Here is a 55,793-nt window from a genome sequence, read left to right as displayed (position 1 = left end):
GGCGGCCCGCTGCCCCGTGAAGTGGTGACCCGGCGGAGCCTCGAGAACGCGGCAGCGGTGGTGGCTGCGACCGGCGGCACGACGAACGCGGCACTGCACCTGCCGGCGATCGCCCACGAAGCCGGAATCGACTTCCGGATGAAGGATCTCGCGGAGGTCTTCCGACGCACGCCGCACATCGCGGCACTCACGCCCGGTGGCCCGTACGTGCCGCACGACCTGCACCGGATCGGGGGAGTCCCCGTGGTGCTCAAGGCGCTGCTGGACGGGGGGTACCTCCACGGTGACGCACTGACGTTCGACGGCCGGTCGCTTGCCACCGCGCTCGCCGACGTCGCCGAGCCCGACGGTGATGTGGTGCGGAGCACCGACGATCCGATCCGCGCTTCCGGCGGTCTGGTCGTTCTGACCGGAAGTCTGGCCCCGGACGGAGCCGTGATCAAGGTGTCGGCGGCACCGAAACTCTCGTTCGAGGGAACAGCACGTGTCTTCGAATCCGAGCAGGACGCGTACCGAGCCGTCCGGCGGCGCGAGTACACCGAGGGAGATGTCGTCGTCATCCGTAACGAAGGTCCCAAGGGCGGTCCTGGCATGCGGGAGATGCTGAGCGTGACATCCGCGATCGTCGGTCAGGGTATGGCGGAGAAGACGGCGCTGGTGACCGACGGGCGGTTCTCCGGTGGCACCCGTGGGCTGTGTGTGGGCCACGTGTGCCCGGAGGCTGCGGACGGCGGACCGATCGCACTCGTGGAGAACGGTGACCGAATTCGTATCGACGCAGTGGCAGGAACGATCGAGTTGCTGGTCGCCCACAGCGAACTCGAACGCCGGCGCCGCGAGCTGACGCCCCGGCACCGGGAAACACCGTTGGCCGGAGCCTCCGAGAAGTACGCTCGTCTGGTGGGGTCTGCGGACAGGGGAGCAGTCACTCACAGCGGAAACCTGAAGTGGGAGATCGAAACACCCGAAAACGAGTGACCCGTCGCAATCGAGACGCATCACGCGGGTCGCTTCGGCGACTCGGCATCGGCTTCGCATCATCGGCGAGAAAGAAGTTCACTTCGGACATGGTGACGACACGGGTACGCACTGCACTTCGAAACCTTCCCTACTTGTGGAGCATGCTCGACCTCCGCTTTCCCAAGTCCGATCCCGCCGAACGCGTACTCGACCGGTGTCCGACCATCGAAGACCTCAGGGAAGCGGCACGCGTGCGCACCCCTCGTCCGGTGTTCGACTTCGTCGACGGTGCTGCCGGTACCGAGAGCGGTAAGGTGCGGGCGCTGGAAGCATTCGATCGCGTGTACAACCATCCCGGCCCGGTCGGCGCCACAGCCGGTATCGATATCGATCTCTCGGTCGAGGTGTTCGGAAAGCGCCAGGCCGTGCCGCTCGTGCTCGGACCGACCGGGTTCACCAGGCTCGCGCACACGGCGGGGGAATCGGCTGTGGCCAAGGCCGCAGGAGCCGCCGGCATCCCGTACACGCTGTCGACTCCGGCCACGTGTTCCATCGAAGACATCGCTCGAATCGATCCGCGGCCCGATCTGTGGTTCCAGCTCTATGTGTTGCGGGATCGAGTCTTGACGCTCGACCTGGTGCGTCGAGCCGAAACTGAGGGATACCGCGTTCTCGTACTGACCGTCGATACGCCGGTCGCCGGGGACCGACGCCGCGACAGCCGAAACGGATTCTCCATCCCGGCGAAGGTCGGATTCGGGAGCATGGTGCGGATGGCACGGCACCCGGGGTGGCTCACAGGAGCAGCGACGTCGGAACCGCTCGACTTGGCGTCGTTCCCGCTGGCAGGGAAGGGCGACATGTGGTCGCGGCTCCAGGCTGTCACGGACTCGAACTTCGGTTTCGACGAAATCTCGTGGGTACGTGCAGCATGGGACGGACCGCTTGTCGTCAAGGGAATACTCGACCCGCAGTTGGCCCGTCGGGCCGTCGACCTCGGTGCCGACGGCGTCGTCGTTTCGAACCACGGCGGCCGCCAACTCGATCGGACCGTCGCCCCGCTGGACGCGCTCGAGCCGATCGTGGACGCCGTAGGCGCCGACGCATCGGTTTTTCTCGACGGCGGCGTACGCGAGGGCGCGGACATCGCCGCAGCCGTTGCTCTCGGCGCGACCGCAGTTTTCGTCGGCCGCCCCTACCTCTACGGCCTCATGGCGGCCGGGGAGCGCGGGGTCGGGCACGCGATCGAGATCTTCCGTCACGGCCTCGACCACCACCTTCGGCTTCTCGGCGTCGACGCGGTGGCGAAGTTGGATCGACGTCACGTCACCCTGGCGCCGAGCCCCCTCGGGGATTCGATGTCGACCCGCTTCGATCCGGCCGCACCGGGGACTGTGCCGGTGATCGGATAGTTTTCGATGCGCGACGGGGGCATTTCGAAGGCACCGGTGCGTCGAACCCATCCGGAGCGGACCTCCCTGGGAAGGTGACACAGTGGCGTCTTCGGTCCGGTATGTCCTTCTCGTCGTCGGCGGCTTCACCGCGGGGCTGGTGCTGGCCGCCCCGAGCGTCGACACCTATCCCTTGGCCGACGGGTTTCTGCCCGGCCCGGTGTTCACCTCCGACGTCGCCGCCGCCGCAGCCGGGGGGCTCGCGGCGCTGGCGGTGGCGGCATCGATTCGTCGGCGCGCGCTTGCGCCCGCCCTGGTCGGGGCGATGGTCGTGGCCGTCGTCGCGCTGCCGGGAGGGTGGCGGTTCGACATGTACGCCGCGACGATCGGCGCGGGCCTGCTGCTCGGCGCGCTCGTCGTGCTGGGCACCGAGAAGCTGCATACCGCGCTGGCCGGAGCGGTGGTCGCCGGGCTGCTGACGGCCGAGCCGCTCGCGCAGTTCCGGGAGCTGGACTCGGCGCCTCAGCGGTACGCGTCCTATCTCGCAGCGAGCGTTCAGCCGGTCAATGCCGTGTGGCTGCCGCTGGCGATCGTCACCGCCGTCGCGGCGGGGGTGGTGGCGCTGACCGCCGCAAACGACACGGCGCCGGTCGCCCGGGCGCGCGGGCGGGAGGTGGCCGTCGGTATCGGTGTGCCGATCCTCGGGGTGGGGCTGTACTGGTCGTTCCACCACGCGCTGTTCTCTCTGGACGATGCCGGGGAAGGGCGATGGTTGCTGGGCCTGGTGGCGGTGCCGGTGCTCATCGCCGCGGCGCTGTGGCTGCGGGGACGGACGGGGGCGGTGCTCCTGGCGGCGACGGCGGTGGTCGTCGCCGTGGGCGGTACCGTCTCGTGGTCGCCGGCGGCGTGGCCGGCGCTGCTGATCGCGCCGGCTCTTGTGGCCGTCGGTGTGTGGCTGGGTCGCCGCAGGCCGATCCCGCTGATCGGTGTCGGTCTGCTCGCGCTCGCCGCGGCTGCCGGGATCTTCGATCGTCCCCCGTGGGACAACGCGAATTTTGTGGCGACGATCCTTGTGGTGCCGTTCGCCGCCGCGTACTCGATCGTCGCGTCACTGCCGTCGACGGCGCCCGTGACCGCCACCTCGCTGACCCTGCTGGCGGTGCTGGCGCTGCCGCTGCTCGCGCAGTTCGGGTGGACGGCCTACACCCCGCTCACCGACGACCCGGCCGGGTGGAGCCCCGAGTGCGTGGACGTGGACGTCGGTGGGTGCGACGACCGCCGCCGTCCTGGCCTGCGGTGCGGCGATGGCATGGCTTCGATACCGCAGCGCGAGCGAGGACGTCGGAACCTGACCGGGAGCCGCGGAAACGGACACTGCGAGAATCCGAGCATGCCTGACTCCACGCGCGGATACTTCACCGAATCCGACGGCACGTACCTTCCCACGAAGTACGCCGTCAGCCCCTGGTCGTCGACCATGCTGGCCGGGCCGTGCGTGACCGGCCTGCTCGCCCGGGAGCTCGACAAGGACCACGGTCCCGACGGGTTCGTCCCCGCCCGGCTCACCGTCGACCTGTTCCGGCCGGTGCAGAACGCGCCCGTGCGGTTCGAGACGACCCGCGTGCGCGACGGCAACCGCATCCGCGTCGCCGACGCCTACCTCATCCAGGGCGACGACGTCACCGCCCGCGGAACCGTCGTCTACCTGCGCCCGTCCGAGCAGCCGCCGGGCACGGTGTGGACCCGGGACGAGCACCCGACGCCGCCCGCCGAGGCGTTCGACGGCCCGGAGACCGGATTCGCGCGCACCTGGTTCGGCAGCGACGCGCACCCCGAGGGCTGGTCGCAGGTGCGGGCCGAGCACCAGAACGCGAGCCGGAAACGCATGTGGTCCCGGCAGATTCCGGTGCTCGTGGGGGAGGAGATGTCGCCGTTCGTGCGGACCGCGGTCGTCGGCGAGGGCACCAGTTTCATGGCCAACTGGAGCGACGAGGGCGTCGGCTTCATCAACGGCGATCTCACCCTGACCCTCTCGCGGCTGCCCGTCGGCACCGAGGTCGGCGTCGAAGCCGACCACCACCTCAGCGCCGACGGCGTCGCGGTGGGCACCTCGGTGCTGTTCGACCGGCTCGGCCCGTTCGGGACGGGCGCCGTCACGTGCCTGGCGAACGCTCGTCGTCAGGTGAACTTCGGTTGAGCGGCACTGTGCCGAGCGTGCAGTTCTCGTGGTGGTTGCCCGGCGAGTCGTCACGAGAACTGCACATTCGAGCGAACCCGTGACTCCCCGGGGGGCATGGGCCGCATCCGGCCCACATCGCTTCAAGCGATAACAACACCTGTTATCGTGATGTCGTGGCTGTCGGCTTCGGTGACTTCGTTCGCATCCGGCGGGGGATTCTGGGTCTCTCGCAGCGGGAGCTCGCCGAGCGCTCCGGCATCAAGCAACCCCTGATCGCCGCGATCGAGACAGGACGACGGCAGCCGTCCGAGCCGGCTCGTTCGGCGCTGACGGCAGCCCTGCCCGTTCGTCCCTCCGAGGCTCTGGCAGCCCGACGTGGAGAAGTGTGCGAGCTCTTCGCCGAGGCAGGGCTGCCGAACCCGAGGGTGTTCGGATCTGTGGCGCGCGGCGACGACGACTTCGCCTCGGATATCGACCTCATCGTGGATTTCAGCGATCGCCACGACATCGTCGATCTGCTCGAGTTGCAGCAAGCTTTGGAAGACCTGCTCACCGTGCGGGTCGAGATCGTCGACGGGCGAGCCGGGGGGCGCGTGGGGGACCGCGCCCGAAAGGAAGCCGTGGCGCTGTGACGTCGGAGAACTTGTGACGCCGGAGAAATATGCGGATGAGCGCGTTCGCCGTCGTTTGCAGGACCTCGCCGATTTCGCGGCAGACGCGTCCTACACGGTGGGACTCGGCTTGGAGGCCTACCTGGAGGACAGTCCCCACGGGCGCGTGCTGCGGAACAACGGTCGGCACATCCTGATCCAGGTGGCCACGGTCGTCGAGAAGTTGCCGGAGACGTTCAAGTCCGAGTTCCCCGGCGTCGACTGGGTTGCGATCGGACGGATGCGAAACCTGATCGCACACCACTACGACAAGGTGAACGACCGTCTCGTGTACTCGGCCCTGGCGACGCGGATTCCCGAGCTGAGCGCCACGCTGGGACTGCGCCACTGAGCTCGGCCCTCTGCCGCTCGCCTCGCAGTCTGGACGGCGCCGTACATCGACAACCGTCGCTTTCGTTGTCGATGTACGGCGCAGGTGTGGAGGGACGGGCGTAACGTCCTGAGGTGCGACAGGACGCCGAAGCGTGCGGCTGTCGTCGTCGCTACGGCGCCCCGAACCCGTAGGTGAAGCTGCCCGTCGTCCAGTTCATCGTCGCGTGGTACTTGTACCCGCTCATCGTGCCGTCGCCGTTGTCCTCGGTCGCGACGAAGCACTCGAACACCGTCGTCGTCTCGGTGAGGTTGTCGGTGGACCCGCCGTTGACGGGTGAGCAGGTCACCTCGATCACCGGCCCGTCGAACATTCCGTTGTCGATGTGCTTGTTCGCCATCTGCTCCACACTCGACTCGATCTCAGAGACGGATCGCGCGCGGGAGGCGCGCTCGGCGTTGTCGCGTTGCTGCTGCGCCGCCTTCTCGGCGGCCAGGCGTTCCGCTTCGCGCTGTGCAGCTTCCTCTGCCGCCGCGACCTGCGCCGCAACCTGGGCGTCGTGATTCAGCTTCCAGGTGAGCGCCCCACCACCCACGGCGAGCAGCAGGACTGCCAGCATGATCAGGAGCGGCTTCTTCCTGATTCGGCGCTTCTTGCCGTCGACGGCGCCGGAGCCGGGGAAGTCCAGCCACCGGGTGCCGTCCCAGTAACGCTGGCCCCCGTTCGGATCGGGGTACCAGCCGGCGGGTGCGGGCGTCTTGTCGTCCGACATCGTCTTGCCCTTCGTCTGAGAATCGACCCCAGGAGCGGGCGCCGTTCTGAGGTGGTGAGCGAGGCATTCGCTCGGGATGGGAGGGGGTCGGACGAGCGATACATTCGCTCGCTCCCCGAGGCGGGGAAGTGCCGGTGCGCCCGACCCCTCGCGGGCGCACCGGCCCCGGGGACGTCACCGCAGGGAGACGGTGACTCCGCCGGAGAACATGGAGTCGTGCAGTTCGATCGAGGCGGGAACCGCATCGACCGGCATGTCGAACACGACCGGCATCGTGACGGTGTTGCCGGGGTTGATCTCGTCCCAGAACGCGACGTCGGTCTCCAGGTTCAGCGCGGCGGACGTGTCCGGGCTGAACGTGCGGCCCTGGGAGTCGATCAACTTCTGATCGCTCGGGCTCAGACCCTTCGGCTGATCGGAGATGTTGGAGACCGTCATCGTCACGATGACGAACTGGCCCTGGGCTTCCTCGGCCAGGAACTGGTTGTCGCCCAACGTGGTCAGCCCGGTCTGCACCTCGGTGACGACGAACTCGAACTTGCCGTCGCGCACCGGGGTGTCGAGCCCTGCGGCCGGCTGCTCGGCCTGGGTGGGGCGGGACGGTGCCGACTCCCGATCTTCTCGGGTCTGCCCGGCCGACGGCGCGGTCGCCGTGGAGGAGTCCTCTTCGTCACCGCCGGACACACCGGCAATCACGAACAGCGCGACGACGGCTCCGACGACCCACGGCCACTTCTTGCGCTTCTTCTGCGGCGGCTGCGGCTGGACGGCCGAGTTCTGCCAGCCCGGGTACTGCGGGGCCGGGAAGCCCTGCGGCGGCTGGATACGCGGATCGTTCTGGTTCACGACAAACCTGCTTTCGAATGGAAGATGGGTGATCAGTCGCCGAGGCTGAGGGAGATGCCGTCCTCGGCTTCGGACTCGGTGAACGAAATGCCTCCGCGGTGGGAGATCTCCACCTCGTAGAAGGCGGCCCCGCGCGGGACGTCCGCGACGGCGAACGTGAAGATGCAGCTGTCGCCCATGTCGATGCTGCCGTCGAGCCGGCCTTTGGCGAGGAGGGTGCCGGACTGGTCCGAGACAGTCACCGCCGCCGCGGGGGACATGTCGGAGTAGCCACCCTCGCCCTCGCAGTCGAACTGCGTCGCGGAACTGGGGGTGAATCCGTCCTGCAGCGTCATCGTGCCGCCCACCGTGAACGAGTCCGGGCCGGCGATGTTCCGCACCACGAGCACGACCCCCGTCACCAGCGCACCGACGGCGAGGGCGGCGGCGACGCCGACGGTGAAACCCCGACGGAAGGCGCGCCGGGACGAATCGACCTCGGCCGCAGGGGCGGGATGAAGGCTCGGGTACGTCACAAGATCTCCTCGATCGAGCGGTGCGGGACGCTCCCAGCTTCGACCCGAGTAGCTCAATCGCAGTACCTTGAACGCGATAACGCGGGTTATCAATCGACTGATAGCGCCCCGTGCAATCGACGACAAGTCTCGACAGATCACCGCCCGCCTGCTCGCTCGACGCGAGCCGACCTCTTAAGTTGGTGCCATGGCAGACATCCTGGATTTCACGGGCCACAGCCTGAACGAGTCGGTGTGGGAGCAGCTCGCGCTCGACACCCTCGGCGAACTGGGCTGGCGTCCCGTGTCCGGAGTGGACATCGCCCCTGGCAGCGGGGAACGCTCGTCGTGGGACGACTTGGTGATCGAGCCGCGCCTGCGCACGGCGCTCGCCCGGCTGAACCCCGACCTGCCGCCCCAGGTGATCGAGCAGGCCGTGGACGTGGTCACCACCGCCGGATCCACCGACGCGATCTCGGAGAATCGCGCCGTGCACGCATACCTCACCGAAGGCTTGCGCAAGATCAACTATGTCGACGACAGCGGCGTGGAGGTCACACCCACGATCCGCCTGATTTCCGTGGACCCGGACGACAACGACTGGCTCGCCGCGCGTCAGGTGACCGTAATCCGCGGCGACCATGAGCGCCGCTTCGACGTGGTTCTGTACCTCAACGGGATGCCCGTCGCGGTGATCGAACTGAAGAACGCCGGCAGCGAGCATGCCGGGCTCAACGGTGCCCACGCCCAGCTGCACACCTACCTACGAGAGTTCCCGCTCGCGTTCCGCTTTGTCGTCGTCGCGCTCGTCTCCGACGGCATCACCGCCAAGTACGGGACGCCCTTCACCCCGTACGAACACTTCTCCCCCTGGAACGTCGATGACGACGGCCGCCCGATCGAACCCACCGGCGACCACACAGCCCTAGACGTCGCCCTGTACGGGCTGTTCAACCTCGAACGGTTCCTGCAGCTCGTACGCGACTTCACGGCGTTCGATCAGAGCGAGGGCGGGCTGATCAAGCGCATCGCCAAGCCGCACCAGTACTTCGCCGTCACCAAAGCCGTCGCGTCGACCGTGCACGCCGTCGACTCCGAGGGCAAGGCCGGCGTCGTCTGGCATACCCAGGGCTCCGGTAAGTCGATGGAAATGGAGCTGTACGCGAACCAGGTGATCCGCCACCCCCGGCTCGCCAACCCGACCGTCGTCGTCATCACCGACCGCAACGAACTCGACGGCCAACTCTACGAGACGTTTCTGCGCTCCCAGCTGCTCCCCGAAAAGCCGCGGCAGATTCGGCGCCGTGACGAACTCCGACAGGAACTGTCCGGCCGGACAACCGGCGGGATCTACTTCACGACCCTGCAGAAATTCGGGCGCAGCCGTGACGAACGCGAATCCGGCCACAGCCACCCCCTCCTCTCGGCCCGGCGCAACGTCATCGTCATCGTCGACGAGGCGCACCGCAGCCACTACGACAACCTCGACGGCTACGCGCGCCACCTGCGCGACGCGCTGCCGCACGCGACCCTCATCGCCTTCACCGGCACGCCCGTCTCGTTCGAGGACCGGGACACCCGGGCGGTGTTCGGCGACTACATCGACGTCTACGACCTCACCCGTGCGGTCGAGGACGGCGCCACCGTCCCGGTCCACTTCGAAAGCCGGCTGGTCAAGGTCGCGTTCGCCGGCGACGTGACCGAGGAGCAGATCGACGCGTCCGCCGACGAACTCACCGTCGGACTCGACGACACCGACCGCGACCGCATCGAGAAGTCCGTCGCGGTCGTCAACGCCGTCTACGGCGCGCCGGCCCGGCTGCACAAGCTCGCCGCCGACCTCGTCGAGCACTGGGAGAGTCGCCGCGAGCAGATGGCCAAATTCGTCGGGTCCGACGACAACCCCACCGCGCCCGGCAAGGCCCTGATCGTGTGCGCGACCCGCGAGATCTGCGCCAATCTCTACGACGAGATCGTCGCGCTGCGCCCGGATTGGCATTCGGACGAGATCTCCAGTGGGCGAATCAAAGTCGTCTACTCGGGAACCGCGGCCGATCAGCCGCCGATCGACAGGCATGTGCGCCGCGACTCGGCTAACGCCGCGATCAAGAAGCGGCTCAAGGACATCGACGACGAGCTCGAAATCGTCATCGTCAAGGACATGCTGCTCACCGGCTTCGATGCGCCGCCGCTGCACACCCTCTACCTCGACCGGCCGTTGAAGGGTGCGCTGCTCATGCAGGCCCTCGCCCGGGTCAACCGCACCTTCCGCGGCAAGCGCGACGGGCTGCTCGTGGCTTACGCGCCCGTCGCCGACAACCTCGCCGAGGCGCTGGCCGAGTACACGGCGACGGATCAGGAGACCAAACCGCTGGGCCGGCCGATCGAGGAGTCCGTCGACGCCGTCAAGAATCTGCTCACGGTGCTCGCGAACATGCTGCACGGTTTCGACTGGCGGTCGCGCCTCCGGTCCGCCACCGGACCGCGTGGCTATATCGAAGCTGTGCTCGCCACCGTGAACTACCTGCGCGACCCGAAGCTTCCGGAGAACCGGGTGCCGGAAGGGGACGAGACTCTTGCGGCCCGCTTCCGGAAATTCTCCTCCCAACTGTCCCGTTCCTGGGCGATCTGCGGCACCCATCCCGATCTGGGAGGGCTGGCCGCCGACGCGAAGTTCTTCGAGGAAGTCCGCGTCTACATGGCGAAGTTCGACGCCGAGGATCGGCAGGCGCGGGGGCTCGCTGTTCCGGAGGACGTGCGGCGCGCCTTGCGTCAGCTCATGGCCGCCTCGGTCGAATCGGGCGAGGTACTCGACATCTACGACGCCGCCGGCATTCCGCGGCCCTCGCTCACCGAACTCAATGCGGAGTTCCTGGCACGGGCCGAACACGCGAAGAACCCGAACCTCGCGATCGAGGCGCTTCGCAAGCTCATCAACGAGGAGGCGCGAAAGGTCGCACGGCACAATCTGGTACGTCAGCGAGCGTTCTCACAACGCCTGCAGGAGCTGATGAACAAGTACACCAATTCGCAGCTCACCTCGGCGGAGGTGATCGCCGCGCTGGTCGAGGTCGCGCAGGAGGTGCAGGCCGAGAGCGACCGCGGCCGCCGCTTCGATCCGCCGCTGGACTGGCACGAACTCGCCTTCTACGACGCCGTGGCCCAGAACGAATCCGCCGTCACCGAGCAGGGCGACGATGTGCTCGCCCAGATCGCCCGGGAACTCGTCGCCGTCATGCGTCGCGACGTCAGGACCGACTGGCGCGTGCGGGCAGACGTCAAGGCCAAGTTGCGCTCGCAGATCAAGCGGCTGCTCACGCGGTACAAATACCCGCCGGATCGGCAGGCAGGCGCGATCAAGCTGGTACTCGAACAGATGGAGGCGATCGCTCCGACGATGGCGGCGTGAGGGTGCGTTCTGCGCGCGCGTGCTGGAGGGTGGCACTCACCGGCGGTCGCGACGTCGTCGCTTCGGCGCCCGTCGGCGTTCGAGGGACTCGGCGAACCCCAGGGCCGCACCGGCGGCCACGGCGACGATCGCCGCACCGGCCAGCACCTGCGTCGACGCCGCGAACGCGGTGACCGCAACGACGAACACCACCCAGGTCGCGGCGGCCGCCATCGCCTTCGGGTCGGCCCACCACGACCGGCGAGTCGAGCGCAGGTGCAGGCGCTGCCACAGCACCCGCTCGGCGGCGGCGCACAACTCCTCCACCGCCGCCCGCACCGCGGTGACCTCCCCGGCGCCGGACGACACGAGCAGGGTGCGTGCCCACTTCGGGTCGTCGTGCGCCGGCCGAGCCTCGGCGGACAGCACGGCGAGTTCGACGAGTCGCACCCGTGCCCGCGCGACATCGCCGAGGGCGGTGCGGATCTCGTCGGGGTCGAGCGTCTCGTGCCGCCGGAGCGCGGTCAGCAGGCGACGGTGATCGGCATGCAGCTGTGCGCGCAGGCCCGTCCAGCCGAGCAGGTGGTACAGCGTCTCCCGGCTGTCCGCGCCGACATATCCGCCCCCGAGGTCGAGCAGCAACGCCCGGCCGTCCTTGCGCACGGCCACGTCCGTCGCGGCCGGCCGGTGCCAGGCCTGCAACCGTCCGCACGAGCGCGCCGCTGCCTCGGCCAGTACGCCGGCGGGTGGGCCGTCGACCAGACGGCGCGCCGCCTCGCGTGCGTCGCCGGCGACCTCGACCACCAGTCCCTCGATCGACGGTTCGTCGGTAAGGGGAGGCGCGGTGCGGACGGCGACCTGCGCGAGGGGGCGGTACACCTCCGTGTCGGGCAGCCGGGTGTCCAGTCGCGGGAACAGGTCGACCAGGCTGGCGTCGGCGGTGATCCCGAACGGGGCGAGGAAGGTGTCGAGGGTCCGCCGGAAGCCCGTCTCGGCGCCGTCGAACAGGGGGTCGCTGTGCCAGGTGAGCACGGCACCCGGTGGATCGGCGGACAGGATCTCGCAGACCAGTACCGGTCCGGCCCCCGGCACCTCCCACAGTGACGCACATGCCCCCGCCGGTCCGTCGTACGGGCGTGGGTGCGCGGCGGGGGTCGGCGCCCCGAAGGTCAGCCGAGTGCCGGGTTCGGCGCGGTGCCGGAAGGCCAGCAGGGCAGCGGGGCGTTCGAGGTAGCCGGTGCGGCCGGCGATCCGGGCCGGCAGGAACGGCTCGGCGTAGGGCACGGCGGGTACCGGGGGTGGTACGGGCCGTTCGCCGATGTCCAGGGGTAGGAACATCACCTTCAGCACGGCGGCCCGCACGGGTGTGCTGCCCGACTCGAGCCGGGCGCCGGGCGCGCTCACAGGGATGCGCATCATGGTTCGGTCATCGCTTTCGACACCGGCCACACCGGGCCGAGACGACGCTCCGTCCCGGGTGCATCGGCCGGGACGGAGCGAGGGGAGAGGTTTTCAGTGCGGTGTGCGCGCGTCGGTGGTGTCCTGCAGGGCGACCACGTGCGCCAGGGCGTCGTGGAGCCCGCGGCGGTAGCCCCGGGTGTGGGTGGACGATCCGACGGTCGCCAGTTCGTTTTCCAGATTGCTGCGAATATTCTGCAGCGCATGCCTGGTGATTTTCATGCGGCTCGTGCCTTCTTCTCTGCGCTGTCCTTTCTCGCCATCGAAAAAGCGGAGTATCGGGCCAGTTCGTCGAGTACGTACAGCCGGGCGGTTTCCAGCCCTTGGCGGTATCCCGGAAAGTCGATTTCGAGATTCCGGTCTCGCGTCATCATTTCGCCGATGTTCCGGTAGAGGGTCTCCAGAGTCGTTGTCGTGGAGTGCATTCGAGTGTGTGTCCCGGCTTTGATCGAGTGGTCAGCTCTTGCGCTTGCGGATGAGCTGACCCGCATCCTGAGCCTTGGCTCGTTTTTCCGCGCGGCGCTCCTTCAAAGCGCGGGCGGACTGTTTGGAACTTTTGACGGCGGACTTGGCAGCCATTGTCAATCCTTTCCGAATCGGCAATCGCGAACTCGGCTCGACCATACCCAAAAGAAAAAATAAGTCCACTTCGGAGGGGTTGCGTTCCCACATCCGCGTGCCGCCCGGTCGTCCGCGTCGACAATCGTCGCCGCGGATGACCGGCCGGCGCGCGGCTGTTGCCGGTGGACAGGCGACTGCACCGGCAAGGTCGGCGTGATCGGATTCTGCACGGGCGGAGGGTTTGCGGTGCTCGCCGCGGCACCGAACTACGGGATGCTGCCGAGGAACGCGACCGAGGTACTGCGGGGCGCGGCCGGGAAGCTCGAGCGGGTGCTGTCCGAGCGGGTACCCGCTCTCCGGCCGGTCATCCGCTCTGACGATCGTCGCCGCGGATGACTGGGCGGCGAGCGGCTCCCATCGGTGACCTGACTCGAGCGCCGGACGGGTGACGGCCGCGCCGCACGAGCCCGGTCAACGGACCCGACAGCAGCAACAACAGCAGGGGGTAGTACGACAGCGGCGGGACGGTCACGCTCAGGACCAGTGCCACCACCATGAGCGCCGTCAGCACGACAGTCCCCGCCAGATCCGGTGGCTCGGCGCCCGCCGTGACGGCCGGGTGCCGGCCGGCGGCCCACGCCGACAACATCAGCGCCGCCCCGCTGGCCGCCATGGTGCCGATGTACAGCGCACGGGTCGCGGTCTCGTCGGAGTTCGTCGCCACCAGCGCGGAGGGGAAGGGCAGGAAGACGATGGTGAGTGCCCACAGGAACAGCGCCCGATCGACCCAGGGATCGTCGGCGACGATGTCGCGGACCAGCCGGTGCTGCCCCCACCAGAACCGGAAGATGACGACGAAGCTCAGGGCGAACGCCCCGATCGCTCCGGTGGCGTCGTGCAGCAATTCGATCGTCGTCCCCTCGTGATCGGAGGCTCGATCGACGAGCGGCAGCACCAGCAGGGTGATCGCGATGGCCACGATCGCGTCGAGGAACGTCAGATACCGTTCGAAGCTCCGGTCCCGCTCTCTCGGTTCCGCCATGGCTTCACAGCATGGCATCGCGCGTCCCGGCGCGGAGCCGAACGGCGGTCACGGCCGCGGGTCCGTGCGGGTCCACCGGGGCCGATCGTGGCGCGTGGCCGCGGTGCAGCGGCGGCACGGTACGACACCGTGTTCGCCGGTGTCCGCCAGGTACAGCGCCTCGCTCCACGGCACGTGCGGGAAGCGGGCGAGGCGGGTGCGGGAGAGCGGGAGTCCGCACAGGGTCTGATTGGTGCCGGGCGTCCAGGCGTGCGTATCGCCGCGCGGGTATCGGATTCCGTCGTCGTCGTCGATCCACTGGCTCGACGACGCGACCGCGGGTTCGGTTCGCCTGGCCATGAGTCCGGGTTCCCCGGCCGGGGCGGGGCCACGCCCCCCGACGAAAGATGAAGGACCGGCACGCTCGGTCGCCTCACGGCGAAAGGCGCAATGCAGCTCCAGCCGGACGGAACTCTGCAAAGGCAGAAATATTGAGCCCGGGGGACACGGAGCGTGCCGATCCGAACTCTTCAACACCGACCCGTTCCCGGGTATTCCGGCCACGGCCCGGTGAACTGCGTCACGGATCGATCTCACGTTTCCGCCCGTGGAGGCGTCTACCCCGTATACACCGGATGGAAGGATCGAACCCGTGAACGCGACGCGAACCCACACGGTCGTCGACTCACCGATCGGACCGCTGACTCTGGTGCGGACCGACGGGGCCCTCAGCGGCCTGTACCTCGCCGAACATCGGCACCGACCCGGCCCGCACACCTTCGGGGATCTCGCGGCGACCGGTTTCGAGGAGATCACCGAGCAGCTCGACGAATACTTCGCGGGCCGGCGCACCGAGTTCACCGTGCCGCTCGGGCTGCACGGAACCCCGTTCCAGCGCCGGGTGTGGCAGGCGCTGCAGGCCGTCCCGTACGGCACGGTGTGCACGTACACCGAGCTCGCCGCCGCGGTCGGCCAACCCACCGCCGTGCGCGCGGTGGCCGCCGCCAACGGCCGCAACCCGGTGAGCATCGTGGTGCCGTGCCACCGCGTGATCGGCCGCGACGGCACCCTCACCGGGTACGCCGGCGGTCTCGACCGCAAGCGTTACCTGCTCGACCGGGAGGCGCAGGTGACCCGTGCCGTCCCGTGACCCGCTGCCCCCGTTCGAGCGGGTCGTCGCCGAGCACGGCGGCACCGTCCTGCGGGTGTGCCGCGCGCTGCTCGGTCCCGTCGACGCCGACGACGCCTGGTCCGAGACGTTCCTCGCCGCGCTGCGCGCCTACCCGGCGCTGCGTCCGGGCAGCAACGTCGAGGCGTGGCTCGTGACGATCGCCCATCGCAAGGCCGTCGACGTCCACCGGTCCCGGGCTCGCACGCCGGTACCCGTCGCCGTCCTCCCGGAGCGCCCGGCCGACGCGGGCATCCCCGCACCCGACGACGACCTGTGGTCCGCGGTCGCCGCGCTGCCGTTCACCCAACGCGCCGCCATCGTCTACCACCACGTGGTCGGCCTGCCCTACGCCGAGATCGCCACGATTCTCGGCAACTCCACCGACGCCGCGCGCCGCGCCGCCGCCGACGGCCGGGCCGCGCTGCGCCGCCGCTATCCGACGGAGGAACCGTCATGACGCTCGAACCGTCCCCTGTCGCCACCGCCGATCTGACCCGCCTGCACGCCCGGCTGACCGTCGCTGCCGGCGCCGCCGACCTGCTCGACGTCGCCTACCGCATCGTGGACACCCCGGTCGGGCCGCTGCTGCTCGCCGCCACCCCCGCCGGACTCGTGCGGGTCGCGTACGCCGTCGAGAACCACGACGCGGTCCTCGATCGGCTCGCCGCCGACATCAGCCCCCGCATCCTTGCCGCACCCGCCCGGCTCGACACCGCCGCTCGCCAGCTCGACGAGTACTTCCGCGGCACGCGCACCACCTTCGACCTGCCGCTCGACCTGAGCCTGGCGCGGGGTTTCCGGCGCGAGGTGATCACGCACCTGCCCGGCTACGGCCGGACCGCGAGCTACGCCGAGGTGGCGGCCGTAGCGGGCAGCCCCCGCGCCGTCCGGGCGGTGGGCACGGCGTGCGCGAGGAATCCGCTGCCCGTCGTCCTGCCGTGCCATCGCGTGGTGCGCGGCGACGGCGACCTCGGCCGGTACGTGGGCGGGGTGGAAGCCAAGCGTGCCCTGCTCCGGCTCGAGACCGCGGCGTGAGCGTCGTCCTGCGGCCGACCGTGACGCCGCCGCTGGCCGCGGCGCCGATGCTCGCCGCGCTGCGCAGCCACACCGTCGCCGGTCTCGAACGGCACGACGCGGACACGGGCACGCACGTCCGGTCGGTGCGGGGGCGGTACGGTCCCACGGTGGTCGCGATCCGTCCCGGCTCCGAGCACGTGTCCGTCCGGATCGACGCGGATCGTCGCGACCTACCCGAGGTGGAGCAGACGGTCCGGCGGTGGCTGGACCTCGATGCCGACCCGGCCGTGATCGACGCGGCGCTCGGCGCCGATCCGTACCTCGCGCCGATGGTGGCGGCCCGGCCGGGACTGCGCGTGCTCGGGACGACGGACTGGTTCGACACCGCCGTCCAGACGGTGCTGGGACAGCAGGTCAGCGTCGCGGCGGCCGCCACGTTCGCCGGCCGCCTCGTCGCCCGCTACGGCGATCCGGGACGCGACGGCCTGCTCTGCTTCCCGTTGCCGACCGGGCTCGTCGGTGCGGACCCGCACGAACTGCAGGCGGCCGTGGGGCTGACCGGCGCCCGGGTGCGTACCGTGCTCGCGCTCGCCCGCGCCGCGGCCGACGGTCTCGATCCGTCCGACCCCGTGCGGTTCCGCCGGGACCTTCTCGGACTGCCGGGAATCGGGCCGTGGACCGTGGACTACCTCGCCGTGCGCGTGCTCGGGGACCGCGACGCGTGTCCCGTCGGAGATCTGGTGCTGCGCAGGGCCCTCGGCGTGGATACCGCCCGCGAGGTGACGGTCCGGACGCGGCGGTGGAGTCCGTGGCGGGCCTACGCCTCATTCCACCTGTGGACGCACGCCGCCTACGACTCGTCCGCGCCGTAGCAGTCGCGCACCGAGACCTGCATGGGGAAACGCACTTCGGTGGCTCCGAACAGCAACCGGGTGGCCGACTCCACCGCGGCGGACAGGTGTGCCGTCGCGGTCTCCGGCGTGCGGGTGTGCACCACGATCTCGTCGTGCTGGAAGAAGACGAGCTCACCGGCGTCGCCGGCGGCCAGGCGCAGACGCAGGTCGGCCAGCACGCACAGCGCCCACTCGGCGGCCGTCGCCTGGACGACGAAGTTGCGGGTGAACCGTCCCCGGGCCCGCGCGTCGCCGTGCACGAAGAAGCCGGCGTCGGGCGGCGGGCACGCGCGGCCCAGCCACGAATGCACCACCTCGCCGCGTTCCCCGGCCCGCGCGGCGTGCTCGACGAACTCCACCGCCTCGGGAAAACTACGCCTCAGCATCGTGAGCAACGCCCGCGACTCACCGGACGTCGCACCGTAGAGCACGCCGAGCACGGCCACCTTCGCCTTCGCGCGGTCGCCGCCGAACGTCGCCGCCGCCACCGGCGCGTACAGGTCCTCGGCCCCCGCCGCCGTCGTCATCCGCGGGTCGCCGGACATCGCGGCGAGGATGCGCGGTTCGAGCTGGCCGGCATCGGCGATCACGAAAACGTGGCCGGGCTCGGCGATCACGCTCGACCGCAACGCCTTCGGAATCTGCAGGGCCCCACCGCCGCGGCTCGCCCAGCGCCCGGACACCACGGCACCGGGCACATAGACCGGGCGGAACCGGCCGTCGCGCACCCAGGTGTCGAGCCAGTGCCAGCCGTTGGTGCTGTGCAGCTTCGACAGATCGCGGTGCTGCAGGAGCAGCGGCACCGCCGGATGGTCGAGTTCGCGCAGTACCCATTTGCGGGTGGACGGCACCTCGATGCCTTCCCGCCGGAACGCGTCGAGCACCTCGGTGTGCGAGGCCGGGTTGAGCGCACGACCGAAAACCGCACCGATCCGGGCGTTCAGTTCGGTTATCCGAGGCGGCAATCCGTCGTCGGTGGGGCGCGGGCCGAGGGTGCGCTCGAGCACCCGCCGGTGGGCGTCGGCGGAGAAGGGCAGCCCGTCGAAGCTCATCTCGGCGGCGGCCAGCGTGCCCGCCGATTCGGCGGCGACGAGCAGTTCGAGCCGGGCGCGGCCACCGAGTTCGGCCCGCTGCCGGGCGAACTCGGCGAGCACCGAGTCGAGGTCGGCGGTGGGAGCGACGTCGAACAGTCCCGGTCGCTGGTCGATCGGCTGTTCCGGTGGCGCGGGAATCCCGGCGCGTACGTTGAGGATTGCGCGGGTGGAGGCGAGGTCGTGGCATCGGCGCACGCGGGCCCCGCCGCGCAGCAGTGCGGGGTAGACGGAGGCGGTGCCGGTCCAGATCCAGCGCGGCGGGTTCGTCGCCTCGCACGTCCGCACGAATGTCGTCAGGTCGTCGTGGTGCTCGGCAGCGGCGAGCGGTCGTCCGTCGGGGTCGACCGGAACGGTCCACCCGCCGGGCGACTGCCCGCCGGCGGTGTCGGGAACCAGCACGGTGCGCACCGGTCCAGTCTGCACCTCGGTGCCGACACCGCCGGCGGACGGTCCCGTCCACGTCCGGCTCCGCACCCGCACGGCGGAGCCGGACGTCGCTCTCGGGGAAGTCCGTGATCGGGAAGGCGGCTCCGGACGGGGAGGCGAGCCCGGCCCGGGGAACCATGCGCTGTTCTCGTCCACCCGTGGGGGCTTACGGGGCCGTGCGCATGCTTCGTGGTTCCACTGCCGTCGTACCCGAGTCGCCGCCCTGTCGCGGCATCTGCCTCTACCGGCCGTCGGAGTAGGAGTAGAACCCTTCGCCGGTCGCCACGCCGAGCTTGCCGGCGTCGATGTAGTTCGCCTTCAACCACGCGGCGATCTTCCGGTCCTTCTCGTCGCCGTGGGACAGGATGTTGTACGGCGTGGTGAGTCCGATGACGTCGTAGATCTGGAAGGGGCCCATGGGTGCCCCGGTGGCGATCCGCCACACCTTGTCGACGTCCTCGGGGGCGGCGAAGCCGCCCGCGGCGAGCTCACCGGCGGCGTTGAGGAACGGCACCAGCAGCGAGTTCAGGACGTAGCCGGCCTTCTCCTTGTGGATCGGGATGGGGACCATGCCGATGGCCGCGGCGAAGTCGACGACCCGGTCGAACACCGCGGGGTCGGTGTCGTCGGTGCCCATGACCTCGGCCGTGTTGAACTTCCACACCTGGTTGGCGAAGTGCAGCGCGAGGAACTTGTCGGGACGGCCGGTGAAGTCCTTGATGTCGCTGGGCAGGAGCGTGGAGGAGTTGGTGGCGAAGATCGTCTCCGCGGGTGCGACGGCGCCCAGCTTCGTGTAGGTGTCCCGCTTGATGTCGAGGACCTCGGGTACGGCCTCGACGACGAGGTCTGCGTCCCGGACGGCGTCCGCGAGGTCGGAGGACAGGCGGATGCCGGTCGCAGCCGCCTCCGCCTTCCCGTCGCCGGCACCGGGAACCTCACGCTTGTACGTCTCGGCGAGCTCGCCGAAGCGCTTCTGCGCGTTGGTCAGGGCGTCGTCGCTGATGTCGTAGGCGGTGACGTCGAACCCGCTGTAGGCGGACTGGAACGCGATCTGCGCACCGAGGACACCGGTCCCGAGGACCGTCACCTTGCTGATCCGGCTGGTCATGATTCCTTCTTTCGTTGGGGTGAGGACGTGCCCGGTTGCGGCGTGCCGCGGGCCGGGCGGTCGTCGTCGAGTGCTGCGAAGAAGCCCGTGACGATCTGGTCGATCTGGGCGTGCAGGTCGGCTTCGGGGTCGTTGTGTGGATGCGCACCGGTGAACGCGCGCGCAAGGATCAGGTGCAGGATCGCGAAGATGCTCCGGCCGGCGTGCCGGGCCCGGTCCTCCGCCTGCCTCTCGTCCAGCCCGCGGTTGCGCGCGGCCTCGACGAGCCGGCACGCGACCGTCTCCTCGAAGAGGGCGACGAGATCGAGTCCCTCGGAACGGTATTTCTCGCTTGCGGAGCCGAACAGCAGCTCGCGTTGGTAATTCACCGTGTTCTCGACGTTGCTGTCGGCCGCCTCGAGAATGGGCCGGACGAGGGCCAGTACGGCGTCCACCGGGTCGCGCCGCGAGCGTGACTCGCGCTCGCCGATGCTCAGGGCCGCCCGGAACTGCTGGTTGTAGACCATCATCAGCAGTTCGCCCTTGGACGTCGCGTAGCGGAACAACGTTCCGGCCGCGACGTCCGCGCGTTCGGAGATCTGCTGTGTCGTGACCCCCGCGAAGCCCTTCTCCGCGAACAACGATGAGGCGGCAGCGAAGATTCGGCTCTGCTTGTCACGCATGTTCCGGTCTCGGCGACCCGGCGCTCCCGCCGATTCGACCATTTCGCGCCTCCCGGAATGAGTGGACTCATTAATGAGCATACTCCGCTATCGGTCCGCGGGCATCCGCTGGCCCGCTCGGTCACGCTGCTGCCGGCGACGCCGCAGCCGGGGACAGTTTCATCCCCCGTTTCACCCCGGCGCGGCTGGGCCGGGCGGAATCGGAACGCTACCTTCGAGACCCGGGACCCCGCTGCTCTGCCCTCGAGGAGCAGCGGGGTCCTGTCTCACGTGTCCTGCGCCGGAACGAGTGCGGGGTCGGCGTCGCTGCGGCGGTGGAACCCGCGCACGTCGTAGATCCGAGTCACCACCGCCCCGAGCGCGAGGCCGATCCCGAGACCCAGCAGGGTCATCAGGGCGCCGCGGGTCAGCCCCGCGGGGCCACTGCCGTCGAAGTACAGGATGGCCCGGGTCGCGATGTACACCTGATGCATCGGTTCGAAGGTCGACAGCCACGTGTACAGCGGGGGCATCGCCTCGAGCGGCACGGTCCCGCCCGACGACGGCAGGCCCAGGATGATGAAGATCAACAGGTTCACCAGCAGTCCGGCGGAACCGAACACGGCCATCACCGAGATCGACGTGACGCCCACGGCCGTGATCGCGAGGGCCCCGTACTCCCACAGCAGCAGGGCGCGCGTCACGGGCATGCCGAGCAGGGTGGCGATCCACAGGTAGAGCGCCGACACGATCAGCCCCAGGATTACCATGATCGCCCACTTCACGAGCAGCACCCGGAACCGCGACAGATGCGCCGTCTTCCGGTCGACGTACCACGGCCCGTACTCGGTGGGGACGAAACCGAGGGCGCTGTCGACGAGCGAGTTGACGATGGTGGCGCCGGTGAAGCCCGCGAGGATGAGCAGCAGTGTGTAGTAGAACGCGGACAGGCCCAGCCCGGTGCCGTCGGGCAGCGGCTTGTGCTCGACGAAGCGGACATCGATCGGATCCGCCAGCGTCAACCGGCTGCCGCCGGACAGCTGCAGATCCGGGGCGCTGGCGGCGAGGGTGTCGGTGACCGTGGTGGTGAGTTGTTCCCCCACGGTGGCGTTCACGGTGGTCAGGGCGCGGTCGGCGATCGATTCGACGATGCCCTTGCCGAAGGTGCCGGTGCGGGGGTTGGTGTAGACGGTGATGATCGGCTTCTCGATGTCGCCGGGGATCACGCTGCCCTGCGCCAGGATGGACGTGCGTTTGGTGAAGTCGCTCGGAATCACGATCGCGCCGTAGAGCCGGCCCGAGTCGAGACCGGAGATCGCCCCGGAGATCCCGACCTGCTGCAGGTCGATCTCCGCCGGATCGACCCCGTCGGCGACGGCGGCGGTGATCTCGGCGCCGAGATTGCGCTGCTGGTCCGAACCGGGCAGCACGTCGCCGACGTCCTGGTTGACGATGGCGACCGGGAACCTGTGCAGATTGTCGGCCGGATTGATCATGCTGCCGATGTAGAGGGCTGCCAGGGCCGCCATCACGGCGGTCACCACGACGACCGGCGCCAGCCAGAAGCGGGGGCTGCGCAGGGTGCCGGCGTGCGGGTCGGCGCTGATCTCCGTCGAACTCATTCCAGGCCTTCCGTGATGCGTCGAGTCGGTGCGGTGCCCTTCAATTGTGCACACCCGTAGTCAGATGCGGATGCTTCCCCGCCGCCTCGTGGTACGAGACACGAAACGTGCACGCCCGCGAGGTGGCTCACTCCCGGACTGTATGGTGCCCCGCGGAACAATTCGATACGGGGGGATTTCATGGGGGAAATCGTGCGCGCGGGCCGGGCGTCCGTCGCGAAACGGGCGGTGCCGGTGCTCGTGTCGTCGCTGCTGCTCGTGGGCTGCGGCGGCGAGAGCCGGGACCACATCGCCGAGACCTACGAGCATCGGGAGACGAGGAGAAACACCGAGGTCTACCACTCGCCGGATCCGGTGCAGGCGACGGTCGACGCGATCGTGCGCAGGCAGGAGCCGACCGCGCAGACGGTCGATCGCGGCCGGTGGGAGCTGCGATTCCCCGGTGACGTCGTGATCGTCGAGGCCGCGGCCGAGGGTGGCAGCACAGTCATCGTCCGGGACCTCGACCGGCGACCGCGCCGGGGTCTGTTGCAGCGGCTGGGGGCGCTGTTCGGGTCCGACGCGTCCGGAGCGGGGCACCGGCCGGGGTCCGAACGAGGGGCGAGGTAGGAGCGTAGGCGGGCGGTCGATCGGGATGGTCCGGCCGACCCGCGCGTGAGCCGTGGTCGTTCGGCCGCCGGTGCCCTCCGATGCTCTGCCGGGTCGGGGGGCACACCCATGTAATTAATACGTGTACTAAATTGTCGAGCTCGGATAAGGTGAAGGCCATGACCGAAGCGGACGCCCGCGACCTCGACTACTGGTCCTTCGTCGAACTCGCGAACCGGCGCCTGAGCAACCGATACGGCGACTACCACGAGCAGGCCACCGAGGTGCTGCTGACTCTCAACCGCGCCTCCGACATCGTCACGTACGACCTCGAGGCGGCCGTGCACCGCCCGCGGGGGCGGTCGTGGTCGGCCTATCGGCTGATGTTCGTCACCTGGCTGGCCGGTCCGATCGAGCCGAAGATGGCCGCCAAGCTCACCGGCATGAGCCGTGCCGCCGTCTCCAATCTGGCGAAACCGCTGGTCGAGGCGGGTCTGTTGACGCGAACCCCGGATCCGGAGGACGGCCGGTCGGTCCGCTTGTCGCTCACCGAGGCCGGCGAGCGGGAGATCGTGGAGACGTTCCGTGCCCAGAACGAGCGGGAAGCGGCATGGGTGGACGTGCTGAGCGAGGCGGAGCAGCAGATTCTCGTCATGCTCCTCAACAAGCTCATCACCAAGCGCAGCCAGTTCGACATGCGCGACCGCAACTGACGACCGATCGGGCCGATGTGGTTGCGCTCACGCCCGAAAAGTAGTTAAGGTGTTTATCAACACCGCGGCCTCCCGCGGATCCGCCACGAAGAGCCCGAGGAGCTGAATCTCATGGCGTTCTACCGACAGCTCGGCGTCATCCCGCCGAAGCGCCACACCCAGCACCGCAACGAAGACGGCGGGCTGTTCTACGAGGAGCTGATGGGCGAGGAGGGCTTCTCCTCGGACTCGGCGCTGCTCTACCACCGGCACATCCCGTCGGCCATCGTCGACGCCACCGAGTGGAAGCTGCCCGACCAGGCCACCACCCCGAACCACCCGCTCAAGCCGCGCCATCTGAAGCTGCACGATCTGTTCCCGCAGACCGTCTGGGCCGAGACCGACGTCGTCACCGGCCGCCGGCTGATCCTGGGCAACGCGGACGTGCGCCTGTCGTACGTCGTGTCGGCGAAGGAGTCGCCGCTCTACCGCAACGTCGTCGGCGACGAGATGGTCTACGTCGAGTCGGGAACCGCCCGCGTCGAGACCGTCTTCGGTGTGCTCGACGCGAAGGCCGGCGACTACGTGCTGCTGCCGATGGCCACCACCCACCGCTGGATCCCCACCGGCGACGAGCCGCTGCGCGCCTACGTCATCGAGGCCAACAGCCACATCGTCCCGCCGAAGCGCTTCCTGTCGCGGTTCGGCCAGTTCCTGGAGCACGCGCCGTTCTGCGAACGCGACCTGCACGGCCCGACCGAGCTGATCCAGGTCGAGGACAGCAACGTCGAGGTCCTGGTCAAGCACCGCACCTCGCACGGCATCGTCGGCACCCGCTACCTCGTGCCCAACCACCCGTTCGACGTCGTCGGCTGGGACGGCTGCCTGTACCCGTACACCTTCAGCATCCACGACTACGAGCCCATCACCGGCCGGGTCCACCAGCCGCCGCCGGCGCACCAGGCGTTCGAGGGCAACAACTTCGTCATCTGCAACTTCGTGCCCCGCAAGGTGGACTACCACCCGCTGGCGATCCCGGTGCCCTACTACCACTCCAACGTCGACTCCGACGAGATCATGTTCTACTGCGGCGGAGACTACGAGGCCCGCAAGGGCTCCGGCATCGGCCAGGGATCGATCTCCGTCCATCCCGGCGGCCACGCCCACGGCCCGCAGCCCGGCGCCTACGAGCGCAGCATCGGCGTCGACTTCTTCGACGAGCTCGCCGTCATGGTGGACACGTTCCGGCCGCTCGAACTCGGTGAGGGTGCGCTCGCGTGCGAGGACGCGGCCTACGCCGGAAGCTGGAACCGGGGGCTGCAGAAGTGAGCACTCTCGGAGCCCTGCTGACGGAACTGTGCGACGACGCCGCGCTGTTCCCGCCCGGTAACGCCCCGCTCGATCGCGCCCTGCCGGCCCACGCCGCGCACCGCATCGCCGACCATGCCGGGCTGGTGGGCACGTTCGTGTTCCCGGCGCCGCGGATCCCGGAGTTGCTCGAGGCACTCGGACAGCGCCCGTTCGGGGGCGACCTCACCCTGAGCCTGACCGTTCCGGGCGGGCCGTCCGCGGTCGTTCCCGCAATGGAGAGCCTGCGCGACGTCGACGGCGTCACCGTGGCCGCCCTCGAGATCGCCGTGCCCGCCGGGGAGAGCCCCGCCGGTGTGCTCGTCGCCCTCGACCTGATCGCCGCAGAGTACCCCGGAGTCGCACTGTTCGTGGAGGTTCCGCGCGACGAGCGCCGCGCCGAGATCCTCCAGGGACTCGTGGGATCGCGTTACGCGGCGAAGTTCCGCACGGGCGGGGTGGTCGCGGAGGCGTACCCCGACGAACGGGAACTCGCCGACGCCCTCTCGACCGTGGTCCGCACGAAGGTCCCGTTCAAGGCCACGGCGGGCCTGCACCACGCGGTCCGCAACACCGACCCGCACACCGGGTTCGAACAGCACGGATTCCTCAACGTGCTCGCCGCCGTCGACGCCGTGCTCGACGGTGCGGACACCGCGGCCGTCGCGGCGGTGCTCGCCGACCGGGACGGCGCCGGCCTGGCCGCCCGGCTGCGCGACCTGTCGCCTGCTCGAATCGAGGAGCTGCGCAACAGCTTCCGCTCGTTCGGCACCTGCAGCATCGTGGAGCCGCTCGCCGATCTCGTCGAGGTCGGCCTGGCTCCGCCGACGATGTCCCCGATCACCGAAGGATCTCTCGCATGACCGTCATCGACATCCCGGAAGGTTCGCTCTTCGGCGCGAACAACCTGCCCTACGGCGTGTTCTCCACGGCCGGAACGCAGCCGCGCGTCGGCGTGCGTGTCGGTGACTCCGTTCTCGACCTGTCCGTCGTGTTCGACGATCCCGCGTTCGCCGCCCCGACCCTCAACGCCTTCATGGCGCAGGGCCGCGCCCGCTGGGACGAGGTGCGGGCCGCGCTGCAGGATCTCGTCGCCGGGGACGTGCCCGCCGAGGCCGTGCACGCCGTCGCGGACGTGACCCTGCATCTGCCGATCGACGTCGCCGACTACGTCGACTTCTACGCCTCGGAGAACCATGCGTCGAACCTCGGGCGCCTGTTCCGGCCCGACAATCCGTCGCCGCTGATGCCGAACTGGAAGCACCTGCCGGTCGGCTACCACGGCCGGTCGAGCACCGTGGTCGTGTCGGGAGTGGACATCGTGCGTCCGTGCGGACAGCGCAAGGGCCCGAACGATCCGGCGCCCGTGTTCGGCCCCTCGATCCGCCTCGACATCGAGGCCGAGATGGGCTTCGTCGTCGGCGTCGGGTCGCCGATGGGATCGTCGATCTCCCCGGACGAGTTCGCCGACCACTGCTTCGGGGCCGTCATCCTCAACGACTGGTCGGCCCGCGACATCCAGGCGTGGGAGTACGTGCCGCTCGGTCCGAACCTCGGCAAGTCGTTCGCGACCTCGATCTCCCCGTGGGTCGTGCCGCTGGCCGCGCTCGAGGCTGCCCGCGTCGACACCCCGGTGCAGGACCCGGAACCGCTGCCGTACCTGAAGGGCACCGAGAAGTGGGGCCTGGACATCGATCTCGAGGTCGAGTGGAACGGTCACGTCGTCTCGCGTCCGCCGTACGCCCAGATGTACTGGTCGCCGGCGCAGATGCTCGCGCACACCTCCGTCAACGGTGCCGCCACCCGCACCGGCGACTTGTTCGGCTCGGGCACCATCTCCGGTCCCGAGAAGGACCAGCGCGGGGCGTTCATCGAACTCACCTGGGGCGGTATGGAACCAGTGCAGGTCGGCGACGAGACCCGGACCTTCCTCGAGGACGGTGACGAGATCTCGATCTCCGCCACCGCGCCCGGGCCGGACGGCACCCGCATCGGGTTCGGTGAGGTCCGCACCCGCATCCTGCCCGCGAAGGACTCGGGCCGCTGACCGACCCGGATCCGTTTCAGCGAACGGTCAGTGAGTCACCCAGCGAGAGAACGCCTTCCGATGCGACATCGGCGTACACCCCGATGCACGGTGCCGGCCTGGCCTCGGGACGGTTCGGGACGCGGTTGCGGCCGGTGACGGTGCGCAGCATGTCGCGCCGCGCCGGCACCTCCTGGTGCGGCAACGTCACCATCACGCACCGCGCCGTGCGCTGCGTCGGCACGAGCGCCGCCGTCCCCACCTCGAGCTGGCGGCCCAGCCAGTCGTCCTCGACGAACCCGGTGCCGTCCGCCGAGACCACGACGTTGGGGCGGAAGCGGCGCAGCGCGACGTCGGCGGGGTCGCCCGTGCCGAGCGCGTCCACGGCTGCCGTCGTGAGCAGGTGCAGCGGCGCCTCGTCGTAGGTGCGCGGGCGGGCCTCCAACGTCAGTGCCCGCCCGGTCAGTTCCGACAGCAGCGCGGGGGTGCGCGGGTCGTCGCCGCGGGTGCACCGGCCGTCGGGCAGGGTGATCTCGAGGACGGCGGGATCCGACGGGTCGGCGTCGTCGAGCAGCCGGGCGCGGCATTCGAGCAGTCGCGACCAGGCGCGCACCTTCTTCGCCGTCGCGACGGCGCCGGTCTCGGCGTCGATCACCGCCCACAGGTGGTCGCCGCGCAGTCCGTCCGGCTCGATCGTCGCCGACGGCAGTTGCTCGCCGCCGAACGACTTGACCGGGTAACGCCAGAGCTGAGAGACCTGCACAACGGGCCAGCATACGGACCGGTGTGCCCTTTGGGCGGTCCTGGCAGCCCAAAGGACGCACCGGCGCAGCCTAAGGTGTGGCGTATGAGCGATGATGCGACGCCTCGCCGTTGGGGCCTGACGATCCCCCTCGACGGCATTGCCCTGCCCGACCAGCGAGATCTGATCGCCGAACTGCCCGACCTCGGCTACACCGACGTGTGGTCGTCCGAGAGCAGCGTGGCCGACGCCTTCACGCCCCTGGCGCTGGCGAGCGTGTGGGCCCCGACGCTGCGGCTGGGCACCGCGATCGTGCCGGTCTTCACGCGCGGTCCCGCCACCCTGGCGATCTCCGCGGCCACCCTCGCCGCCGCCGCCCCGGGCCGTTTCGTCCTCGGCGTGGGCACCTCGTCCAACGTGATCGTCGAGAAGTGGAACAGCACCCCGTTCGAGGAGCCGTTCAAGAGAGCCCGCGACACCCTGCAGTTCCTGCGTGCCGCGCTCGCCGGCGAGAAGATCAGCCACAAGTACGACACGTTCGAGGTCGGCGGGTTCCGCGCCGGACTCGTCCCCGATCCCGCCCCGCCGCTGCTGCTCGCCGCCCTGCGCCCGGGGATGTTGCGCCTCGCCGGACGCGAGGCCGACGGCGCGATCGTCAACTGGCTCTCGGCCGACGACGTGCGCACCGTCGCGCCGTACGTGCACGAGGGAGGAGCGGGCAAGGAGATCGTCGCCCGCATCTTCGTGCTGCCCGGTTTCGACGCCGAAACCGCCCGCAGCATCGGTCGTCGCATGGTCGCCGCCTACATGAACGTCCCCGTCTACCGTGCCTTCCACGAATTCCTCGGACGCAGCGACGATTTCGAGAGTATGTGGCGGTTGTGGGCGGAGGGGGAGCGGTCGGCGGCCCTCGCTGCGATCCCTGACCACGTGGTGGACCAGCTCGTCGTGCACGGGCCGCCGGAGGCGTGCCGCGAGCACATCGAACGGTACGTCGAGGCGGGCGTGACCACTCCCGTGATCGCGATGACCACCGCCGGCGACCCGACGGAGATGATCCGGGCCCTCGCCCCGCGCTGACCATCGGTCACGATTCGGTCGCGGCCGTAACGCGCGGCTCGGGCATCGACGACATTCCCGGCAGATCGACCGCTGGGAGGCCGCGATGCCTGGACCGGATCCGCGCCGGGTGACCGTCGCCGCCGACGACGGTGTGCCCCTGTCGGTGCGGGTGCACGGACCCGTCGACGCGCTCGTCACCGTCGTGCTGGTGCACGGCCACTGCCTGCACACCGGCAGCTGGTCGGCGGTACGCGAGCGCCTGGCCGGGCAGGCCGGCGCGGGGGTCCGCATCGTCGCCTACGACCAGCGCGGGCACGGCCGGTCGGGGATCGGCGCGCCGGAGACGTACACCATCGAGCAACTCGCCCACGACCTCGACGTCGTCCTGCGCACCGTCGTGCCCCCCGGGCCGGTGGTGCTGGCGGGGCACTCGATGGGCGGCATGGTGGCGATGGCCTACGCGCGGCTGTACCCGGAGCGGATCGGCAGCCGCGTCGTCGGTGCCGCCCTCGTCGCGACCGCGGCGAGTGGCCTGGCCGAGTCGGGGCTCGGCCGTTATCTGCGGCACCCGGCGGTGTCCGTGCTGCACCGCGCGGTGCGACGCGCGCCGCGGGTGATGCAGGGATCGATGCGGGTCGGCGGGCGCATGTGCGGTCCTGTGGTCCGTCGCGGCGCCGCGGACTCGTGGGCACGGTCGCTGGCGACGGCCCTGGCCACCGAGACGTCGGTCGTGACGCTCTCGCGCTTCCTGGCGGCGTTCGCCGTGCTCGACGAGTCGGCGGCCCTCGCCGTGCTGGCTGCGATCCCGGTCCTGGTGCTCGGCGGCTCGGCGGACGAGCTGACGCCGTTCGCGCACTCGCGGGCCATCGCCGCGCGGCTGCCCGCCGCCGAACTGGTGCGGGTCGACGGGGCGGGGCACTCGGTGATCGTCGAGCGCGCCGACGAGGTGGCGGCCGCGCTGCTGCGACTGCTCACCCACGTTCGGGGGGTGGCCGCCCCCGTCGCGGTGGTGTAGGCAGGAGCGCATGACCGACACGCGCACCGACCAGCCCGCCGCCGTACTCATCGCCGTCGACGAGGCGTCCGGGATCGGCCTGCTCACCCTGAACCGTCCCGATCAGCGAAACCCGTTGTCCGCGTCGGCGATGCGCGAGGTCACGATGGGGCTGCACGCGCTGTCCGCGGAGTCCGCGACCCGGGTGATCGTGATCCGCGCCGAGGGCCCGGTGTTCTCGGCGGGCCACGACCTGCGCGAGATGATCGGCCGGACCCTCGAGGACGAGCGGGTCATCTTCGACACCTGTACCGAGATGATGCAGACCGTGCAGTCGGTGCCGCAGCCGGTGATCGCGTCGGTGCAGGGGGCGGCCGTCGCGGCCGGCTGCCAGCTGGTGGCGTCGTGCGACCTGGCGGTCGCGTCGTCGGACGCGGTGTTCGGCACCCCGGGGGTGAAGATCGGCCTGTTCTGTTCCACGCCGATGGTCGCGCTCAGCCGGGCCGTGGGGCGCAAGCGGGCCATGCAGATGCTGCTCACGGGCGAGACGATCGACGCGGCGACGGCGGCGGACTGGGGGCTGATCAACTTCGTCGTCGACCCGGCGGCCCTGGAATCCGAGACCGCGGCGCTGGCCGCGAAGATCGTCTCGGCGTCCCCGGCGACGGTGCGGATCGGGAAGGAAGCCTTCTACCGGCAGATCGAGCTGCCGCAGGAGCAGGCCTACGAGGCGATGGCCGAGACCATGGCGACCAACGCGATGATCTGCGACGCCCAGGAGGGCATGACGGCGTTCGTGGAGAAGCGCCGGCCGGTGTGGCAGGGTCGCTGACGCTATCGATCGATCGGTCTGGTCAATTGGTTGGACGTCCTATAACCTGTCGGCCATGAGCCTCGACCCGCGCGCGAACACCGTCGACGGCGTGCTGCACCGCAGCGCCGTCCGCTTCCCCGACCGCACCGCCCTGCGGTTCGGCGACCGCACCCTCAGCTACCGCGAGCTCGACGACGCGGTCACCCGGGCGGCCGGACGGTTGCGCGCGCTGGGCCTGGACCAGGGCGATCGCGTCGCCGCGTACGGCACCAACTCCGACGCCTACGTCGTCGGGTACCTCGCGGCCGCCCGGGCCGGCCTCGTGCACGTGCCGATCAACTACGCCCTGCGCGGCGAGGAACTGAGCTACCTGCTCGGCCAGTCCGGGGCGCGCGCCGTCCTCGTCGACCCCGCGTTGCGCGAGAACCTCGACGCGGTCCTCGGCGACGTCCCGGCCGAGCATGTGGTGCCCCTGCGCGACGCCGACGACTCGCTCCTCGCCGTCGCGTGCACGGGCGACGTGCCGGAACTCGACGTGACCGTCTCCGACGCCGACCTCGTGCAGCTGCTCTACACCTCCGGCACCACCTCGAAACCCAAGGGCGCCATGATGCCCCACCGGGCGCTGGTGCACGAGTACACCTCGTCGATCGTCGCCCTGGACCTGGCGGCGGACGACAATCCGCTGATCTGCATGCCGCTGTACCACTCCGCCGGCATGCACGTGTTCATGCTGCCGTACCTGGCCGTCGGCGCCACGGTCACGCTGCTGCCCGCCCCCGACATCCCGGAGATCCTGCGGCTCGTCGAGTCCGAGCGGATCGGCTCGCTCTTCCTCGCCCCGACGGTGTGGGTGCCGCTGGCGAGCCACCCCGACCTCGAGACCCGCGACCTGTCGTCGCTGCGGAAGGCGCAGTACGGCGCGTCGATCATGCCCGTCACCGTGCTGAACCGGCTCCGCGAGCGCTACCCGGACCTCGGGTTCTACAACTGCTTCGGTCAATCCGAGATCGGGCCGCTGGCAACGGTTCTGCGCCCAGAGGAGCACGCGGACCGGCCGTCGTCGTGCGGGAAGGCGGTGCTGTTCGTCGAGACCCGCGTCGTCGACGCCGACGGCAACGACGTGCCCGACGGCGAACCCGGCGAGGTGCTGTACCGGTCGCCGCAGCTGTGCCTGGGCTACTGGGACAACCCGGACGCCACCGCGGAGGCGTTCCGCGACGGGTGGTTCCACTCCGGCGATCTCGTCACGCGCGACGCCGAGGGCTACATCACCGTCGTCGACCGGATCAAGGACGTCATCAACACCGGCGGCATCCTCGTCGCGTCCCGGGAGGTGGAGGACGCCCTCTACACCCACGAGGCCGTCGCCGAGGTCGCGGTCATCGGCACCCCCGACGAGAAGTGGATCGAAGCCGTCACCGCCGTCGTCGTGCTGCGCGCCGGCGCGGACACCGACGAGAACGAGCTGATCGACCACGTCAAGCAGCGCCTGGCGCCGTTCAAGGTTCCGAAGCTCGTCCGGTTCGTGGACACCCTCCCGCGCAACCAGAGCGGCAAGCTTCTCAAGCGCGAGCTGCGCACCCGGTGACCGAATGTCACATGGGTTCGATCGAATCGACGCGATGTGACATTCGGTCACGCCGGACGGAAGGTTGAAGGACACCGATGGTGACGAAGCACGTGCCGTCCTGGCACGACGACGAGGTACAGGCCGTGTCGGAACTGGCCCGCGACTTCTTCGAGCGCGAGGTCATGGCCCATGCCGAGAAGTGGGACAGCCAGCGGCGCATCGACCGCGAGGTGTGGCTCGCGGCCGGCAAACTGGGACTGCTGCTGTGCTCGATCCCGGAGGAGTACGGCGGCGGGGGCGGCACCTTCGCGCACGACCTCGCGGTCTTCGAGGCGCAGGGCTACTCGGGTGACCTCGCCCTGGGCATCTCGGTGCACAGCGGCATCGTCGCCCACTACATCCTCGAGTACGGCAGCGAGGAGCAGAAGCGAACCTGGTTGCCCGGCATGGCAACCGGCGAGATCCTCGGCGCGATCGGCATGACCGAGCCGGGCGCCGGGTCGGACCTCAAGGCCATCAAGACCACCGCGCTCCGCGACGGCGACGAGTACGTGGTCAACGGCTCGAAGACCTTCATCACCAACGGTTCGTCGGCCGACGTCATCGTGCTCGCCGTCAAGACCGACCCGAAGGCCGGCGCCAAGGGCGTCTCCCTGCTGATCGTCGACCTGCGGGACTGCCCCGGCTTCGCGGTCGGGCGGGTGCTGGACAAGGTCGGCCAGCACGGCGCCGACACCTCCGAGCTGTCGTTCACCGACGTGCGGGTGCCGGTGTCGAACCTGCTCGGCGAGAGCGAGGGGCAGGGCTTCGCGCAGCTGATGGCGCAGCTGGTGCAGGAACGGCTCATCATCGGCGCGCAGGCGGCCGGGGCGATGGACCGCGCGGTCGAGGAGACGGTGCGCTACACGAAGGAGCGGCAGGCGTTCGGGCACAGCCTGTTCGAGTTCCAGAACACCGCGTTCGAGCTGGCGGAGTGCCGAACCATCGCCCGCACCTGCCAGGTGTTCCTCGATCACTGCATCGAGCAGCACCTGAAGGGCGAACTCGACGCCGCGGACGCCGCGATGGTCAAGTACTGGCTGACCGACAAGCAGTGCGAGGTCATCGACCGCTGCGTGCAGCTGCACGGCGGCTACGGCTACATGCGCGAGTACCTCATCGCCCGGATGTACGAGGACGCCCGCGTGCAGCGGATCTACGCCGGCGCGAACGAGGTGATGAAGCAGATCATCGCCCGCTCCCTCTGAGTCCGTCGGAGGTGGAGGGCTCCCGCGAGGAGCCCTTCGCCTGCCGGGTGTGGTGCGCGAGCACCTTCGTGAGCAGGACGGCGAGCTGGTCCCGCTCGGCCGGGTCCAGCGACGCGAACGCCTCGTCCTGCGCCGCGACGAGGACGTCGTCGAGGGTGCGCAGGTGTTGCCGCCCACGGCGCGTGACGCTGATGATGTTGCGGCGCCGATCGGTGGGATCGGGACTGCGATCGACGAACCGCCGATCGGCCAGCTCGTTGACGGTGGCGACGATGTCGCTGCGGTCCATCCCCGCCCGTCGGCCCAGATCCGCCTGACACAGCGAGCCGTACTCCTCGAGCGCCGCCAGCGCGCGGTAGTGGTAGCCGCGGGCGTCGGCCAGGCCGAGCCGGCCGGACACCACTCGGTGCACATGGCGCGCGGACTGGGTCAGCAGCCAGCTCGGGAGCCGCGCGAGTCTCGTGGGCGCGGTCGAAATGTCTGGGTCGGACATGCCACCAGGGTACGGTCCGGCGGCCGAAATCCGACGGTCAGCCGTCGGCGCCGCGGCAGCGCAGCCCGGCGGTACCGGGCCGACGACTCCGGCCCCGGCGGCGCGACCGGCGCGGGGACCTGCTCAGTGCCGACGATGATCGGTGATCGGCGTGCGCGGCCCCCGCCGCGGGACCCGCCCAGCCCCGCCGGTCGCCATGATCAGCCGCACGGCCCGGTAACGATGTGGCCGAAGGGGTTCCAGGTACTCCACCATGCCGGCGTCGTCCAGTGGCGCGCCGAGCAGCGACCAGCCGACGATCTTCGCGAGGTGGTAGTCGCCCACCGACAGCGCGTCCGCGTCTCCGAAGGCGCGCTGCGCGACCTCGGCGGCGGTCCAGATCCCCACGCCCGGGATCGAGTGCAGTCTGCGCTGTGCCTCGACGGGATCGAGGTCGACGAGCCGCTCGAGCCGGTCGGCCAGCTGGGCGCAGCGCACGACGGTGCGGGCCCGGCCGGGGTCGACGTTCGCCCGGTGGAACTCCCACGACGGAACGCGGCGCCACGTCTCGGCGGCCGGCGGCACCCGCATCCCCTCCGGTGCCGGGCCGGGAGGGTCGTCGCCGAACCAGGTGACGAGCCGCCGCCACGACGCGAACGCCGCGACGGCGTGCACCCGCTGTTCGAGGATCGCCGGGACCAGCGCCTCGAGCACGCGGCCGGTGCGTGGGATCCGCAGGGCCGGGAGACGTCGATGGGCCTCGGCCAGGCGCGGATGCTCGGGCCGGAACCCGGTCGGATCGTCGTCGGCGCCGAGCAGGGTGGGAAGACGGTCCGCCAGTTCCGCGGCTCCGGGACCCCACGCCTGGCAGCGCACGCCACGTGGACCGTCCTGCACGAGCCGGTAGGTGACCGGCCCCGACGCCAACCGGGACGTGCGCCACACCGCGTGCCCGTCGCGGCGGTGGCAGGGGTCGTAGGGGCCGCGCTGGAGCGGCTGCAACGTCAGCGCGACGTCCACCGGCCGGGGCAGCTCGGCGCGGACGACGAGCGCGCCGGTGCTGGGTGGAGCGGGGACGGGCACCGGTCCACCGTACTGTGCCGCCGTACCGTGCCGCCGTACCGGGCGACGAGGTGCGGATCGAAGGCGGCGACCCGCCGAGTGTGCGCTTCTCGTGCCGACACGCCGAGGAGGGCCGCGATTTCTGCACAGCCGCGGCGCGTCGGTGCCTCGGGCGCGACGTCGCCTCTGCCACGGGATATGGTCTGGCACATGATCATCGTGAGCACCGACGGTTCGTGCCTTCGAAACCCGGGCGGCGCCATCGGATGGGCGTGGGTCAATCACGAAGGGCCGAGCCGGGCCGGCGGGGAACGCTCCGGCACCAATCAGATCGCCGAGCTGCGGGCGCTGCTCGAGGCGCTGAAGGCCCACCCCGGTCCGGAACCGATGATCATCGAATCCGACTCGCAATACGCCATCAAGTGCGCCTCGGAGTGGCTGCCCGGATGGAAGCGCAAGGGCTGGAAGACGGCGACGGGCGCGCCGGTGAAGAACCTCGACCTGGTCCAGGCCATCGATCGCGTCCTCGCCGAGCGGTCCGGGCCGGTGCGGTTCCGGTGGGTGCGCGGGCACGTCGGCAACCACTTCAACGAACTCGCCGACAAACTGGCGGGCGAGGCGGCACGCGCCCTGGGGGCGGCCCCGCCCGCTCCGAAGGCGCCCGTCTCCGAACCGGCCGGGCCCGAGCCGACCCCCGCGCCCGCGCGGCCCGAGCCGACCCCCGCGCCCGCGCGGGCGAAGAAGGCGGTGCGCCGGACGGTGAAGGTGGTCGAGGAGGTCGAGCTCACCCTCTTCTGACGAGCCGTCAGAATCCGTCGGCGACCTCGATCACCGCCCGGCCGGTGAACTTGCCGGCCCGCACGAGATCGAGCACGGACACCAGCTCCCGGGCGGGGATGCGGCGCATGATGTCGGCCAGGTGCCGGGGACGCAGGTCGCCCGCGAGGCGCTCCCACAGCTCGCGCCGCGGGACGATGGGCAGCTGCACCGAGTCGATTCCCAGTAGCGCGACGCTGCGCAGGATGAACGGCATCACCGTGGTCTGCAAGGCGGCGCCGCCGGTGAGCCCGCTCGCGGCGACCGCGCCGCCCCACTGCACGGTGCTGAGGACATGGGCGAGGGTCGCGCCGCCGACGCAGTCCACGGCCCCCGCCCAGTGCGCGTTGCCGAGCGGTCGCGGCTTCGCGTCGGGGTCCTCGGGCAGCCGCCCGATCACAGAGGCGGCGCCCAGCTCGGTGAGCAGGTCGTGGGCTTCGGGCTTGCCGGTCGAGGCGACCACCTCGAATCCGGCGGCGGCGAGCAGGTCGACGCTGACGGTGCCCACGCCGCCGGAGGCGCCGGTGACGACGATGGGTCCGTCGTCCGGGGTCAGGCCGTGCCGCAGCAGCGCCTGCACGCTGAGCGCCGCGGTGAAGCCGGCGGTGCCGATGGCGGCGGCGTCGGCCGTGGAGAGCTCGCCGAGCCGGACGAGCTGGTCGGCGGGGACGCGGGCGTACTCGGCGTAGCCGCCGTGGCGGCCGGTGCCGATCTCGTAGCCGTGCGCGAGGACCCGGTCGCCCGGCGCGAAGTCGGGGTGATCCGAGGTGACGACCTCACCGGCGAGGTCGATGCCGGGAATGATCGGGTAGTTGCGGACCACGCCGCCGCGCGGGACGACGGCGAGGGCGTCCTTGTAGTTGACGCTCGAGTGCAGGACGCGGACGGTGATGCCGTCGTCGGGCAGCATCGTCTCGTCGACGGTCTCGGGGGCGAAGTCGATCGCGCCGTCGTGCTCGCGCGCGACCCAGGCGGAGAACGTGGTTGAGGTCATGATCCGACCGTAGTGGCGGCGCGCTCGTCCGTGTGGAGACACGACTCTTGCCAACGGTAAGTAAAGGCATGCTAAGTTAGGCAACGCTTCGCTGAGTTCGGGGTGGCGGCGGGACCGCACGAGCGGCTTCGCCTACCCCGGAAGTTCAATTTTCAAGGAGATTGCCCATGCGTATCCGGTTGTCCGCCGCCGTCGCGTTAATCGCGGCCGCCTCGCTCGGGCTTTCCGCCTGCTCCTCCGACACCTCCTCCGACACCGCGGCGGACACCGGCGCGACCGTGGTCATCAGTCATGCCCAGGGCGAGACCGAGGTGCCCGTCGATCCCGAACGGGTCGTGGTCTTCGACCAGAGCGTCCTGCAGTCCATGATCGACCTCGACCTGCCCGATGCCGTCGGCGTCCCCGCCCTCACGAACTGGCCCGAATCGTTCGCACGCTACCGGGGCGACGACGTCGCCAAGGTCGGATCGCTGTTCGAGCCCGACTTCGAGGCCGTCAACGCCCTCGAGCCCGACCTCATCATCGTCGCCGCCCGGTCGGCCACCAGCTACGACGCGCTCAGCGAGATCGCCCCGACCGTCGACCTCTCCGTCGACTCCAAGGACTTCCTGAACAGCGTCGAGACGCAGAACCGCAACCTCGCCACCATCTTCGGAGCCGAGGACGCGTTCGAGAAGAAGTTCGCCGGCATCGAGGAGTCGTTCGACGCCGTGTCCGCGGCGGCCGCACAGGCGAATCTGCGCGGGCTCATCGCGCGCGTCGAGGCCGCCGAGGTCACCGCGTACGGACCCGGCTCCCGGTACGGCATCATCCACGACCTCGGCGTCAAGCCCGTGTCGGAGACCTTCGCCGACGACGTCGCCCACGGGGACGCCGTGTCCTTCGAGTACATCGCCCAGGCCGATCCCGACATGATGTTCGTCCAGGACCGCGAGGCACCCCTCGGCGACACCACCGGCCCCAACGCGTCCCGAGTCCTCGACAACCCCCTCGTCGGCGGCACCACGGCCGCGAAGGAAGGCCGGATCACCTACCTCGACCTGTACACCTGGTACATGGCGCCGAGCGCGCTGAGCTCCGTCCAGTCCCAGATCGACGTCGTCGGGCAGGCCGTCGGCACGGCCGCGGCGGCATGACCTCCTCCCGCCCGTGAGCGCCCCGGTAACGACCGGCAGGGCCGGCGACCGCACCCCGCGTGCGGCCGCCGGCCCGGCCGTGCGTCTGCGTCCCGTCCTGCTGGGCGCCGTGCTGCTCGCCGTCGCCGCCTTCGCGTCCCTGTTCGTCGGCGTCGCCGACGTCACGCCCGCAGACCTGCTGCGCGGCGACACCGCGACCCTCGAGGTGTTCTTCGTCTCGCGCGTGCCCCGACTGATCGCGATCCTGCTCGCCGGCGCCGCCCTGAGCGTGTCCGGCCTGATCATGCAGCACCTGACCCGCAACCGGTTCGTGGCGCCGGACACCGCCGGCACCGTCGAATGGGCCCTGCTCGGCATCCTCGTCGCGACCCTGTTCCTCGGCGGCCAGTCCGTGCTCGGCAAGATGCTCGTCGCCGTCGCCTTCTCCCTCGTCGGCACCTTCCTGTTCCTGCGGCTGCTGCGCCGTGTCCGGTTCACCGACATGATCGTCGTGCCGCTCGTCGGCCTCATGTTCGGCGGCGTCGTCATGGCCGTCACCACGTTCTTCGCCTACCGGCTCGAACTGATGCAGGCCCTGAACACGTGGACCAGCGGCGACTTCTCCGGCATCCTGCGCGGCCGCTACGAGATCATCTGGGTCGTCGTCGCCGTCATGGCCGTCGCCTATCTGTACGCCGACCGCTTCACCGTGGCCGGCCTCGGCGAGGGCTTCGCGAAGAACCTCGGCGTCCCGTACCAGCTGGTGATCAACATCGGGATGGTCGTCGTCGCCGTCACCACCGCCGTCGTCACCGTCGTCGTCGGCGCCATCCCGTTCCTCGGCCTCGTCGTGCCCAACCTGGTCACCATGGCGCTCGGCGACAACCTGCGCCGCGTCCTGCCGATCACCGCGCTCGCCGGCGCCGGATTCGTGCTCGCCTGCGACGTCGTCGGCCGTGTCATCCGCTACCCGTACGAGATCCCGGTCGGCACCGTCGCGAGCGTCGTCGGCGCCGTCGTGTTCATCGCGCTGATCCTGCGCACCCGGCGAGGTGCGCGATGAGCCAGGTCCTCGCCGCACCCCCCGCGACCCGTCGCCGGAACCCTGCCCGCGTGCTCGTCGTGCTCGGCGTCGTCGCCGCACTGGCGGTGTGCGCCTACCTGTTCCTCTTCGTCACCGGCTCGTGGGACTTCGCCATGAAGATCCGCAGCCGGCAGGTGCTGTCGATGGTGCTCGTCGGCTACGCCACCGCCTTCGCCGCGGTGATCTTCCAGACCGTCACCAACAACCGCATCCTCACCCCGGGCGTGATGGGCTTCGACAGCCTGTTCATGCTGCTGCAGACCCTCGTGGTGTTCCTGTTCGGCGCGAGCGCCCTCGCGACACTGGATCCGCGCCTGAAGTTCGGGGTCGAGGTGCTCGCCATGGTCGCCTTCGCGCTCGTGCTGTTCCGATGGCTCTTCGACCGCGGATCCCGCGACCTGTACGTGCTGGTGCTCGTGGGTATCGTGCTCGGCGCCCTGTTCGGGGGGCTGTCGTCGCTGGTGTCACGGCTGATCGACCCCAACGACTTCATGACCCTGCAGGACGTGCTGTTCGCCAGCTTCAACAACGTGCAGGTCGACCTGCTCGCCGTGTCGGCCCTGCTCGTCGTCGCGGCGACGGCGTTCTCGGTGCCGCTGCTGCGTCAGCTCGACGTCGTCGCGCTGGGCCGCGAGCACGCGGTCGGCCTCGGCGTCGACCATCGGCGCGTCGTCACTCGCGCGCTGATCGTCGTCGCGGTGCTGGTCTCGGTGTCCACCGCGCTCGTCGGGCCCATCACGTTCCTCGGGCTGTTGGTGGCCAACCTGGCCCGGGAACTCGTCGGCACGTTCCGGCACCGCTGGACGGTGCCCGCCGCGACGCTCGTCGCGATCGTCGCGCTGGTCGGCGGGCAGTTCGTCCTCGCCCGGCTGCTCGACTACAACTCGAGCCTCATCGTCGTCGTCAACTTCGTCGGCGGCATCTACTTCATCTCCCTGCTCGTGAGGGGTGCACGCCTGTGATCACCGTCCGGGATCTCGCCAAGAACTACGCCGGCACCACCGTGCTCGGGCCCGTCGATATCGACGTCCCGCGCGGCGGGCTCACGTCGATCATCGGTGCCAACGGCGCCGGCAAGTCGACACTGCTGACCATCGTCGCGCGGCTGCTCGACTCCGACGCCGGATCGGTCAGCATCGACGGGCTCGACCTGCGGGCCACCCCCTCGGACGCGCTGGCGAAGAAACTGTCGGTGCTGCGCCAGGACAACACCACCGCGGTGCGGTTGTCGGTGCGTGAACTCGTCGAGTTCGGGCGCTTCCCGCATTCGAAGGGCCGGCTGTCGGCGTCCTGCCACGACGCGGTCGACCGCGCCATCGAGTACACCGGCCTGGGCGGGTTCGAGCACCGCTTCCTCGACCAGCTCTCCGGCGGGCAGCGGCAGCGGGCGTTCGTCGCGATGGTGCTCGCGCAGGACACCGACTACGTGCTGCTCGACGAACCGCTGAACAACCTGGACATGAAGCACTCGCAGCACATGATGCAGCTGCTGCGACGGATGGCCCACGAGATGGGCAAGACCGTGATCCTGGTGATCCACGACATCAACTTCGCGTCGTGCCACTCCGATCGCATCGTCGCGATGCGCGACGGTGCCGTCGTCGCCGACGGGGACGTCGACGAGATCCTCCGGCCCGAGGTGCTGCGCAAGGTCTACGACATGGACATCGCCGTGCACGAGATCGACGGCCGTCGCATCGCCGTGTACTTCTGAGGCGCCTTCGGCGCCGGTGTGTCCTTCGGGCGGCTGGGGCAGCCCAAAAGGCGCACCGGCGGTGGGGTCGCTACCTTCGGGGGATGGACGAAGCGCAGCAGGTAGCCGACTTCCGGGACCGGCACGGCCTCGACGGTCTGATCGACGTGCACACCCACTTCATGCCCAAGAGCGTCATGGACAAGGTGTGGGGATACTTCGATTCCGCCGGACCGCTCGTGGGACGCGAATGGCCCATCACCTATCGGCACGCCGAGGAGGAACGCGTCGAGCGGCTGCGGCGTTTCGAGGTCCGTCGATTCACGGCGATGCTCTACCCGCACAAGCTCGCGATGGCCGCGTGGCTGAATTCCTGGGCGGTGGACTTCGCGGCCCGCACCCCCGACTGCCTGCACACCGCGACGTTCTACCCCGAGCCCGAGGCGGGTGACTATGTCGCCGCGGCGCTCGAGCACGGCGCACGGGTGTTCAAGTCGCACATCCAGGTCGGGGACTACGACCCCAACGATCCGCTGCTCGATCCGGTGTGGGGCCTGCTCGAAGACGCCGGGGTGCCGATCGTCATCCACTGCGGCTCGGGGCCGGCGCCGGGCGCGCACACCGGGCCCGGGCCGATCGCCGCGCTGCTGGACCGGTTCCCGCGGCTGGCGCTGATCGTCGCGCACATGGGCATGCCCGAGTATCGCGAGTTCCTCGAACTGGCCGAGAAGTATCCGCGGGTGCACCTCGACACGACCATGGCGTTCACCGACTTCACCCAGGAGTCGATGCCGTTCCCGGAGGACGAGCTGCCGCGGCTGCGGGCACTGGGCTCGAAGGTGCTGTTCGGCAGCGACTTCCCGAACATCCCGTACCCGTACATCCATCAGCTCGAGGCGGTCGAACGGCTCGATCTCGGCAGCGAATGGGTCCGCGCGGTGTGCTGGGACAACGCGGAGGCACTGTTCGGCGCGGTGTGAGCGGGGGCCGTCCGGCCGAATGTCACACCGGTTCGATGTGATCGAACCGGTGTGACATTCGGCCACTCAGGTGCAGCAGTGGGGGTCGAGGACGAGGCGGAGTGCCTGCAGTGCGTCGCTGCAGGCACGGTGGTGGACGTTCATGCCGCGGCGCGTGGACTGCACCATCCCGGCCTTGCGGAGCTGGCCGAGATGGTGACTGACGGTCGACTCCGTCAGCCCGACGGCCGACGCCAGGTCGCACGTGCACACGTCGTCCTCCCGCGTGGTGAGCAGGATCGACATCAGCTGGATGCGGGTCGGGTCGGCGAGCGCCTTGAGCCGCAGCGCCACCTCGAGGGCGGCTGCCTCGCTCATCGGTGCCGCCGAGACCGGCGCACAGCAGATGGGGGCGGAGACGTCGATGACCGGGAGCGCCTTGGGCATGCTCCCATCATCCACCCCTCTTGACATATGTCAAAAAGGTGGCGACAGTGGAACCAGTAATTCGACGTATGTCTCACAGGTGGAGGTCATCATGTCCCGCGTCCAGCTCGCCCTCAACGTCGACGACCTGCAGGAGGCCGTGACGTTCTACACCAAGCTGTTCGGCACCGAGCCGGCCAAGCTGAAGCCCGGCTACGCGAACTTCGCGATCGCCGAGCCGCCGCTGAAGCTCGTCCTGATCGAGAACGCGGGCAAGGGCGGCTCGATCAACCATCTCGGGGTGGAGGTCGACTCGAGCGAGAAGGTGCACTCCGAGATCGCCCGCCTCACGGACGAAGGACTGTTCACCGACGAGGAGATCGGCACCACCTGCTGCTTCGCCACCCAGGACAAGGTGTGGGTCACCGGCCCGGCGGGGGAGAAGTGGGAGGTCTACACCGTCCTCGCCGACAGCGAGACCTTCGGCACGAGCCCGAAGCTGCTCGACCAGGACGAGAACGCGGAGGGCGTGTGCTGCGGCTCCGCCGCCGAACGGGAGCAGGAATCGGCGACCGGCACCGAGAAGGCGCCGGCCGCGACGACGTGCTGCTGAGCGACACCCACGGCCCCGCTCCGGGCCCCCGCCCGTAGGCGGGCCCGAGCCGGCGCGTCGTCGGCATGCCGGCGCCGCCGCAATCCGGTGCCGGACACCCGGCCGGAGCCCTATCGTGAGGGGATGACTGCCGACGAGCGCAGTGGCGGGGCGACGGGCGGGCGTCCGGCCCGGCCGTCGGAGGAGCTCACGCCGCTGCCGGATCTGGTGCACGGCCGTCCCCGCGCGGGGCCGGTGCGCCGGCGTCGGCCCGTGTATGTGGATCTGCTGCCGCCGTGCAACGCACGGTGCCCCGCCGGGGAGAACATCCAGGCCTGGCTCGCGCACGCGAAGGCCGGCCGGTACGAGCAGGCCTGGCGGCAGCTCGTCGCCGACAATCCGTTCGCCGCCGTCCACGGCCGGGTGTGCTACCACCCCTGCGAATCCGTCTGCAACCGCGCCACTCTGGACAGCGCCGTGTCCATCCATTCGGTGGAGCGCTTTCTCGGCGACCGGGCACGCGAGCAGGGCTGGATGTTCGAGCCGCCCCCCACCCGCACCGGCAAGCGGGTACTGGTGATCGGTGCCGGGCCGAGCGGGCTGTCCGCCGCCTGTCACCTCGCCCGCCGCGGCCACGACGTCGAGATCCGCGACGCCGGCGCCGCGCCCGGCGGGATGATGCGCTACGGCATCCCGAACTACCGGCTTCCGCGCGACGTGCTCGAGGCGGAGCTGGAGCGGGTCGCGGCACTGGGGGTGCGGCTGACCTGCAACCACCGGGTCGAGGATCTCGCGGCGGAACGCGCGGAGGGCGGTTTCGACGCGGTGTTCGTCGCGGTCGGCGCGCATCTGGCCAAACGGGTCGACATCCCGGCCTGCGACGCGGGCACGATGATCGACGCGGTGTCGTTCCTGCGCGGTGTCGCCTCCGGGGAGAACCCGCCCGTCGGGCGGCACGTGGCCGTCTACGGCGCCGGCAACACGGCGATGGACGCGGCCCGGGTGGCCCGCCGGCTCGGGGCCGAGGACGCGGTCATCGTCTATCGCCGCACCCGCGAGCAGATGCCCGCCCACGTGGGGGAGGCCGAGGACGCCGAACGCGAAGGCGTGCGGATCAACTGGCTACGCACGGTCACCGCCTTCGACGGGCCCGAACTGCAGGTCGAGGTCATGGAACTCGACGAGTCCGGTCGTCCACGGCCCACCGGCCGTTTCGAGACGCTGGCCGCGGACACCCTGATCATGGCGATCGGCCAGGAGACCGAGTCGGCGTTCATGCGCACGCTGCCCGGGGTCGAGTTCGAGCGGGACGGCAGCGTGCGGGTGGACGAGTCGCTGATGACCGGCTGCCCCGGGGTGTTCGCAGGCGGCGACATGGTGCCCGGCGAGCGCACCGTCACGGTGGGGGTGGGCCACGGGAAGAAGGCGGCGCACCACATCGACGCCTGGCTGAGTCGAGTGTCCGGCAAGCGACCCGCCAAGCATCCGATCGCGACGTTCGACCAGCTGCACCTGTGGTACTTCGCCGACGCGGATCGGCGGGTCCAGCCGGAATTACCTGTCGAGGAACGTCTTTCCGGATTCGACGAGGTGGTCGGCGGAGTGTCGGCCGAGGCGGCGACCTTCGAGGCGGGCCGGTGCCTGTCGTGCGGCAACTGCTTCGAGTGCGACGGCTGTCTCGGCGCGTGCCCGGAGGACGCGATCGTCAAGCTGGGTCCCGGCCACGGCTACCGGTACGACTACGGCAAGTGCACCGGCTGCGCGGAGTGCTTCGAGCAGTGCCCGGTGCACGCCATCGAGATGTTTCCGGAGCCGACATGACGCGTGCCACGGTGGACGGTAACGAGGCGGCCGTGTCGGTCGCCTACCGGCTCAACGAAGTGTGCTGCATCTATCCGATCACCCCGTCGTCGGCGATGGCCGAGCTGGCCGACGAATGGTCCAGCCGGCACCGGCCGAACCTGTGGGGCACCGTGCCGAGTGTGGTGGAGATGCAGAGCGAGGGCGGCGCGGCGGGCGCGCTGCACGGCGCGCTGCAGGGCGGGGCACTGGCGACGACGTTCACCGCGTCGCAGGGCCTGCTGCTGATGATCCCGAACATGTACAAGATCGCCGGCGAGCTGACCTCGGCGGTCATGCATGTTGCGGCCCGGTCCCTGGCCGCGCAGGGACTGTCGATCTTCGGGGACCATTCGGACGTGATGGCGGTGCGCCAGACCGGGTTCGCGTTGCTCGCCTCGGCCTCGGTGCAGGAAGCACACGACCTGGCGCTGGTGGCGCAGGCCGCGACCCTGCGGACGCGGGTGCCGTTCGTCCACTTCTTCGACGGCTTCCGCACCTCGCACGAGCTCAACACCATCGAGACGCTGACCGACGACGACCTGCGGGCACTGGTGCCCGAGGAACTGATCCACGAGCATCGCGGACGCGCGTTGTCGCCGGAGCGGCCGTTCATCCGGGGCACCGCGCAGAACCCGGACACCTACTTCCAGGCACGGGAGACGGTCAACCCGTTCTACGCCCGGGTTCCGGCGGTGGTGGACGAGCTGATGGCGCAGTTGGGTGAGCGCACCGGCCGCGGCCTGCGCATCGTCCAGTACGCCGGGCACCCCGAGGCGGAACGGGTGCTGGTCTTGATGGGATCCGGGGCGCAGACCGCATCCGACACCGCTGCCGCGCTCGCCGCCCGCGGTGAGCGCGTCGGGGTGGTGCAGGTGCGGCTGTACCGACCCTTTCCCGCCGAGGCGCTGCTGGCGGCGCTGCCGGCGACGGTGCGCACGATCGGCGTGCTGGACCGCACCAAAGAGCCCGGGTCGCACGGCGAGCCGCTGTATCTCGACGTCGTCGCGGCCCTCGCGGAGGCACATGCCGACGGTGAGCGAGCCGTCATGCCCCGGATCTGCGGCGGCCGCTACGGCCTGTCGTCGAAGGAGTTCACACCCGGGATGGTGGCCGGCGTCTTCGCCGAGCTCGCCCGTGAGCGGCCCCGACGCCGGTTCACCGTCGGCATCGACGACGACGTGTCCGGCACCAGCATCACCTACGACCCGTCCTTCGACATCGAATCCCCCGACACCGTGCGGGCGATCTTCTACGGCCTGGGCTCGGACGGGACCGTCGGGGCCAACAAGAACACCATCAAGATCCTCGGCGACGAGGAACACCTGCACGCGCAGGGCTACTTCGTCTACGACTCGAAGAAGTCCGGCTCGCAGACCGTCTCGCATCTGCGTTTCGGACCGCGGCCCATCCGCGCACCGTATCTGGTGAGCCGCGCGGACCTCGTCGGCTGCCATCAGTTCCGATTCCTCGACAAGATCGACGTCCTGGGACCGGCCGCACCGGGAGCGACCCTGCTGCTGAACTGCAGACACCGGCCGGACAAGGTCTGGGACGCGCTGCCCCGCCGGGTCCAGGAACAGATCCTCGACAAGGGGATCACGCTGTACGCCGTCGACGCGGGCCGGATCGCTCGCGAGGTCGGGCTCGCCGGGCGGATCAACGTCGTGCTGCAGACCTGCTTCTTCGCGATCTCGGATGTGCTGCCGCGCGAGCAGGCCGTCGCCCGGATCAAGAAGTCGGTGGAGAAGACCTACGGCAACCGCGGAGCCGACGTGCTGCGGCGCGAACTGGCCGCGGTGGACCGGGCATTGGACGAGCTGCACCGGATCGAGGTGCCCGGCCGGGTGACCACCACGCGAGTGCCGGCGCCGATCGTGCCGGAGCACGCGCCCGAGTTCGTCCGCACCGTCACCGCGGAGATGATGGCCGGGCGCGGGGATGCCCTGCCGGTCAGCGCGTTTCCTGTCGACGGTACCTACCCGAGTGGCACCACAGCCTACGAGAAGCGCAACATTTCGGAACTGGTCGCAGCATGGGACCCGGACACCTGCATCCAGTGCGGAAACTGCAGTTTCGTCTGTCCGCACAGCGTGATCCGCACCAAGTTCTACGACAGGTCCCACCTGGACGGTGCCCCGGAGCAGTTCGGCTCGGCGGCACTGGGGGCCGTGGGTCTGCCGGACGCCCGGTACACCCTGCAGGTCTACACCGAGGACTGCACCGGGTGCGGGCTGTGCGTCGAGGCCTGTCCCGCCGTGACTCCCGGCGCGACGGTCACCAAGGCCATCAACCTCGCACCTCGTGAACCGCGAGTGGTCGCCGAACGCGAGAACATCGCCTTCTTCGAGACGCTGCCGACGGCCGACCGAGCCCGGGTGGACTTCGGCACCGTCCGCGGAACCCAGTTCCTCGAGCCGCTGTTCGAGTTTCCCGGCGCCTGCGCGGGCTGCGGGGAGACCCCGTACCTCAAGCTGCTCTCCCAACTGTTCGGCGACCGGTTGATGATCGCGAACGCCACGGGCTGCTCGTCGATCTACGGCGGCAATCTGCCCACCACCCCCTGGGCGACCAATGCGGACGGCCGCGGCCCCGCCTGGTCCAACTCGCTGTTCGAGGACAACGCCGAATTCGGGCTGGGGTTCCGGCTGGCCGCCGACGAGCACACCCGGCTCGCCCGGCGGCGCCTGACCGAACTACGGGAGGCGGTCGGTGCCGACCTCGTCGACAGCATCCTGACGGCGCCGCAACTGCGCGAGTCCGAGCTGCGCGCCCAGCGGGAACGAGTCGCCGAACTCGAAACCCGTCTCGCAGAGCTGGATCCGACCACGACCGCCGACCTGCGCAGTGTGCTCGACCACCTGGTGCGGCGCAGCGTGTGGATCGTCGGCGGCGACGGCTGGGCCTACGACATCGGTGCCGGGGGTCTCGACCACGTCCTGGCCAGCGGTCGCAACGTCAACGTCCTGGTCCTCGACACCGAGGTGTATTCCAACACCGGGGGACAGATGTCCAAGGCCACCCCGCTCGGCGCGATCGCGAAGTTCGCCGCAGCCGGCAAGACGGTTCCGATGAAAGACCTTGCGTTGCAGGCCATCGCCTACGGCAACGTCTACGTAGCCCGGGTCGCGATGGGTGCCGATCCGCAGCACACCTTGCAGGCGATGCGGGAAGCCGAAGCCTACGAGGGCCCGTCGCTCGTCATCGCCTACAGTCAGTGCATCGCGCACGGTATCGACATGCGTCACGGGATGGACCAGCAGTACCGCGCGGTGGCCAGCGGGCACTGGCCGCTGATCCGCTACGACCCGGTGTTGCGGGCGGCCGGGGAGAATCCGTTCCTGCTCGATTCGCACCGGCCGAGGATTTCGCTCGAGGACTACCGCAGCCGCGAGCTGCGGTACCGCGCGCTCGCCAACACCGACCCGGCGGAATACGACCGGCTTCTCGGACTCGCCGAGGAGGCGATCGCTCAGCGCTGGGACCGGTACGAGGACATGGCATCGCAAGGGTCGCACCACTTCACCGCCGACGCCCGCAAGGATCGCTGATGGACCTGTCGACGCGCTACCTGGGCCTGGACCTGCCGAATCCCCTGATGGCGGCGGCATCCCCACTGTCCCGCACGGTCGGTGGGGTCCGCCGGCTCGCCGACGCGGGCGTCGGTGCGGTGGTGCTGTGTTCGCTGTTCGAGGAGCAGCTGCTGCGTGAGGCGGAACGCAATGCGGCACTGACCGAGCACGGTTCGCAGAGCTACGCCGAGTCCTCGTCGTACTTTCCGGACGACGCCGTCGAGGACCATGGACCGCGCCGCTACCTGAGCCTGCTCGAACGCGCCGCGCAGGCGGTCGCCGTCCCGGTGATCGGCAGCCTGAACGGCGTCACCCCGGGCGCGTGGGCGGGCTACGCACGCTCGATGCAGGACGCCGGTGCGGCCGCCATCGAGCTGAACATCTACTACCTGCCCGGTGATCCGCACATCAGTGGCCGGGACGTCGAGCAACGACACCTCGACGTCCTGGCCCGGGTCGCGGACGCCGTCACCGTGCCGGTGGCGGTCAAGATGAGCCCCCAGTTCAGTTCGATCGGCGAGATGGCGCTCCGTCTCGACGAGGCCGGGGCCGACGGACTGGTGCTGTTCAACCGGTTCCTGCAGCCCGGCATCGATTCCGAAACCCTCACGGTGGTCCCGGCCGTGACCCTGTCGACCCGCGCGGAGACCCGGTTGCCGCAGACCTGGATCGCGTTGCTGCGGGGACGGGTGCGCGCCGACCTGGCCGCGACCACCGGCGTCGAGGACGCCACCGACGTGATCGAGTATCTGCTCGCCGGTGCGGACGTCGTGCAGTCCGCCTCGGCATTGCTGCGCCACGGACCCGAGTACGCCGCCGTCCTGCTCGACGGTGTGCGTGAGTGGATGCGCCGCAAGGGATATCACAGTGTCGACGAGTTCCGCGGCGTGCTCGCCGTGTCGTCCGGCGCGGACGGGACCGGCCGCGGACGCGGTGACTACGTCGGCGCGCTCCGCGAGGCCGACCACCGCGCCTACGGCATCGTGTGAGGCTTCCGGTCCCGCTCGAGCCCCGGGGGTGCTCATAGGGGCGTTCCGGCCACGGTGCCGGCTCAGAGGTCCAGCGCCAGGCCGGCGACGGTGGCCTTGGCGGTGCGCCCGACCCCGATCAACGTGGCCGAGCCGGGGCCGGTCCAATCCCCGTAGCCGAGCAGATGCAGCTTGGGTTCCTTCAACGCCTGGGTGCCCGCCACATCGATCGAACCGTCGGGCCCGCGCAGGTGCAGCGGCCGCAGCGGCGCCAGGGCGGGGCGGAATCCGGTGGCCCAGACGATCACGTCCGCGCGCCGGCTCTCCCCGGTGTCGTCCCACGAGATGCCGTCCCGGGTCAGCCGGTCGAACATCGGCAGCGGATCCAGCGCGCCGCGGTCCCGGGCCGCGAGGATCTCCGGAACCATCACGATGTCACCGAGGTCGGTGATACCGCCCGGATCGGGGCGCCCGGCAGCCAGCGCCAGCGCGCGCCGCGAGGCCATCTCGAACAACACGCGTCCGTCGACGTCGTCCGGCAGGAACCGCGGCGGCCGGGTGGTCACCCAGGTGCTGTCGGTGACCTCCGAGATCTCGGCGACCAGCTGGGCGCCGGAGTTGCCGCCGCCGACCACCACGACCGCCTTACCGGCGAATTCACCCGGGGTGCGGTACTGCACGGTGTGCAACTGTCTGCCCGCGAAGCCGCGGGCTCCGGGACAAGCGGGCCAGAACGGCTGCTGCCAGGTGCCGGTGGCGCTGATCACCCGCCGTGCCCGCCACACCCGCTCCGCGGTGTCCACCCGCAGCCGCTCCCCGTCGTCGTCGCGGGTGACCGCCCGCACCCGCACCGGCCGCCGCACCGGCAGGCCGTAGCGGCGCTCGTACGCGGTCAGATACTCGATCACGTGCCGGGCGGGTGGGAACCCGTCCCGCCACGGCGGCATCGGCCATCCCGGCAGCGACGCGTACTCCGCGGGGGAGAACAACCGCAGCGACGGCCAGGTGTGCGGCCACGCGCCGCCCGGTGTGGGCTGATCATCGAGGACGACGAACTCGAGCCCGGCCCGGCGCAGGTAGTACCCGGCGGCCAGGCCGGCCTGCCCACCCCCGATCACCACGACGTCCACCTCGACCGTGCTCATCGTCTCCCTCGGCATCGCGTGCGCAGATCGTCGATCCCGGCCGTCAGGGGTGACCGGGGGCGTCGAGCAGGCTCGCCGCGGCGATCAGGGCGGCCTTGACGATCAGTCGTTCGGGGATCTCTTCGAAGGTGACCGGTCCGAGTGCCACTGTCCGGCACGGGGAGTCGCCGCACACCGAGCAGCAGCGGCTGCTGCCGACGTCGGCGTCGAGCCAGTCCTCGAGCGGGCGGCCGGCGATCCAGATGCGGTTGGATTCGGCCGGGTCCGCGGCGAAGGCGGCGTCGTCGAGTTCGCGGACCTCGAGGTGCGGTGCGATGCCGAGCGGGCGCAGGACCTGCTCGAGCGTGCCGATCGCGTCCTGGACCTGCTCACCGGTGCCGGCGCAGCGGCGGCACGTCTGTCCCTGGCTGACCAGGCGTTGCCAGACGATGGGCAGTGCCGTCATCGCGCACCCCTTCTCGGTTCGCGGGGAAGGTGGGAGTCGACCCGGCTCCAGTGTGGCCGACCCGGCCGGGCCGCAGGGCGTGTCCCGGTGGATCCGGCCGGACACGCCCTGCGCTCGGTCAGCTGCGGACGGCGCCGGGGACGAGTTCGGCGATCAGTGCCTCGACCCGCGTCTTGATCTCGTCGCGGATGGGGCGGACCGACTCGACGCCCTTGCCGGCCGGGTCCTCGAGCACCCAGTCGCGGTAGCTCTTGCCGGGGAAGACCGGGCAGGTGTCGCCGCAGCCCATGGTGATCACCACGTCGGAGGCTTCGACGGCGTCGGTGGTGAGGATCTTCGGGGATTGGGTGGAGATGTCGATGCCGAGCTCGGCCATGGCCTCGACGGCGGCGGGGTTGACCTGATCGGCGGGGGCGCTGCCGGCGGAACGGACCTCGACGGCGTCGCCGGCGAGGGCGGTGAGGAATCCGGCGGCCATCTGGGAGCGGCCGGCGTTGTGCACGCACACGAACAGCACGGACGGCTTGGTGGTCATCGAGGGAACCTTTCGGGTGTCAGGCGGTGGGAACGGCGGTGAGGTCGGCGAGCAGAGCGCGGACCCGGGCGTCGACGTCGTCACGGATGGTGCGGACGACCTCGAGGGATTGCCCGTCCGGGTCGGGGACGGTCCAGTCGAGGTAGCGCTTGCCGGGATAGACCGCGCAGGCGTCGCCGCAGCCCATGGTGACGACCACGTCCGCGGCGGCGACGACGTCGTCGGTGAGCGGTTTGGGGAACTCGGCGCCGAGATCGAGGCCGAGCTCGGCCATGGCCTCGACCACCACCGGGTTGATCGCCGCGATCGGCGCGGAGCCCGCGGAGCGGACGTGGACGCGGCCACCCGCGTGGTGATCCAGCAGGGCGGCGGCCATCTGGGAGCGGCCGGCGTTGTGCACACAGACGAACAGCACCTCCGGAACGTCCTTGGCGACGGCGCCTTCGGCCTGGGCCAGTGCGGTCAGGCGTTCGGCGGCGAAGCGCGGGGCGAGCGCGGTCAGGTGGGTGTAGACGGTGGCGGTGCGGCGCAGTGCCGCATAGGACTCGAACACCACCCGTTCGACGGTCTGCGGGGAGAAGATCCCGTCGTACTTGTCGGCGAGGTGCTCGGCGGCACGCTGGAGTACCGCCTGCGGCATGAGCAGTTCGGGCTGGTGGCGGTCGGAGTGGTCGGACATGTCGGCTCCCTGGCTCTCGGGCTTCACGAAGCGGCGGGGGTGGTGGAGGGGGCGAAGCGCTTACGCAGGGCGAGCGAGACGTAGACGAGGCCGACGAGCACGGGCACCTCGATGAGCGGTCCGACCACTCCCGCGAGGGCCTGGCCGGAGGTGACGCCGAAGGTGGCGATGGCCACGGCGATGGCGAGTTCGAAGTTGTTGCCGGCCGCGGTGAACGCGAGGGTGGTGGTGCGCTCGTAGCCCAGGCCCATCGCCGCGCCCAGGAGGTAGCCACCGCCCCACATGATCGCGAAGTACGCCAGCAGCGGCAGGGCGATGCGGGCGACGTCCCACGGGTGGGAGGTGATCTGCTCGCCCTGCAGCGCGAAGAGCATCACGATGGTGAACAGCAGGCCGTACAGGGCCCACGGCCCGATCCTGGGCAGGAACTTCTGCTCGTACCAGGTCCGGCCCTTGGCCTTCTCGCCGAAGTGGCGGGTGAGGAAGCCGGCGAGCAGCGGGATGCCGAGGAAGATGAGCACCGACTTGGCGATCTGCCAGGGCGAGACGTCGAGGGTGGTCTGTTCGAGTCCGAGCCAGCCCGGCAGCACCGAGAGGTAGAACCAACCGAGGCCGGCGAACATGATCACCTGGAAGACGGAGTTGAGTGCGACGAGCACGGCGGCGGCTTCGCGGTCGCCGCAGGCGAGGTCGTTCCAGATGATGACCATGGCGATGCAGCGGGCCAGACCGACGATGATCAGCCCCGTGCGGTACTCGGGCAGGTCGGGCAGCATCAGCCAGGCCAGGGCGAACATCAGCGCCGGCCCGACGATCCAGTTGAGGACCAGCGAGCCGATCAGCATCCGCCGGTCGCCGGTGACGGTGTCGAGCCGGTCGTAGCGCACCTTGGCCAGCACCGGGTACATCATGATCAGCAGGCCGAGGGCGATCGGCAGCGAGATGCCGTCGATCTCGACGGTGGAGATGATGTCGCCGAGGCCCGGGATCAGGCGGCCGAGCAACAGGCCGGCGACCATGGCGACGCCGATCCACACCGGCAGGAACCGGTCGAGGGTGGACAGCTTGCCGACCACGGCCGGGTGGTCGCTGGTGGTGGTCACGAGGCGACCTCCTCGAGGGTGCCGGCGGGCGCGCACGACGAGGTCGCGACGAGCCCGGATTCGACGGACAGCACCGCGGACAGCTGTGCCAGAGCGGCGGGGACGACCCGGTAGTGCACCCAGGTGCCGCGACGTTCGCAGTCGAGGAGGCCGGCCTCCCGCAGCACCTTCAGATGATGCGAGATGGTCGGTTGCGACAGGTCGAAGGACGGTGAGATGTCGCACACGCAGCACTCGCCACCCTCGTGGCTGGCGATCAGGCTCAGCATCCGCAGGCGCACCGGATCGCCCAGGGCCTTGAACATGCGGGCCAGGTCACCGGCCCAATCGGAGGTGAGCGGCTCGCGGCTGAGCGGCGGGCAGCAGGGCTCGTCCCCGCGCGGCGGTTGATTCGGCATGCGTCTATATTGACGGTTGTCGAAACACGGCGTCAAACGGACAGCCGGCCCGGTCGAAAGGAAACCCTCCCGTGCACACACCCTCGGTGCTGTTCGTCTGCGTGAAGAACGGCGGCAAGTCCCAGATGGCCGCCGCGCTGATGCGCAAGGCGGCGGGTGACCGCATCGTCGTGCACTCCGCCGGAACGGCACCGGGTGCGGCGCTCAACGCCCTCTCGGTGCAGGCGCTCGAGGAGGTCGGCGCACCGGTGGTCGGCGAGTACCCCAAGCCGATCGATCCGCAGCTACTGAGCGAGGTCGACCTCGTCGTCACCCTCGGCCGCGACGCCCGCGTCGACGCGGCGCACGTGGAGAACTGGGACACCGACGAGCCGTCCGAGCGTGGCATCGACGGCATCGAACGGATGCGCCTCGTGCGCGACGACATCGCCGCCCGAGTCGACGCCCTCGCCGCCCGGCTGCTCGACTCCGCTTCCCCTACCCGCTGATCCGACCAGGAGAAACCATGAGCACCATCGCAGTCTTCGAACCGGCCCTGTGCTGCAACACCGGCGTGTGCGGCGACGACGTGGACCGCAACCTCGTCACCTTCACGGCCGACATGCAGTGGCTGAAGGATCAGGGTGCCACCATCACCCGCCACAACCTGGCCAACGATCCGCTGGCCTTCGCGCACACTCCCGCCGTCAAGCGCTTCCTCGAGGTCGCCGGCTCCGCCGGTCTGCCGCTCGTGCTCGTCGACGACGTCACCGTGCTCACCGGGCGCTACCCCGATCGGACCCAGCTCGCCGCGTGGGCGGGACTCGACGTCGCCCAGGCACCCGTCGGCGCGACGATGCTGAATGTCGCGGACGATGCCTGCTGTACACCCGGCGACGCCACCTGCTGCTGAGCCGTCGAGGACGAGGAGATCACCGGATGACCACCCCCACGTTTCTGACCGACCCGCCGAGGTTCGTGTTCTTCACCGGCAAGGGCGGCGTCGGCAAGACCTCCATCGCCTGTGCGAGCGCACTGCGTCTCGCCCGCGCCGGGAAGAAGGTGCTGCTGGTCTCGACGGACCCCGCCTCGAACGTCGGTCAGGTCTTCGGCCTCACGATCGGCAACGCCCTCACCGCGATTCCCGCGGTGCCCGGCCTGTCGGCGCTCGAGATCGATCCCGAGCAGGCCGCCGACGCCTACCGTGAACGCATCGTCGGGCCGGTGCGGGGATTGCTGCCCGACGCCGAGATCGCCTCGATCACCGAGCAGCTCTCGGGTTCCTGCACCACCGAGGTCGCCTCGTTCGACGAGTTCACCTCGCTGCTGACCGACACCGACGGCGAGATCGCGTCGTTCGACCATGTGCTGTTCGACACCGCCCCCACCGGACACACCATCCGGCTGCTGCAGCTGCCCGGGAACTGGACCGAGTTCCTCGCGGCGGGCAAGGGCGACGCATCGTGCCTCGGACCGCTCGCCGGGCTCGACAAGCAGAAGACCATGTACGCCGCCGCGGTCGCCGCCCTGGCGGACCCGCAGCGCACCCGGCTCGTGCTCGTCGCCCGCGCCACCCGCTCCGCTCTCGCCGAGATCGACCGTACCCACGGCGAACTCGCCGCGCTCGGGCTGAGCCGCCAGCACGTCGTCGTCAACGGCGTCCTGCCGGCGCCGTCCGGCGACACGGACCCCCTCGCCCTCGCGATCCACCGCCGCGAACAGGCCGCGTTGGCGGGCATGCCGGCGGCGCTGAAACCCTTGCCGCTGGACCTGATCGAGCTCAAGGCCGCGAACATGATCGGTCTCGATGCCCTCGGGACGCTGTTCGAGACGGCCGACGTCGGCACGGACCTCCCTCCGGAGATCGGTGCGGTGCCGGACGTCGCGGATGCACCGCTGCGCGCCCTGATCGACGACATCGAGCGGGACGGGCACGGTCTCGTGATGTGCATGGGCAAGGGCGGGGTCGGGAAGACCACGGTCGCCGCGGCCGTCGCCGTGGCCCTGGCCGAACGCGGGCACGAGGTCCGCCTGACCACCACCGACCCTGCCGCACACCTGACCGACACCCTGCACGGCGACGTCGAACACCTCCATGTCTCGCGCATCGATCCCGCCGAGGCCACTCGCGCCTACCACGAGCGGGTGATGGCCACCAAGGGTGCGCACCTCGACGAGCAGGGCCGGGCGACCCTCGCCGAGGACCTGCGCTCCCCGTGCACCGAGGAAGTGGCGGTGTTCCAAGCATTCTCGCGGGTGATCCAGGAGTCCCGGCGCAAGTTCGTCGTCGTCGACACCGCGCCCACCGGCCACACCCTGCTGCTGCTCGACGCCACCGGGTCCTACCACCGCGACGTCACCCGGCAGCTGGGCCCGGGCCTGCACGCCGTCACCCCGATGATGCGCCTGCAGGATCCGGCTTCGACGAAGGTCCTGTTGATCACCCTCGCCGAGACCACTCCCGTGCTCGAGGCCGCGGGTCTCCAGGGCGACCTCGAACGTGCCGGCATTCACCCCTGGGCGTGGGTGATCGACAACTCCGTGGCCGCCGCCGCGCCCACCGCACCGCTGCTGCGCCGCCGCGCCGCCGCCGAACTCGGGCAGATCGACAAGGTCCGCACCGAACTCGCCGAGCGCTACGCGGTCGTGCCGCTGCTCGCGACCGAGCCGGTGGGAGTTCCGGCGCTGCGAGCACTCGGCGAGGCCCCCACCCGCGTCGCCGCCCGGTAGATCACGGCCACGAAAGGCACGGCCCCACCCCGGTATCCGGGGTGGGGCCGCGTGTGGGAGGCAGGATCAGGCGCCCGCA

Annotated in this window: 57 protein-coding genes (1 of these 57 running past the window's edge); 34 read left to right on the top strand and 23 right to left on the bottom strand. The window is 70.1% G+C overall.

All coding sequences use genetic code 11. The features are described 5' to 3' along the window. The 5 genes from RR3_RS03065 to RR3_RS03040 form a co-directional block, all read left to right on the top strand. Positions 1-978, top strand: the 3' portion of a protein-coding gene (locus RR3_RS03065; RefSeq protein WP_043805633.1) for a dihydroxy-acid dehydratase. Its footprint begins 732 nt before the window's first position; 978 of the gene's 1,710 nt are visible here — the last part of the coding sequence; its start codon lies beyond the left edge, outside the window; its stop codon occupies positions 976-978. 233 nt (positions 979-1,211) lie between these two features. After that, positions 1,212-2,372, top strand: a complete 1,161-nt coding sequence (locus tag RR3_RS03060) for an alpha-hydroxy acid oxidase (RefSeq protein WP_234420130.1) — start codon at positions 1,212-1,214, stop codon at positions 2,370-2,372. A gap of 1,369 nt (positions 2,373-3,741) precedes the next feature. Then, positions 3,742-4,548, top strand: a complete 807-nt coding sequence (locus RR3_RS25315) for an acyl-CoA thioesterase domain-containing protein (protein WP_017679716.1) — start codon at positions 3,742-3,744, stop codon at positions 4,546-4,548. 155 nt (positions 4,549-4,703) lie between these two features. Next, on the top strand, positions 4,704-5,162 hold the full coding sequence (locus RR3_RS03045; RefSeq protein ID WP_010595666.1) for an XRE family transcriptional regulator: 459 nt from the start codon (positions 4,704-4,706) through the stop codon (positions 5,160-5,162). 109 nt (positions 5,163-5,271) lie between these two features. Then, on the top strand, positions 5,272-5,532 hold the full coding sequence (locus tag RR3_RS03040; protein ID WP_225223308.1) for a HepT-like ribonuclease domain-containing protein: 261 nt from the start codon (positions 5,272-5,274) through the stop codon (positions 5,530-5,532). Between the two features lie 151 nt (positions 5,533-5,683). On the opposite strand, the gene RR3_RS03035 is transcribed toward RR3_RS03040, so the two are convergent. From RR3_RS03035 to RR3_RS03025, 3 genes are all read right to left on the bottom strand, one after another. Further along, entirely contained in the window at positions 5,684-6,283 is a 600-nt protein-coding gene (locus RR3_RS03035; RefSeq protein ID WP_010595664.1) for a DUF2510 domain-containing protein, read from the bottom strand. Positions 6,284-6,457: 174 nt separating this feature from the next. Beyond that, positions 6,458-7,129, bottom strand: coding sequence for a DUF4352 domain-containing protein (locus RR3_RS03030; protein WP_010595663.1), 672 nt, complete (start codon positions 7,127-7,129; stop codon positions 6,458-6,460). 32 nt (positions 7,130-7,161) lie between these two features. Then, positions 7,162-7,644: a hypothetical protein gene (locus tag RR3_RS03025; protein ID WP_010595662.1), complete on the bottom strand. Its 483-nt coding sequence runs from the start codon at positions 7,642-7,644 to the stop codon at positions 7,162-7,164. A gap of 187 nt (positions 7,645-7,831) precedes the next feature. On the opposite strand from RR3_RS03025, the gene RR3_RS03020 reads away from it, so the two are divergent. Continuing rightward, the gene (locus RR3_RS03020) at positions 7,832-11,032 is read left to right on the top strand and encodes a type I restriction endonuclease subunit R (protein WP_064066086.1); all 3,201 of its coding nucleotides are present in this window, start codon (positions 7,832-7,834) and stop codon (positions 11,030-11,032) included. Between the two features lie 36 nt (positions 11,033-11,068). Here the strand turns inward: RR3_RS03020 and RR3_RS03015 are convergent, their stop codons facing one another. The 3 genes from RR3_RS03015 to RR3_RS25090 form a co-directional block, all read right to left on the bottom strand. Then, positions 11,069-12,430 (bottom strand): hypothetical protein, encoded by a 1,362-nt coding sequence (locus tag RR3_RS03015; protein ID WP_064066085.1) that lies wholly within the window; start codon positions 12,428-12,430, stop codon positions 11,069-11,071. A gap of 93 nt (positions 12,431-12,523) precedes the next feature. Next, on the bottom strand, positions 12,524-12,691 hold the full coding sequence (locus RR3_RS24810; protein ID WP_017679713.1) for a hypothetical protein: 168 nt from the start codon (positions 12,689-12,691) through the stop codon (positions 12,524-12,526). A gap of 234 nt (positions 12,692-12,925) precedes the next feature. Beyond that, the gene (locus RR3_RS25090) at positions 12,926-13,048 is read right to left on the bottom strand and encodes a hypothetical protein (protein WP_255325546.1); all 123 of its coding nucleotides are present in this window, start codon (positions 13,046-13,048) and stop codon (positions 12,926-12,928) included. 123 nt (positions 13,049-13,171) lie between these two features. Here RR3_RS25090 and RR3_RS25310 point away from each other — a divergent pair, with 123 nt between their 5' ends. Beyond that, positions 13,172-13,426 (top strand): dienelactone hydrolase family protein, encoded by a 255-nt coding sequence (locus tag RR3_RS25310; RefSeq protein WP_199915387.1) that lies wholly within the window; start codon positions 13,172-13,174, stop codon positions 13,424-13,426. On the opposite strand, the gene RR3_RS03000 is transcribed toward RR3_RS25310, so the two are convergent. Together RR3_RS03000 and RR3_RS02995 are read right to left on the bottom strand one after the other, a co-directional pair. After that, positions 13,395-14,072, bottom strand: a complete 678-nt coding sequence (locus RR3_RS03000; protein WP_064066084.1) for a TMEM175 family protein — start codon at positions 14,070-14,072, stop codon at positions 13,395-13,397. The genes RR3_RS25310 and RR3_RS03000 overlap by 32 nt on opposite strands. A gap of 48 nt (positions 14,073-14,120) precedes the next feature. Continuing rightward, a complete protein-coding gene (locus RR3_RS02995) occupies positions 14,121-14,411 on the bottom strand; it encodes a hypothetical protein (protein WP_064066083.1) in 291 nt (96 codons plus the stop codon). Positions 14,412-14,703: 292 nt separating this feature from the next. Between RR3_RS02995 and RR3_RS02990 the strand changes: the two genes are divergently transcribed. Genes RR3_RS02990 through RR3_RS02975 form a run of 4 tightly spaced genes read left to right on the top strand, consistent with a single transcriptional unit; the run spans position 14,704 to position 17,111 of the window. Beyond that, positions 14,704-15,201 (top strand): methylated-DNA--[protein]-cysteine S-methyltransferase, encoded by a 498-nt coding sequence (locus RR3_RS02990; protein WP_064066082.1) that lies wholly within the window; start codon positions 14,704-14,706, stop codon positions 15,199-15,201. Further along, positions 15,188-15,679 carry an RNA polymerase sigma factor gene (locus RR3_RS02985; protein WP_064066081.1) on the top strand — a complete coding sequence of 164 codons (492 nt, stop codon included), beginning with the start codon at positions 15,188-15,190 and terminating at the stop codon, positions 15,677-15,679. Before RR3_RS02990 ends, RR3_RS02985 begins: the two co-directional genes overlap by 14 nt. Further along, the gene (locus RR3_RS02980) at positions 15,676-16,257 is read left to right on the top strand and encodes a methylated-DNA--[protein]-cysteine S-methyltransferase (protein WP_048771568.1); all 582 of its coding nucleotides are present in this window, start codon (positions 15,676-15,678) and stop codon (positions 16,255-16,257) included. Before RR3_RS02985 ends, RR3_RS02980 begins: the two co-directional genes overlap by 4 nt. Further along, positions 16,254-17,111: a DNA-3-methyladenine glycosylase family protein gene (locus RR3_RS02975; RefSeq protein ID WP_010595654.1), complete on the top strand. Its 858-nt coding sequence runs from the start codon at positions 16,254-16,256 to the stop codon at positions 17,109-17,111. The genes RR3_RS02980 and RR3_RS02975 overlap by 4 nt, the downstream gene beginning before the upstream one ends. Here the strand turns inward: RR3_RS02975 and RR3_RS02970 are convergent. The 4 genes from RR3_RS02970 to RR3_RS02955 form a co-directional block, all read right to left on the bottom strand. Beyond that, a complete protein-coding gene (locus RR3_RS02970) occupies positions 17,090-18,634 on the bottom strand; it encodes a bifunctional 3'-5' exonuclease/DNA polymerase (protein ID WP_064066097.1) in 1,545 nt (514 codons plus the stop codon). The two genes, RR3_RS02975 and RR3_RS02970, sit on opposite strands and share 22 nt — an antisense overlap. Before the next feature lie 259 nt (positions 18,635-18,893). Further along, positions 18,894-19,760 (bottom strand): 3-hydroxyacyl-CoA dehydrogenase, encoded by an 867-nt coding sequence (locus RR3_RS02965; RefSeq protein WP_017679708.1) that lies wholly within the window; start codon positions 19,758-19,760, stop codon positions 18,894-18,896. Further along, positions 19,757-20,422 carry a TetR/AcrR family transcriptional regulator gene (locus RR3_RS02960; RefSeq protein ID WP_017679707.1) on the bottom strand — a complete coding sequence of 222 codons (666 nt, stop codon included), beginning with the start codon at positions 20,420-20,422 and terminating at the stop codon, positions 19,757-19,759. Before RR3_RS02960 ends, RR3_RS02965 begins: the two co-directional genes overlap by 4 nt. Before the next feature lie 266 nt (positions 20,423-20,688). Next, positions 20,689-22,023 carry a YhgE/Pip domain-containing protein gene (locus tag RR3_RS02955; protein WP_064066080.1) on the bottom strand — a complete coding sequence of 445 codons (1,335 nt, stop codon included), beginning with the start codon at positions 22,021-22,023 and terminating at the stop codon, positions 20,689-20,691. Between the two features lie 180 nt (positions 22,024-22,203). Here RR3_RS02955 and RR3_RS02950 point away from each other — a divergent pair, with 180 nt between their 5' ends. The 5 genes from RR3_RS02950 (at position 22,204) to fahA (ending at position 26,697) form a co-directional block, all read left to right on the top strand. Beyond that, positions 22,204-22,632 (top strand): DUF4247 domain-containing protein, encoded by a 429-nt coding sequence (locus RR3_RS02950; protein ID WP_048771579.1) that lies wholly within the window; start codon positions 22,204-22,206, stop codon positions 22,630-22,632. Positions 22,633-22,790: 158 nt separating this feature from the next. After that, positions 22,791-23,324: a MarR family winged helix-turn-helix transcriptional regulator gene (locus RR3_RS02945; RefSeq protein WP_026137528.1), complete on the top strand. Its 534-nt coding sequence runs from the start codon at positions 22,791-22,793 to the stop codon at positions 23,322-23,324. Between the two features lie 111 nt (positions 23,325-23,435). Continuing rightward, positions 23,436-24,632, top strand: a complete 1,197-nt coding sequence (locus RR3_RS02940) for a homogentisate 1,2-dioxygenase (protein ID WP_048771582.1) — start codon at positions 23,436-23,438, stop codon at positions 24,630-24,632. Beyond that, entirely contained in the window at positions 24,629-25,513 is an 885-nt protein-coding gene (locus tag RR3_RS02935; protein ID WP_010595646.1) for a hypothetical protein, read from the top strand. The genes RR3_RS02940 and RR3_RS02935 overlap by 4 nt, the downstream gene beginning before the upstream one ends. Further along, positions 25,510-26,697 (top strand): fumarylacetoacetase, encoded by a 1,188-nt coding sequence (fahA, locus tag RR3_RS02930; RefSeq protein WP_010595645.1) that lies wholly within the window; start codon positions 25,510-25,512, stop codon positions 26,695-26,697. Before RR3_RS02935 ends, fahA begins: the two co-directional genes overlap by 4 nt. A 16-nt stretch (positions 26,698-26,713) precedes the next feature. Here the strand turns inward: fahA and RR3_RS02925 are convergent, their stop codons facing one another. Continuing rightward, complete coding sequence (locus RR3_RS02925) at positions 26,714-27,439, bottom strand: MOSC domain-containing protein (protein WP_010595644.1); 726 nt, start codon at positions 27,437-27,439, stop codon at positions 26,714-26,716. A gap of 84 nt (positions 27,440-27,523) precedes the next feature. Here RR3_RS02925 and RR3_RS02920 point away from each other — a divergent pair, with 84 nt between their 5' ends. From RR3_RS02920 to RR3_RS02900, 5 genes are all read left to right on the top strand, one after another. After that, entirely contained in the window at positions 27,524-28,498 is a 975-nt protein-coding gene (locus RR3_RS02920) for an LLM class F420-dependent oxidoreductase (protein ID WP_064066079.1), read from the top strand. Between the two features lie 109 nt (positions 28,499-28,607). Beyond that, a complete protein-coding gene (locus RR3_RS02915; RefSeq protein WP_017679699.1) occupies positions 28,608-29,495 on the top strand; it encodes an alpha/beta fold hydrolase in 888 nt (295 codons plus the stop codon). 10 nt (positions 29,496-29,505) lie between these two features. Continuing rightward, positions 29,506-30,306, top strand: coding sequence for an enoyl-CoA hydratase (locus RR3_RS02910; RefSeq protein ID WP_064066078.1), 801 nt, complete (start codon positions 29,506-29,508; stop codon positions 30,304-30,306). A 55-nt stretch (positions 30,307-30,361) separates the two neighbouring features. Next, entirely contained in the window at positions 30,362-31,879 is a 1,518-nt protein-coding gene (locus tag RR3_RS02905; protein ID WP_040274704.1) for an acyl-CoA synthetase, read from the top strand. A gap of 77 nt (positions 31,880-31,956) precedes the next feature. Then, a complete protein-coding gene (locus RR3_RS02900) occupies positions 31,957-33,108 on the top strand; it encodes an acyl-CoA dehydrogenase family protein (RefSeq protein WP_040274706.1) in 1,152 nt (383 codons plus the stop codon). Here the strand turns inward: RR3_RS02900 and RR3_RS02895 are convergent. Then, the gene (locus tag RR3_RS02895; RefSeq protein ID WP_026137526.1) at positions 33,089-33,601 is read right to left on the bottom strand and encodes a MarR family winged helix-turn-helix transcriptional regulator; all 513 of its coding nucleotides are present in this window, start codon (positions 33,599-33,601) and stop codon (positions 33,089-33,091) included. The genes RR3_RS02900 and RR3_RS02895 overlap by 20 nt on opposite strands. A 123-nt stretch (positions 33,602-33,724) precedes the next feature. Beyond that, positions 33,725-34,663, bottom strand: coding sequence for a DNA-3-methyladenine glycosylase family protein (locus RR3_RS02890; RefSeq protein WP_017679694.1), 939 nt, complete (start codon positions 34,661-34,663; stop codon positions 33,725-33,727). Between the two features lie 189 nt (positions 34,664-34,852). Between RR3_RS02890 and RR3_RS02885 the strand changes: the two genes are divergently transcribed. Then, positions 34,853-35,440 carry a ribonuclease H family protein gene (locus RR3_RS02885; protein ID WP_043822214.1) on the top strand — a complete coding sequence of 196 codons (588 nt, stop codon included), beginning with the start codon at positions 34,853-34,855 and terminating at the stop codon, positions 35,438-35,440. A 7-nt stretch (positions 35,441-35,447) separates the two neighbouring features. On the opposite strand, the gene RR3_RS02880 is transcribed toward RR3_RS02885, so the two are convergent. Beyond that, positions 35,448-36,452: an acrylyl-CoA reductase family protein gene (locus tag RR3_RS02880; protein WP_017679692.1), complete on the bottom strand. Its 1,005-nt coding sequence runs from the start codon at positions 36,450-36,452 to the stop codon at positions 35,448-35,450. Positions 36,453-36,619: 167 nt separating this feature from the next. Here RR3_RS02880 and RR3_RS02875 point away from each other — a divergent pair, with 167 nt between their 5' ends. The 5 genes from RR3_RS02875 to RR3_RS02855 all read left to right on the top strand — a co-directional run bounded on the left by RR3_RS02875 (position 36,620) and on the right by RR3_RS02855 (position 41,324). Then, positions 36,620-37,588 carry a siderophore ABC transporter substrate-binding protein gene (locus RR3_RS02875; protein WP_017679691.1) on the top strand — a complete coding sequence of 323 codons (969 nt, stop codon included), beginning with the start codon at positions 36,620-36,622 and terminating at the stop codon, positions 37,586-37,588. A 13-nt stretch (positions 37,589-37,601) separates the two neighbouring features. Next, positions 37,602-38,630 (top strand): ABC transporter permease, encoded by a 1,029-nt coding sequence (locus RR3_RS02870; RefSeq protein ID WP_010595633.1) that lies wholly within the window; start codon positions 37,602-37,604, stop codon positions 38,628-38,630. Then, on the top strand, positions 38,627-39,613 hold the full coding sequence (locus tag RR3_RS02865) for an iron chelate uptake ABC transporter family permease subunit (protein ID WP_234420126.1): 987 nt from the start codon (positions 38,627-38,629) through the stop codon (positions 39,611-39,613). Before RR3_RS02870 ends, RR3_RS02865 begins: the two co-directional genes overlap by 4 nt. After that, complete coding sequence (locus tag RR3_RS02860; RefSeq protein WP_010595631.1) at positions 39,610-40,365, top strand: iron ABC transporter ATP-binding protein; 756 nt, start codon at positions 39,610-39,612, stop codon at positions 40,363-40,365. The genes RR3_RS02865 and RR3_RS02860 overlap by 4 nt, the downstream gene beginning before the upstream one ends. An 83-nt stretch (positions 40,366-40,448) precedes the next feature. Further along, positions 40,449-41,324: an amidohydrolase family protein gene (locus tag RR3_RS02855; RefSeq protein ID WP_064066077.1), complete on the top strand. Its 876-nt coding sequence runs from the start codon at positions 40,449-40,451 to the stop codon at positions 41,322-41,324. A 66-nt stretch (positions 41,325-41,390) separates the two neighbouring features. Here RR3_RS02855 and RR3_RS02850 read toward each other — a convergent pair whose 3' ends face one another. Further along, on the bottom strand, positions 41,391-41,750 hold the full coding sequence (locus tag RR3_RS02850; protein ID WP_010595629.1) for an Rv2640c family ArsR-like transcriptional regulator: 360 nt from the start codon (positions 41,748-41,750) through the stop codon (positions 41,391-41,393). 91 nt (positions 41,751-41,841) lie between these two features. Here RR3_RS02850 and RR3_RS02845 point away from each other — a divergent pair, with 91 nt between their 5' ends. From RR3_RS02845 to RR3_RS02830, 4 genes are all read left to right on the top strand, one after another. Then, positions 41,842-42,342, top strand: a complete 501-nt coding sequence (locus RR3_RS02845; protein WP_010595628.1) for an ArsI/CadI family heavy metal resistance metalloenzyme — start codon at positions 41,842-41,844, stop codon at positions 42,340-42,342. A 123-nt stretch (positions 42,343-42,465) separates the two neighbouring features. Continuing rightward, positions 42,466-44,142 carry an NAD(P)-binding protein gene (locus tag RR3_RS02840; protein WP_017679689.1) on the top strand — a complete coding sequence of 559 codons (1,677 nt, stop codon included), beginning with the start codon at positions 42,466-42,468 and terminating at the stop codon, positions 44,140-44,142. After that, the gene (gene nifJ / locus RR3_RS02835; RefSeq protein ID WP_017679688.1) at positions 44,139-47,711 is read left to right on the top strand and encodes a pyruvate:ferredoxin (flavodoxin) oxidoreductase; all 3,573 of its coding nucleotides are present in this window, start codon (positions 44,139-44,141) and stop codon (positions 47,709-47,711) included. Before RR3_RS02840 ends, nifJ begins: the two co-directional genes overlap by 4 nt. Further along, positions 47,711-48,721 carry a dihydroorotate dehydrogenase-like protein gene (locus RR3_RS02830; protein WP_017679687.1) on the top strand — a complete coding sequence of 337 codons (1,011 nt, stop codon included), beginning with the start codon at positions 47,711-47,713 and terminating at the stop codon, positions 48,719-48,721. Before nifJ ends, RR3_RS02830 begins: the two co-directional genes overlap by 1 nt. A 62-nt stretch (positions 48,722-48,783) precedes the next feature. Here RR3_RS02830 and RR3_RS02825 read toward each other — a convergent pair whose 3' ends face one another. From RR3_RS02825 to RR3_RS02800, 6 genes are all read right to left on the bottom strand, one after another. Continuing rightward, positions 48,784-49,845 carry an ArsO family NAD(P)H-dependent flavin-containing monooxygenase gene (locus tag RR3_RS02825; RefSeq protein ID WP_017679686.1) on the bottom strand — a complete coding sequence of 354 codons (1,062 nt, stop codon included), beginning with the start codon at positions 49,843-49,845 and terminating at the stop codon, positions 48,784-48,786. A 43-nt stretch (positions 49,846-49,888) separates the two neighbouring features. Next, a complete protein-coding gene (locus tag RR3_RS02820; RefSeq protein ID WP_017679685.1) occupies positions 49,889-50,290 on the bottom strand; it encodes a DUF2703 domain-containing protein in 402 nt (133 codons plus the stop codon). Between the two features lie 118 nt (positions 50,291-50,408). Further along, on the bottom strand, positions 50,409-50,825 hold the full coding sequence (locus RR3_RS02815; RefSeq protein ID WP_006945074.1) for an arsenate reductase ArsC: 417 nt from the start codon (positions 50,823-50,825) through the stop codon (positions 50,409-50,411). A gap of 19 nt (positions 50,826-50,844) precedes the next feature. Continuing rightward, entirely contained in the window at positions 50,845-51,504 is a 660-nt protein-coding gene (locus RR3_RS02810) for an arsenate reductase ArsC (RefSeq protein ID WP_048771612.1), read from the bottom strand. A gap of 23 nt (positions 51,505-51,527) precedes the next feature. Then, positions 51,528-52,607, bottom strand: coding sequence for an ACR3 family arsenite efflux transporter (arsB, locus tag RR3_RS02805; RefSeq protein ID WP_059174833.1), 1,080 nt, complete (start codon positions 52,605-52,607; stop codon positions 51,528-51,530). Continuing rightward, a complete protein-coding gene (locus RR3_RS02800) occupies positions 52,604-53,005 on the bottom strand; it encodes an ArsR/SmtB family transcription factor (RefSeq protein ID WP_029540137.1) in 402 nt (133 codons plus the stop codon). The genes arsB and RR3_RS02800 overlap by 4 nt, the downstream gene beginning before the upstream one ends. A gap of 71 nt (positions 53,006-53,076) precedes the next feature. On the opposite strand from RR3_RS02800, the gene RR3_RS02795 reads away from it, so the two are divergent. The 3 genes from RR3_RS02795 to arsA are packed head-to-tail and all read left to right on the top strand — an operon-like array spanning position 53,077 to position 55,714. Beyond that, positions 53,077-53,493 carry an arsenate-mycothiol transferase ArsC gene (locus RR3_RS02795; RefSeq protein ID WP_064066076.1) on the top strand — a complete coding sequence of 139 codons (417 nt, stop codon included), beginning with the start codon at positions 53,077-53,079 and terminating at the stop codon, positions 53,491-53,493. A 17-nt stretch (positions 53,494-53,510) separates the two neighbouring features. Beyond that, positions 53,511-53,897, top strand: a complete 387-nt coding sequence (arsD, locus tag RR3_RS02790) for an arsenite efflux transporter metallochaperone ArsD (protein ID WP_017679680.1) — start codon at positions 53,511-53,513, stop codon at positions 53,895-53,897. Between the two features lie 26 nt (positions 53,898-53,923). Beyond that, positions 53,924-55,714: an arsenical pump-driving ATPase gene (arsA, locus tag RR3_RS02785; protein WP_064066075.1), complete on the top strand. Its 1,791-nt coding sequence runs from the start codon at positions 53,924-53,926 to the stop codon at positions 55,712-55,714. Positions 55,715-55,793 lie beyond the last annotated feature (79 nt).

It is taken from the genome of Rhodococcus ruber NBRC 15591 (assembly GCF_001894945.1).
Taxonomy (GTDB): Bacteria; Actinomycetota; Actinomycetes; order Mycobacteriales; family Mycobacteriaceae; genus Rhodococcus; species Rhodococcus ruber.
This window is presented reverse-complemented; position numbering and strand designations above follow the sequence as displayed.

Bases quoted from the DNA above. Each gene is read 5' to 3' on its own strand.
- fahA (WP_010595645.1), top strand. From the start codon at position 25,510: ATGACCGTCATCGACATCCCGGAAGGTTCGCTCTTCGGCGCGAACAAC.
- RR3_RS02965 (WP_017679708.1), bottom strand. From the start codon at position 19,760: ATGACCAGCCGGATCAGCAAGGTGACGGTCCTCGGGACCGGTGTCCTC.
- RR3_RS02810 (WP_048771612.1), bottom strand. From the start codon at position 51,504: ATGTCCGACCACTCCGACCGCCACCAGCCCGAACTGCTCATGCCGCAG.
- RR3_RS02950 (WP_048771579.1), top strand. From the start codon at position 22,204: ATGGGGGAAATCGTGCGCGCGGGCCGGGCGTCCGTCGCGAAACGGGCG.
- RR3_RS02905 (WP_040274704.1), top strand. From the start codon at position 30,362: ATGAGCCTCGACCCGCGCGCGAACACCGTCGACGGCGTGCTGCACCGC.
- RR3_RS03000 (WP_064066084.1), bottom strand. From the start codon at position 14,072: ATGGCGGAACCGAGAGAGCGGGACCGGAGCTTCGAACGGTATCTGACG.
- RR3_RS03015 (WP_064066085.1), bottom strand. From the start codon at position 12,430: ATGATGCGCATCCCTGTGAGCGCGCCCGGCGCCCGGCTCGAGTCGGGC.
- RR3_RS02995 (WP_064066083.1), bottom strand. From the start codon at position 14,411: ATGGCCAGGCGAACCGAACCCGCGGTCGCGTCGTCGAGCCAGTGGATC.
- RR3_RS02800 (WP_029540137.1), bottom strand. From the start codon at position 53,005: ATGCCGAATCAACCGCCGCGCGGGGACGAGCCCTGCTGCCCGCCGCTC.
- RR3_RS02880 (WP_017679692.1), bottom strand. From the start codon at position 36,452: ATGACCTCAACCACGTTCTCCGCCTGGGTCGCGCGCGAGCACGACGGC.
- RR3_RS02875 (WP_017679691.1), top strand. From the start codon at position 36,620: ATGCGTATCCGGTTGTCCGCCGCCGTCGCGTTAATCGCGGCCGCCTCG.
- RR3_RS02850 (WP_010595629.1), bottom strand. From the start codon at position 41,750: ATGCCCAAGGCGCTCCCGGTCATCGACGTCTCCGCCCCCATCTGCTGT.
- RR3_RS02825 (WP_017679686.1), bottom strand. From the start codon at position 49,845: ATGAGCACGGTCGAGGTGGACGTCGTGGTGATCGGGGGTGGGCAGGCC.
- RR3_RS02865 (WP_234420126.1), top strand. From the start codon at position 38,627: ATGAGCCAGGTCCTCGCCGCACCCCCCGCGACCCGTCGCCGGAACCCT.
- nifJ (WP_017679688.1), top strand. From the start codon at position 44,139: ATGACGCGTGCCACGGTGGACGGTAACGAGGCGGCCGTGTCGGTCGCC.
- RR3_RS24810 (WP_017679713.1), bottom strand. From the start codon at position 12,691: ATGAAAATCACCAGGCATGCGCTGCAGAATATTCGCAGCAATCTGGAA.
- RR3_RS02855 (WP_064066077.1), top strand. From the start codon at position 40,449: ATGGACGAAGCGCAGCAGGTAGCCGACTTCCGGGACCGGCACGGCCTC.
- RR3_RS02945 (WP_026137528.1), top strand. From the start codon at position 22,791: ATGACCGAAGCGGACGCCCGCGACCTCGACTACTGGTCCTTCGTCGAA.
- RR3_RS02910 (WP_064066078.1), top strand. From the start codon at position 29,506: ATGACCGACACGCGCACCGACCAGCCCGCCGCCGTACTCATCGCCGTC.
- arsA (WP_064066075.1), top strand. From the start codon at position 53,924: ATGACCACCCCCACGTTTCTGACCGACCCGCCGAGGTTCGTGTTCTTC.
- RR3_RS03020 (WP_064066086.1), top strand. From the start codon at position 7,832: ATGGCAGACATCCTGGATTTCACGGGCCACAGCCTGAACGAGTCGGTG.
- RR3_RS03035 (WP_010595664.1), bottom strand. From the start codon at position 6,283: ATGTCGGACGACAAGACGCCCGCACCCGCCGGCTGGTACCCCGATCCG.
- RR3_RS02940 (WP_048771582.1), top strand. From the start codon at position 23,436: ATGGCGTTCTACCGACAGCTCGGCGTCATCCCGCCGAAGCGCCACACC.
- RR3_RS25315 (WP_017679716.1), top strand. From the start codon at position 3,742: ATGCCTGACTCCACGCGCGGATACTTCACCGAATCCGACGGCACGTAC.
- RR3_RS02815 (WP_006945074.1), bottom strand. From the start codon at position 50,825: ATGACCACCAAGCCGTCCGTGCTGTTCGTGTGCGTGCACAACGCCGGC.
- RR3_RS02820 (WP_017679685.1), bottom strand. From the start codon at position 50,290: ATGACGGCACTGCCCATCGTCTGGCAACGCCTGGTCAGCCAGGGACAG.
- RR3_RS02960 (WP_017679707.1), bottom strand. From the start codon at position 20,422: ATGCGTGACAAGCAGAGCCGAATCTTCGCTGCCGCCTCATCGTTGTTC.
- RR3_RS02955 (WP_064066080.1), bottom strand. From the start codon at position 22,023: ATGAGTTCGACGGAGATCAGCGCCGACCCGCACGCCGGCACCCTGCGC.
- RR3_RS02895 (WP_026137526.1), bottom strand. From the start codon at position 33,601: ATGTCCGACCCAGACATTTCGACCGCGCCCACGAGACTCGCGCGGCTC.
- RR3_RS02840 (WP_017679689.1), top strand. From the start codon at position 42,466: ATGACTGCCGACGAGCGCAGTGGCGGGGCGACGGGCGGGCGTCCGGCC.
- RR3_RS02830 (WP_017679687.1), top strand. From the start codon at position 47,711: ATGGACCTGTCGACGCGCTACCTGGGCCTGGACCTGCCGAATCCCCTG.
- RR3_RS02845 (WP_010595628.1), top strand. From the start codon at position 41,842: ATGTCCCGCGTCCAGCTCGCCCTCAACGTCGACGACCTGCAGGAGGCC.
- RR3_RS02885 (WP_043822214.1), top strand. From the start codon at position 34,853: ATGATCATCGTGAGCACCGACGGTTCGTGCCTTCGAAACCCGGGCGGC.
- RR3_RS25090 (WP_255325546.1), bottom strand. From the start codon at position 13,048: ATGGCTGCCAAGTCCGCCGTCAAAAGTTCCAAACAGTCCGCCCGCGCT.
- RR3_RS02980 (WP_048771568.1), top strand. From the start codon at position 15,676: ATGACGCTCGAACCGTCCCCTGTCGCCACCGCCGATCTGACCCGCCTG.
- RR3_RS02920 (WP_064066079.1), top strand. From the start codon at position 27,524: ATGAGCGATGATGCGACGCCTCGCCGTTGGGGCCTGACGATCCCCCTC.
- arsD (WP_017679680.1), top strand. From the start codon at position 53,511: ATGAGCACCATCGCAGTCTTCGAACCGGCCCTGTGCTGCAACACCGGC.
- RR3_RS02900 (WP_040274706.1), top strand. From the start codon at position 31,957: ATGGTGACGAAGCACGTGCCGTCCTGGCACGACGACGAGGTACAGGCC.